The sequence below is a fragment of the Kitasatospora sp. NPDC059812 genome, assembly GCF_042732075.1.
Classification (GTDB): domain Bacteria; phylum Actinomycetota; class Actinomycetes; order Streptomycetales; family Streptomycetaceae; genus Kitasatospora.
Genome location: NZ_JBHWIO010000010.1, coordinates 20423 through 73352, shown reverse-complemented (window position 1 = coordinate 73352; position 52930 = coordinate 20423). Strand labels below are relative to the sequence as shown.

General features: G+C 73.2%; 44 protein-coding genes, 1 tRNA gene and 2 pseudogenes. 23 read left to right on the top strand and 24 right to left on the bottom strand.

Annotated features, from left to right (window positions below; translation table 11 throughout):
- Positions 1-208: 208 nt before the first annotated feature.
- From ACFV6D_RS08055 to bldG, 3 genes are all read right to left on the bottom strand, one after another.
- Positions 209-934, bottom strand: coding sequence for a hypothetical protein (locus ACFV6D_RS08055; RefSeq protein ID WP_063348695.1), 726 nt, complete (start codon positions 932-934; stop codon positions 209-211).
- A 496-nt stretch (positions 935-1430) separates the two neighbouring features.
- Positions 1431-1850 carry an ATP-binding protein gene (locus ACFV6D_RS08050; protein WP_063348694.1) on the bottom strand — a complete coding sequence of 140 codons (420 nt, stop codon included), beginning with the start codon at positions 1848-1850 and terminating at the stop codon, positions 1431-1433.
- A 165-nt stretch (positions 1851-2015) separates the two neighbouring features.
- On the bottom strand, positions 2016-2357 hold the full coding sequence (gene bldG, locus ACFV6D_RS08045) for an anti-sigma factor antagonist BldG (RefSeq protein WP_049659132.1): 342 nt from the start codon (positions 2355-2357) through the stop codon (positions 2016-2018).
- A gap of 221 nt (positions 2358-2578) precedes the next feature.
- Between bldG and ACFV6D_RS08040 the strand changes: the two genes are divergently transcribed.
- Positions 2579-5110, top strand: coding sequence for a DEAD/DEAH box helicase (locus tag ACFV6D_RS08040; RefSeq protein ID WP_380558896.1), 2532 nt, complete (start codon positions 2579-2581; stop codon positions 5108-5110).
- On the opposite strand, the gene ACFV6D_RS08035 is transcribed toward ACFV6D_RS08040, so the two are convergent.
- The 7 genes from ACFV6D_RS08035 to ssd form a co-directional block, all read right to left on the bottom strand.
- Entirely contained in the window at positions 5105-5605 is a 501-nt protein-coding gene (locus ACFV6D_RS08035) for an Rv3654c family TadE-like protein (protein ID WP_380335663.1), read from the bottom strand. The two genes, ACFV6D_RS08040 and ACFV6D_RS08035, sit on opposite strands and share 6 nt — an antisense overlap.
- Positions 5593-5952 carry a TadE family type IV pilus minor pilin gene (locus ACFV6D_RS08030; protein ID WP_380335660.1) on the bottom strand — a complete coding sequence of 120 codons (360 nt, stop codon included), beginning with the start codon at positions 5950-5952 and terminating at the stop codon, positions 5593-5595. Before ACFV6D_RS08030 ends, ACFV6D_RS08035 begins: the two co-directional genes overlap by 13 nt.
- A gap of 292 nt (positions 5953-6244) precedes the next feature.
- Positions 6245-6517, bottom strand: coding sequence for a DUF4244 domain-containing protein (locus ACFV6D_RS08025; protein WP_063348693.1), 273 nt, complete (start codon positions 6515-6517; stop codon positions 6245-6247).
- 133 nt (positions 6518-6650) lie between these two features.
- Positions 6651-7238, bottom strand: a complete 588-nt coding sequence (locus ACFV6D_RS08020) for a type II secretion system F family protein (protein WP_380558894.1) — start codon at positions 7236-7238, stop codon at positions 6651-6653.
- 185 nt (positions 7239-7423) lie between these two features.
- Positions 7424-8413 (bottom strand): type II secretion system F family protein, encoded by a 990-nt coding sequence (locus tag ACFV6D_RS08015; RefSeq protein WP_380335768.1) that lies wholly within the window; start codon positions 8411-8413, stop codon positions 7424-7426.
- A gap of 216 nt (positions 8414-8629) precedes the next feature.
- On the bottom strand, positions 8630-9979 hold the full coding sequence (locus ACFV6D_RS08010; protein ID WP_363370478.1) for a TadA family conjugal transfer-associated ATPase: 1350 nt from the start codon (positions 9977-9979) through the stop codon (positions 8630-8632).
- Positions 9979-11103, bottom strand: coding sequence for a septum site-determining protein Ssd (gene ssd / locus ACFV6D_RS08005; protein ID WP_063348677.1), 1125 nt, complete (start codon positions 11101-11103; stop codon positions 9979-9981). Before ssd ends, ACFV6D_RS08010 begins: the two co-directional genes overlap by 1 nt.
- 727 nt (positions 11104-11830) lie before the next feature.
- Between ssd and ACFV6D_RS08000 the strand changes: the two genes are divergently transcribed.
- Positions 11831-12730, top strand: a complete 900-nt coding sequence (locus ACFV6D_RS08000; protein WP_079135773.1) for an HAD family phosphatase — start codon at positions 11831-11833, stop codon at positions 12728-12730.
- A 436-nt stretch (positions 12731-13166) separates the two neighbouring features.
- On the opposite strand, the gene ACFV6D_RS07995 is transcribed toward ACFV6D_RS08000, so the two are convergent.
- The gene (locus ACFV6D_RS07995; RefSeq protein ID WP_063348676.1) at positions 13167-14057 is read right to left on the bottom strand and encodes a hypothetical protein; all 891 of its coding nucleotides are present in this window, start codon (positions 14055-14057) and stop codon (positions 13167-13169) included.
- A gap of 218 nt (positions 14058-14275) precedes the next feature.
- Here ACFV6D_RS07995 and ACFV6D_RS07990 point away from each other — a divergent pair, with 218 nt between their 5' ends.
- From ACFV6D_RS07990 to ACFV6D_RS07960, 7 genes are all read left to right on the top strand, one after another.
- Positions 14276-15283: an ATP-binding protein gene (locus ACFV6D_RS07990; protein WP_063348675.1), complete on the top strand. Its 1008-nt coding sequence runs from the start codon at positions 14276-14278 to the stop codon at positions 15281-15283.
- A gap of 421 nt (positions 15284-15704) precedes the next feature.
- Positions 15705-18134: a SulP family inorganic anion transporter gene (locus tag ACFV6D_RS07985; RefSeq protein ID WP_380335651.1), complete on the top strand. Its 2430-nt coding sequence runs from the start codon at positions 15705-15707 to the stop codon at positions 18132-18134.
- A gap of 242 nt (positions 18135-18376) precedes the next feature.
- Positions 18377-20332 (top strand): acetate--CoA ligase, encoded by a 1956-nt coding sequence (gene acs, locus ACFV6D_RS07980; RefSeq protein WP_063348674.1) that lies wholly within the window; start codon positions 18377-18379, stop codon positions 20330-20332.
- A gap of 403 nt (positions 20333-20735) precedes the next feature.
- Positions 20736-22112, top strand: coding sequence for a Na+/H+ antiporter NhaA (gene nhaA, locus ACFV6D_RS07975; RefSeq protein ID WP_079135771.1), 1377 nt, complete (start codon positions 20736-20738; stop codon positions 22110-22112).
- A 187-nt stretch (positions 22113-22299) separates the two neighbouring features.
- Positions 22300-22776, top strand: a complete 477-nt coding sequence (locus ACFV6D_RS07970; protein WP_063348673.1) for a phage holin family protein — start codon at positions 22300-22302, stop codon at positions 22774-22776.
- Between the two features lie 94 nt (positions 22777-22870).
- The gene (locus tag ACFV6D_RS07965; RefSeq protein WP_363370492.1) at positions 22871-23890 is read left to right on the top strand and encodes an alpha/beta hydrolase; all 1020 of its coding nucleotides are present in this window, start codon (positions 22871-22873) and stop codon (positions 23888-23890) included.
- 144 nt (positions 23891-24034) lie between these two features.
- On the top strand, positions 24035-24244 hold the full coding sequence (locus ACFV6D_RS07960) for a hypothetical protein (protein ID WP_063348672.1): 210 nt from the start codon (positions 24035-24037) through the stop codon (positions 24242-24244).
- Positions 24245-24353: 109 nt separating this feature from the next.
- Here ACFV6D_RS07960 and ACFV6D_RS07955 read toward each other — a convergent pair whose 3' ends face one another.
- The 4 genes from ACFV6D_RS07955 to nth form a co-directional block, all read right to left on the bottom strand.
- The gene (locus ACFV6D_RS07955; RefSeq protein WP_063348671.1) at positions 24354-25055 is read right to left on the bottom strand and encodes a metal-dependent hydrolase; all 702 of its coding nucleotides are present in this window, start codon (positions 25053-25055) and stop codon (positions 24354-24356) included.
- 150 nt (positions 25056-25205) lie between these two features.
- Positions 25206-26390, bottom strand: a complete 1185-nt coding sequence (locus tag ACFV6D_RS07950; RefSeq protein ID WP_063348670.1) for a MarP family serine protease — start codon at positions 26388-26390, stop codon at positions 25206-25208.
- 46 nt (positions 26391-26436) lie between these two features.
- The gene (locus tag ACFV6D_RS07945) at positions 26437-27204 is read right to left on the bottom strand and encodes a CoA pyrophosphatase (RefSeq protein ID WP_063348669.1); all 768 of its coding nucleotides are present in this window, start codon (positions 27202-27204) and stop codon (positions 26437-26439) included.
- A complete protein-coding gene (nth, locus tag ACFV6D_RS07940; RefSeq protein WP_363370497.1) occupies positions 27201-28076 on the bottom strand; it encodes an endonuclease III in 876 nt (291 codons plus the stop codon). Before nth ends, ACFV6D_RS07945 begins: the two co-directional genes overlap by 4 nt.
- Positions 28077-28223: 147 nt before the next feature.
- Between nth and ACFV6D_RS07935 the strand changes: the two genes are divergently transcribed.
- The 5 genes and pseudogenes from ACFV6D_RS07935 (at position 28224) to ACFV6D_RS07915 (ending at position 33001) form a co-directional block, all read left to right on the top strand.
- Positions 28224-29762, top strand: a complete 1539-nt coding sequence (locus ACFV6D_RS07935) for a flavin monoamine oxidase family protein (RefSeq protein WP_380335645.1) — start codon at positions 28224-28226, stop codon at positions 29760-29762.
- Positions 29759-31162 (top strand): glutamate-cysteine ligase family protein, encoded by a 1404-nt coding sequence (locus ACFV6D_RS07930; RefSeq protein WP_380335643.1) that lies wholly within the window; start codon positions 29759-29761, stop codon positions 31160-31162. The genes ACFV6D_RS07935 and ACFV6D_RS07930 overlap by 4 nt, the downstream gene beginning before the upstream one ends.
- 140 nt (positions 31163-31302) lie before the next feature.
- Positions 31303-31920, top strand: a complete 618-nt coding sequence (locus ACFV6D_RS07925) for an RraA family protein (protein WP_380335640.1) — start codon at positions 31303-31305, stop codon at positions 31918-31920.
- 65 nt (positions 31921-31985) lie between these two features.
- Positions 31986-32174 (top strand): annotated as a pseudogene (locus ACFV6D_RS07920) (transcriptional regulator); the annotation flags it as partial.
- 152 nt (positions 32175-32326) lie between these two features.
- Positions 32327-33001, top strand: a complete 675-nt coding sequence (locus ACFV6D_RS07915; protein WP_030240972.1) for a Crp/Fnr family transcriptional regulator — start codon at positions 32327-32329, stop codon at positions 32999-33001.
- A gap of 98 nt (positions 33002-33099) precedes the next feature.
- Here ACFV6D_RS07915 and ACFV6D_RS07910 read toward each other — a convergent pair whose 3' ends face one another.
- From ACFV6D_RS07910 to ACFV6D_RS07890, 5 genes are all read right to left on the bottom strand, one after another.
- Positions 33100-33933, bottom strand: a complete 834-nt coding sequence (locus ACFV6D_RS07910; protein ID WP_380335637.1) for an MBL fold metallo-hydrolase — start codon at positions 33931-33933, stop codon at positions 33100-33102.
- Positions 33930-34103: a hypothetical protein gene (locus ACFV6D_RS07905; RefSeq protein WP_159398479.1), complete on the bottom strand. Its 174-nt coding sequence runs from the start codon at positions 34101-34103 to the stop codon at positions 33930-33932. Before ACFV6D_RS07905 ends, ACFV6D_RS07910 begins: the two co-directional genes overlap by 4 nt.
- 86 nt (positions 34104-34189) lie before the next feature.
- On the bottom strand, positions 34190-35056 hold the full coding sequence (locus ACFV6D_RS07900) for an NUDIX hydrolase (RefSeq protein WP_350881965.1): 867 nt from the start codon (positions 35054-35056) through the stop codon (positions 34190-34192).
- 64 nt (positions 35057-35120) lie between these two features.
- Positions 35121-35588 carry a RidA family protein gene (locus ACFV6D_RS07895; protein ID WP_350881963.1) on the bottom strand — a complete coding sequence of 156 codons (468 nt, stop codon included), beginning with the start codon at positions 35586-35588 and terminating at the stop codon, positions 35121-35123.
- Positions 35585-35743, bottom strand: a complete 159-nt coding sequence (locus ACFV6D_RS07890; protein WP_167745864.1) for a DUF4177 domain-containing protein — start codon at positions 35741-35743, stop codon at positions 35585-35587. The genes ACFV6D_RS07895 and ACFV6D_RS07890 overlap by 4 nt, the downstream gene beginning before the upstream one ends.
- A gap of 208 nt (positions 35744-35951) precedes the next feature.
- Between ACFV6D_RS07890 and ACFV6D_RS07885 the strand changes: the two genes are divergently transcribed.
- Together ACFV6D_RS07885 and ACFV6D_RS07880 are read left to right on the top strand one after the other, a co-directional pair.
- Positions 35952-37034 (top strand): ArsA-related P-loop ATPase, encoded by a 1083-nt coding sequence (locus ACFV6D_RS07885; RefSeq protein ID WP_063348661.1) that lies wholly within the window; start codon positions 35952-35954, stop codon positions 37032-37034.
- A 137-nt stretch (positions 37035-37171) separates the two neighbouring features.
- Positions 37172-38290: an ArsA family ATPase gene (locus ACFV6D_RS07880; RefSeq protein ID WP_063351282.1), complete on the top strand. Its 1119-nt coding sequence runs from the start codon at positions 37172-37174 to the stop codon at positions 38288-38290.
- A 203-nt stretch (positions 38291-38493) separates the two neighbouring features.
- Here the strand turns inward: ACFV6D_RS07880 and ACFV6D_RS07875 are convergent, their stop codons facing one another.
- Positions 38494-38817: a WhiB family transcriptional regulator gene (locus ACFV6D_RS07875; protein WP_030240986.1), complete on the bottom strand. Its 324-nt coding sequence runs from the start codon at positions 38815-38817 to the stop codon at positions 38494-38496.
- Positions 38818-39240: 423 nt separating this feature from the next.
- Between ACFV6D_RS07875 and ACFV6D_RS07870 the strand changes: the two genes are divergently transcribed.
- Positions 39241-41667: a transglycosylase domain-containing protein gene (locus ACFV6D_RS07870; RefSeq protein WP_079135766.1), complete on the top strand. Its 2427-nt coding sequence runs from the start codon at positions 39241-39243 to the stop codon at positions 41665-41667.
- Positions 41668-41809: 142 nt separating this feature from the next.
- On the opposite strand, the gene ACFV6D_RS07865 is transcribed toward ACFV6D_RS07870, so the two are convergent.
- A complete protein-coding gene (locus ACFV6D_RS07865) occupies positions 41810-42265 on the bottom strand; it encodes a GatB/YqeY domain-containing protein (protein ID WP_363370512.1) in 456 nt (151 codons plus the stop codon).
- Between the two features lie 180 nt (positions 42266-42445).
- Here ACFV6D_RS07865 and ACFV6D_RS07860 point away from each other — a divergent pair, with 180 nt between their 5' ends.
- The 4 genes from ACFV6D_RS07860 (at position 42446) to ACFV6D_RS07845 (ending at position 46181) form a co-directional block, all read left to right on the top strand.
- Positions 42446-43390, top strand: coding sequence for a metallophosphoesterase (locus ACFV6D_RS07860; protein WP_063348659.1), 945 nt, complete (start codon positions 42446-42448; stop codon positions 43388-43390).
- A 100-nt stretch (positions 43391-43490) separates the two neighbouring features.
- Positions 43491-43564 (top strand) — tRNA-Pro (locus ACFV6D_RS07855).
- Between the two features lie 340 nt (positions 43565-43904).
- A complete protein-coding gene (locus ACFV6D_RS07850; RefSeq protein ID WP_380558891.1) occupies positions 43905-44981 on the top strand; it encodes a DNA cytosine methyltransferase in 1077 nt (358 codons plus the stop codon).
- A gap of 189 nt (positions 44982-45170) precedes the next feature.
- Positions 45171-46181, top strand: coding sequence for a NaeI family type II restriction endonuclease (locus tag ACFV6D_RS07845; RefSeq protein ID WP_380558889.1), 1011 nt, complete (start codon positions 45171-45173; stop codon positions 46179-46181).
- 156 nt (positions 46182-46337) lie between these two features.
- Here ACFV6D_RS07845 and ACFV6D_RS07840 read toward each other — a convergent pair.
- Positions 46338-47509 (bottom strand): annotated as a pseudogene (locus ACFV6D_RS07840) (LacI family DNA-binding transcriptional regulator); the annotation flags it as partial.
- Positions 47510-47783: 274 nt separating this feature from the next.
- Positions 47784-50522, bottom strand: a complete 2739-nt coding sequence (locus tag ACFV6D_RS07835) for an AAA family ATPase (RefSeq protein WP_380558887.1) — start codon at positions 50520-50522, stop codon at positions 47784-47786.
- Between the two features lie 192 nt (positions 50523-50714).
- Between ACFV6D_RS07835 and ACFV6D_RS07830 the strand changes: the two genes are divergently transcribed.
- A complete protein-coding gene (locus ACFV6D_RS07830) occupies positions 50715-51092 on the top strand; it encodes a nuclear transport factor 2 family protein (protein WP_350881950.1) in 378 nt (125 codons plus the stop codon).
- 77 nt (positions 51093-51169) lie between these two features.
- Positions 51170-52732, top strand: coding sequence for an MFS transporter (locus ACFV6D_RS07825; protein ID WP_380558884.1), 1563 nt, complete (start codon positions 51170-51172; stop codon positions 52730-52732).
- Positions 52733-52930: the final 198 nt, after the last annotated feature.

The window sequence follows — 52930 nt, the reverse complement described above, 5'->3', positions numbered from 1 at the left end:
CGCCCCGCGCCACCCCCAACTGGGCGGGGGGGTTGGGGTGGAGACGGGGGATCCTCACCACCCCGCATTGGCCCCCCCCCCGGCCCGGGGGGCCCGCCGGGTCCGGGGCGGGTCGGGGGCCGTCTTCGGGGCCGCCTTCGGGGGCAGGGTCGGGCACCCTCCGGTCCGGCGCCGGACCGGCCGGCCCGACGGCCCGACGGCCCCGGGCTCAGCTCGCGCTGGGCACGGGGGTGGTCGGGGTGGTCGGCGGGGCGGCGGGCGGGCTCGCCGGGGTGGTGTCGGTGCCCGCGGAGGGGGTGGTCGACGGGCTCGCGCCGTCCGTCGCGCCGGGCGCGGGCGTCCCACCGGGCGCCCCGGCGCTCGGGGTGGCGGACGCGCCGCCCGGGGCCGCGGCGGCGGGCTTGCAGCCGTCCTGCTTGGCCATGGCCGCGCCGAGGTCGCCGCGCTGCAGCTTGCCCTGCGCCTGCGTGGACAGCGAGGCCAACTGCTGGATCTGGTCCGAGATGCTGCGCAGGCCGTCCGCGAACTTCGACTGGTCGGTGTTGGTCACGGCGTCCAGCTTCTTCTGGATGTCCTGATAGCCGTCGGCCGCCTTGGTCAACTCGGCGACGGCGTCCTTCTGCAGGTTCTCGCCGTCCTTCACCTTGGGTACCCCGGCTGCGGTGATGGCCGCCGCGATGTCCTGGTTGGTCTTGGCCAGCCGCCCGATGTCCGTCGAGAGCCGCTTCTGCAGCTCGGTCGGGGTCTCGCCGGTCTTCACCTGGGCGGTGTCGGCGAGCGCGGCCTGCGCCTGGACGATCGGGTCCTTGGCCGAGCCGCAGACGTTCGACGCCCAGGACTCCAGCTGCTTGCCGTTGTCGTCGCCGCCGCAGCCGACGGCGCCGAACGCGAGCAGCGCGCCGAGGACGGGTACGGCCAGCAGTCGCTTGTTCACCGGGAGGAGCCTTTCGGTTTCGGTCGTCTTCGGTCGTCGAACCTACACGGCCGATGTCCGCCGCCTGCCGACCGGTTCCCGGGCCCCGGGTTGCCCCCACCGGGTGCCCGGCCCCGCTCGGGCGCGCTCGACGCGGATCGGGCGGATCGGATCGCCGGGCCGGACGGCGCGCGGCACGCCGACCGGCGTGCCGAAGTAGACCTCTTCGCTCCCGGTGCTCACCGAGGAGCTGATCGGCAGCTCGGCCCGGAGCGCCTCGGTGGTGGGTGCGGCCTTCAGCGTGGCGGCGGCCTGTCCGGCCTGCCTGGCCTGTCGACCGGCCGCAGAATGCGAATCCGCAGGGGCTTCCTTGTCGCGACGGGTCCGATCACCGATCGGACCCGGTCGTGCCGGAAGCAGCGAACCGCCAGATTCAACAACGTTTCAACGCGTCCCAGAGGACCGGGCCGACGCCCGGACCACCCCGGGCACGCGAGGCACGCCGAAGGCCGGGCCCTCAGACCACCACGGACTCGACCGAGACCGGCCAGCTCATCCGGATCAGGCCGCCGTCCGTGCCGTTGGTGACCTCCAGGTCCTCGACCAGGCCGGTGATCACGGCGAGGCCGAGGGTGTCCTCGTCCGGGTCCGCCCCCTCGGCGGCACCGGGGGCCGGGACGGCGGCGGGGCCGGCCTCGTCCTCGACCTCGATGAGGAAACGCTTCTCCTGGTCGGTCAACGCGACCCGGACCGTGCCACCGATGCCGCCGCGCTGGTGCAGGCCGACCGCACGGGAGCAGGCCTCACCGACCGCGAGCCGTACCTCGTCGAGCACCGACTCGTCGACCCCGGCCCGTCTCGCGACGGCCGCGGCGACCAGCCGGGCCGTTCGCACGTGCTCCGGAAGCGCGCTGAATCGAAGTTCGACGGTTGCCATCTCTCCCCTTCGGGGTGCTCCGACCAGGGCCGACGATGCGGCCCCTGCGGGCCGGCGGAACCGGCCCCGGGGCGGCCGGGAAGCACCGGGGCCCGCAGGCCCCGGCACCCCGGACGCTTGGAACGAACGGGCCGGCCTCCACGGGCACGGGCCGGCCCGGCCGCGTCAGTCGGTCGCGTTGACCGCGTCGTCCACCGAGGTGTGGATCGGGAAGACCTTGGTCAGGCCGGTGATGCGGAAAATCTTCAGGATGCGCTCCTGGTTGCAGACCAGGCGCAGCGAGCCCTCGTGGGCACGCACCCGCTTCAGACCGCCCACCAGCACACCGAGACCGGTCGAGTCGAGGAAGTCAACGCCTTCCATGTCGACGACGAGGTGGTACTTGCCGTCGTTGACGAGCTCGACCAGCTGCTCCCGCAGCTTCGGGGCGGTGTACACATCGATCTCGCCGCCAACCTCGACGACCGTACGATCGCCGACTGAACGGGTCGACAGGGACAGGTCCACGGAACCTCCAGCACCTTGCCTTGCTACGTCATGTGCGATCCTCGGCCGGCCGGCCGCCACCGCATGGTCGCGAGCCCGGGCGCGCCCAGCCACACGTGGCAAGCCTCGGCGCTGCGACCCACGGCCATCCGGCCGTCACGGCCACATTCAACCACCTGCGACCATGCCCGCACGATGGCTTACGACGATTCTCCGTCACGCCGGTGACACACTGGGTCCTCATGCCGCCCCGACACAGCCTGCCCGAGGCACTGCTCACGACCCTGTCCACCAGCCGGGGGCGGTCCGACCGGCTCACCCATACGGAGCACCTTCCCGCCCGACCTGCGCGTTATGCGCCGTGGCCCGAGTCGATCCGGCCCGAGATCGTGGCCGCCGCCCTCGCCGTCGGCGTGGAGCAGCCCTGGGCGCACCAGGCAGAAGCGATGAATCTGGCCAAAAGCGGTCAGACTGTGGTGATCGCCACAGGCACCGCCTCGGGCAAGTCGCTCGGCTACCTGGCCCCGGTCCTCAGCGACCTGCTGGACGGCACCGAGGCCCGCAACGGCCGCGGCGCCACCGCGCTCTACCTCGCCCCGACCAAGGCGCTCGCCGCCGACCAGCGCCGCCGGGCCGCCGAACTCGCCCCGCCCCGGGTCCGACCCGCCCTCTACGACGGCGACACCCCGCCCGAGGAACGCGAGTGGGTCCGCCAGTACGCCTCGTACGTGCTCACCAACCCGGACATGCTGCACCGCGGCATCCTGCCCGCCCACGCCCGCTGGGCCTCCTTCCTCAAGGTGCTGCGCTACGTGGTCGTCGACGAGTGCCACAGCTACCGGGGCGTGTTCGGCTCGCACGTCGCCCAGGTGCTCCGGCGGCTGCGCCGCATCTGCGCCCGATACGGTTCGTCACCCACCTTCCTGCTCGCCTCCGCCACCACCGCCGACCCGGCCGCCACCGCCGAGCGCCTGACCGGCCTGCCCGCCCGGGCGGTCACCGAGGACGCCTCGCCGCGCGGACCGATGGTCTTCGGCCTCTGGGAGCCGCCGCTGACCGAGAACGTCGGCGAACACGGCGCGCCCGTCCGCCGCACGGCCACCTCCGAGGCCGCACACCTGCTGACCGACCTGGTCGAGCGCCAGACCCGCACCGTCGTCTTCGTCCGCTCCCGCCGGGCCGCCGAACTCGTCGCCCTCCAGACCCAGGACCAGCTCGGCCGACCGCTCGCCGACCGGGTGGCCGCCTACCGCGGTGGCTACCTCGCCGACGAACGCCGGGCCCTGGAACGCGCGCTGCACACCGGCCGGCTGCTCGGACTCGCCTCCACCTCCGCTCTCGAACTCGGCGTCGACGTCTCCGGCCTCGACGCCGTCCTGATGGCCGGCTACCCCGGCACCCGGGCCTCGCTCTGGCAGCAGGCCGGGCGGGCGGGCCGCGAGGCCCAGGGCGCGCTGGCCGTCCTGATCGCCCGGGACGACCCGCTGGACACCTACCTGGTGCACCACCCGGAGGCGCTGTTCGCGGCGCCCGTCGAAGCCACCGTGCTCGACCCGGACAACCCCCACGTGCTCGCGCCGCACCTGTGCGCGGCAGCCGCCGAACTCCCGCTCACCGACGCCGACCTGGAGCTGTTCGGCCCTTCCACCGCACCGCTGCTGCCCGTCCTGGAACGGCGCGGCCTGCTGCGCCGGCGCAGCGACGGCTCCTGGTACTGGACCCGCCGCGAACGCGCGGCCGACGCCGTCGACCTGCGCGGCAGCGGCGGCAGCCCGGTGCAGATCGTCGAGGCCGACACCGGCCGCCTGCTCGGCACGGTGGACGCCGCGGCCGCCCACACCACCGTCCACACCGGGGCCGTCCACCTGCACCAGGGCCGCACCTTCCTGGTTCGGGAACTCGACCTGGAGAACTCGGTCGCCCTGGTCGAGCCGGCCGACCCGCCGTACACCACGGCCGCCCGTGACATCACCTCCATCTCCGTGCTCGACACCGACACCACCGTTCCCTGGGGCGAGGGCCGGCTCAGCTTCGGTTCGGTGGAGGTGGTCAACCAGGTGGTCGGCTACCTCCGGAAGCGGATCTCCACCGGGGAGATCATGGGCGAGAGCAAGCTCGACCTGCCGCCCCGCACGCTGCGCACCCGCGCGGTCTGGTGGTCCGTCACCGAGGACCAGCTGCTGGACGCGGACCTTCCGCTCGACCAGCTGCCCGGCGCCGCCCACGCCGCCGAACACGCCTCGATCGGCCTGCTGCCGCTGTTCGCCACCTGCGACCGCTGGGACATCGGCGGCGTCTCCGTCCCGCTGCACCCCGACACCGAACTGCCCACCGTGTTCGTCTACGACGGCCACCCGGGCGGGGCCGGCTTCGCCGAACGCGGCTTCCAGCGGGCCGTCGAGTGGCTGACGGCCACGCGCGAGGCGATCGCCTCCTGCGAGTGCGAGCGCGGCTGCCCGTCCTGCGTCCAGTCACCCAAGTGCGGCAACGGGAACGAGCCGCTGGACAAGGCCGCAGCCGTCCAACTGCTGGACGTCCTGCTGGCCGGCGCCCCCACGACGGCAGGCTCCGGGACGGCAGGCGCCAGGACGGCGGACCCCTCAGTGGACCCTGGAGCGGCGACTCCCTCAGCAGACTCCTCAACAGGCCCTTCAGCGGACCCCTCAGCGGACCCCTCAGCGAGCTCCGAAACGGACCACGAGACGGACCCCGAGAAGGACTCCGGGGCGAAGCCCGAGCCGAGCGCGGACGGTGGGCCGCCGACCGGCTCATGAGCCCGCCGCCGAGCCGCCGGTCGGCCCGCCGAGGCCGTCCTCGGCGGCGGTGACCCCGGCCCGCACCGGCCCGGCCCGCGCCCTCGCCCGCGCCGGGCCGACCGGCAGACGCGCCGGCAGCCCACCGACCGTCACCTCGGCCACCACCTCGACGGCGTCCCCCGTCCGGTCCACCGTGCAGGACACCAGACCGGCGCCCTGCGCGGCGGCGATCCCCTCGGCCCGCCCACACCCGCCGTCCGGGTCCAGCAGCAGCCGGTCCGCGGCCGCGAGGGCCGCCAGGTCGGCGGCCGACTCGGCCCGGTGCCGCGCGGCGACCACCGCTCCGACCGCGATCGTCCCGGCGAAGACCGCCGTGCCGAGCATCGCCAGGGCGAGCAGCCAGACCGTCGCCGAACCGGCGTCCGGCCCGCGCCCGCCGACGGCGGCCGCCCGGGCGGTACGAGTCCTCGCCCACCGCCGCACCCCCGACCGCACCCCGGTCAGGCCGGCCATGAACCACCACCTCCCGCGATTCCCGCTCCTCCCGTGACCCCCACGAGGGTGTCCTCCCGCGCCGCCACCGCGGTCGCGCCCAGCCGTACCGCGAGCAGCCCGCCGAGCCTGCCCGGCGCCCCGCACGGCGCGTCCACCTCCACCCGCACCACCTCCGCCGCCATCGCCACCCGCACCTGGGCCCCCGGCGGCGCGGCCGCGCGGGCGAGTTCGGCGGCGTCCGCCTCCCCGCGTGCGGCCGCCCTGGCCCCGACCCGGGCCGCGTCCACACAGCGGATCTGCGCGGCCGCCGCCAGTACGCCCCAGATCAGCATCGCCGCGAGCAGGACGAGCGCCGGCAGGGCCACCGCGGTCTCCGCCGTGACGAAGCCCGCATCGCCGCGACGGCCCGGCCGCAGCGACCGCGCCCGCCCGCCACCACGTGCCGCCGCCAGGCCAGGGCGAGCCTTCGGTCTCCCGCCATTCGCCCGGAGGCGGTGCGCGGCGGCGTCGGGGTGCGCGCACCGAACGGCAGCGGAGGGGCACGACGCGGAGGGGGCACCTCCCGGCTGAAGGCCGGGGGACGCCTGCCGGCCGACGGCAACGCGACGAGAAGCATTCCCCAACACCGCTGCGCAGGCGGGAGTTCGCGGACGGTCGCTAGGTCGCATGAAGCGCCCGTTCCAGTGAATCGGTCAGCGCCCCCATGATGGTCGCGCTGGTCACCACCTTGTACAGCCCGGCCGCGAGGGCACACGCGGCCAAGGTGCCGACGGCGTATTCCGCCGTGGTCATCCCGGCGTCCGACCGGCCCCGGCTCCGGGCCATCCCGCGCATCCGGCGGGCCGCCCAGCGGCTCCTGCGCCGCCACACCCCGGGCGCCTGACGGAGCGCGCGCCCGCTGCCGGGCCTCGTTGCGATCACTGCAGTCATGAATCTCTCCTGTCTCCGAAATTCCGAAATACCGATGTCCCGCCATACCGATGTCCCCGATGCCTCCTACGCGGCTGCCGCCGACGCCGCTGCCCACGGCTCCGCCGCCGATCCGCTTGGCGCGGCCCCGCGTTCACCCGCCCTGGGCGAAGCGGGTGGTGAGGCCGATGACGACCGGCACCACGCCGATCAGGACGAAGGCCGGGAGGAAGCAGAGCCCGAGCGGAGCGGTGGCGAGCACCCCCGCCCGGCGGACCCGGGCTTGGGCCGCCCGGGCCGCCGCCGTCCGCCGCCCCTGCGCGAGCCCGATCAAGGGCCCGGCCGCCGGAGCCCCGCCGAGGCTCGTCCGAACCAGGCAGCGGGCCAGCGGGGCCAGCGACGGGTGCTGCTCGCCCAGACGGCTCCAGCACAGTTCCGGCGGTGCGCCCAGGGCCAGTTCGGCACCGATCGCGACCAGCCGGGGCCCCATCGGTGCCCCCACGCTCCGGCCGACCGCCGACACCGCTGCCGAGGGTGAGGCCGCCGAACCGAGGCAGGCCGCCAACAGCTCCGCACTCAGCGGGAGTTGCCTGGTCAGCAGCTCCTCCTCCAGGACCGCCCGCCGCTCCGTCGGCGACCGCACCCGGGCCGACCACCGGTGCACGCCCGCCGCCAGCAGCGCCCCGACGACCACCCCGACGGCGCCACCGAGCAACACCGTCGCGCCGGCCCCGGCACCCACGGCCAGGGCCACAGGCCGCCAACGCCCGCCACCACGACCACGACCACGACCACGACCACCAGATGCCGGCGGCACCCGCACCAACACCCGCCCGAACAAACGCCGTTGTCGCGCCCACCCACGCACCAGCACCACACCGGCCACCATCACCGGCCCCCCGGCGATCACCCACCCGACTCCCCGGATCACCCCGACACCACCTCCGCCCGCGCCTGCACCCGCGCCCGTACCCGTGAGAGCCCGCAGCTCCCGCCACCACCAGAGCCCCACGCCCCGGCGACCCGCCGGGGAGCCTCCAGGGCACCCTGAGCGCCCTGAGCCGCCGCCCGGACGATGCGCGCCGTCCAGAGCACGCCCAGGCCCTCCAGTGCCGCCCCCGCCGCGAGGCACCCCAGCCCGGCCGGCGTGTGCAGCAGGATGCCCACCGGCCGGGCCCCGAGCGCCGCCCCCAGCAGCAGCCCGGCGGCTGGCAGGGCGGCCAGGACGGCGATCGTGGTCCGCGGCCCCGCCAGTTCCCCGGCGATCTCCTCCGCCAGGGCCCGCTCGCCGCGCAGCGCCTCCGCCACCCGGTCCAGCGCGACGGCCAGCCCCGACCCGCCGTCGGAGGCGACCTGCCAGCAGGCCGCGATCGCCGACGCCCCGCTCCCGCCCGGCAGTTCGGCGAGCAGGTGCAGCGCGGCGGGCACGTCCCCGCCATACCGGCCCGCCGCGAGCCGCGCCACCGGCTCCTCGCCGAGCCGGCGCAGCCCGTCCGGGTCGGCCGCGAGGCGGGCCGTGACCAGGTGCAACGCCTGTTCCGGCGTCGCCCCGCCGCGCAACTCCCCTGCCAGCCCTGTGCAGAGCTCCACCACGGCGGCCGCCCGCCGCCCGGCCTCCACCGTCACGCGCCGTCGCAGCCGCCACCGCCGCAGCGGCAGTACGGCCAGCCCGGCGGCGAGCACCGGCAGCGGCGAGGAGGTCGCCTGCCCGGCCGCCAACCCCACCGGCAGGAGCAACAGTTCGGGCGCCAGCCAGTCGGACGTCCGCGGCCGGGCGCGCCCCGCGGTCACCGCCGGCGGGCCCGGCACCGGAACGGGCGGGGGCCCGCTGCCGGCCAGCACCAGCCTGTACCGCCGACCGCCCGGCAGCTGCTCCTGCACCGCACGCCATGCGGCGACGGCCAGCAGACACAGCACCAATGCCCAACAGAAAGAACTCTGATCACTCATCACGTCAGGACCCTCCCGGTCGTCGGTCTTTCCTGTTCCACGCCCCGAGCAGCGTCAGGGCGCCCGCCGCGCACCCGCCCAGCAGCAGGACGAACGCGAGTTCCGCCGCCCGCACGGCCGCACTCGCCAACCCGGCCGCACCCACCAACCCGGCTGCACCTGCCAACCCGGCCACCGCCGCCGTCACGTCGGCCCCGCAGCGAGCGACACCCCGCGCACCGCCAGCAGCCCGACCAGTCGCTCCCAACCCGCCCCGGGGACCAGACCGCCCGCCACCGGGAACTCCACCGCCGGGGTGGTGACGGCCAGGCCGTCACGGCCGGCGGCCAACGTGTGGATCTCCGCCACCCGGCGGCGCCCCGAGCCCGGCTCCCTGACCAGGTGCACCACCAGGTCGAGTGCGGCCCGGAGTTGGCTGTGCAGCGCGGGCCGGTCGAGCCCGGCGAGCGAGCCCAGCGCCTCCAGCCGGACCGGCACGTCCGCCGCCGTGTTGGCGTGCACCGTGCCGCATCCGCCTTCGTGCCCGGTGTTCAGCGCGGCCAGCAGGTCCGACACCTCGGCCCCGCGGACCTCTCCGATCACCAGCCGGTCCGGACGCATCCGCAGTGCCTGCCGGACGAGGTCCCGCAGCGTGAGCTCACCCAGCCCCTCCTGGTTGGGCGGTCTGCTCTGCAACCGGACGACGTGCGGATGGGCCGGCCGCAGTTCGGCGGAGTCCTCCGCGATGACGATCCGCTCCTCCGGCCCGACCAGGCCGAGCAAGGCCGCGAGCAGCGTGGTCTTGCCCGTGCCCGTCCCGCCGGACACCAGTAGCGACAGCCTGGCCCGCAGGATGCCGGCCAGCAGGCCGGCGCCCTCCGGCGGCAGCGCCCCGCCCGCCACCAGTTCGTCGAGCGTGAACGGCTGGGGCCGGCAGACCCGCAGCGAGATGTGCGTGCAGCCGGCCGCGATCGGCGGCAGTACGGCGTGCAGGCGGGTGCCGTCCGGCAGCCGGGCGTCCACCCAGGGCCGCGCGTCGTCCAGCCGCCGTCCGGCCGCGGTGGCCAGCCGGTGGGCCAGCCGCCGTACCGCCTCGGCGTCGGCGAACCGGATTCCGGTGGCCCGGTGCAGGCCGCCGCCACGGTCGACCCACACCTCGTCCGGACCGTTCACCAGGACGTCCGTGACGTCGGGCGCCGCCAGCAGCCGCTCCAGCGGGCCCGCACCCACCAGTTCGGCGCGCAGCGAGCGCACGGTGTCCAGGACTTCGTCCCCGCCGAGCGGCGGCCGGGTGGCCCGCAGCACGGCCGCGACCGACCCCGCCGTCGGGGCGGCACCCGACTCGGCCAGCCGCAACCGGACCGCGTCCACCAGCTCCGCCGTCCGCTCCTCCCGGGCGGTGCGCCCGTACGGGCATGGGTGGCGCGGCGCTTCGGGTGGCCCGCCGGGCGGCGGCACGCTCCTGAGCGGCCGGTGCTCCCGCGCACCGTCGCCCCGGCTCTTCGGACCGCCCCCCGCCCGCACGGTGGGGCCTGTTCTGCGCAGACGGACCATCAGTACACACCTCCTCCGACCGCCGGCACCGGCGGCAACACCTCGTCCAGGAAGGTCTCGCAGAAGCGCGCGAGCGGGCCGCCGTCCCGGATGCCGGGCGGGACGCCCTTCTCGACGTCCTCCGCCAGGCCGGGCTCCGGCTCCAACTCCCCCGCGAGCTCCAGCCGCAGCCCGCGGGCGATCCGGTGGGCCGGGAGTCCGAAGGTGCGCGGTGACCGCACCACCGCCCGGACGTCCCCGAGCCGCATCCGGGCGGCCGCCGCGACCCGGTCGGCGGCGGCCACCGCGCGCAGTTCGGCCGGCACCACCAGCAGCGCCAGGTCGGACTGCTCCAGCGCCTGCCCGGCGGCCGCGTCGAGATGGCGCGGCACGTCGACGACGACCAGCCCGCCGCGCCGCCGGGAGGCGGCCAGCACGCTGCGCATGGCCTCCGGCGGCACGGTCAGGGTGTCGCCGCGGTCCCAGGACAGGCAGGAGAGCGCGGAGATCCGTTTGAGCACCGGTAGCGCCCTGGCCAGTTCGACCCCGCTGACCCGCCCGCGCGAACCGGCCAGATCGGGCCAGCGCAGCCCGCGGGCCGCCTCGCCGCCGAGCAGGATGTCGAGGCCGCCGCCCAGCGGATCTCCGTCGATGAGCATCGTCCGCCGCCCCGCCCGCGCGGCCGTGACCGCGAGGGCGCAGGCCAGGGTCGAGGCCCCGGCCCCGCCCCGGCCGCCGAGCACGGCGACGGTGAGCGCCGGGGAGCCGGCGCCCTCGGCCGCGTCGGCGATCCGGTCGAGCAGCCAGGCTTCGGCGTCGGGGAGGAACAGCACGTGCTCGGCGCCGAGTTGGACGGCTCTGACCCACACCCCGGCGTCGTCGAGGTCCAGCCCGAGCAGCAGCACCCCGCCGCGCCGGCCGAGCCCGGCGCACCGGGCGGCCTGGTCGTCCCCGATGAGCACCAGTGAGGCGCCCTCCCAGAGCTCGCGCGGCGGTGGTGCGCCCCGGATCAGCCTCGGTTCGGTGCCGGCGGCCGCGCAGAGCCGCAGCAGGTGCTCGGCCAGGCCCTCGTCCTCGGTGACGACGAGCGGACCGGTGGCCCCGGGCCCTTCGGTGGTGGCGTGGTCGGCGATCGGCGTCGACATGGCGGGCTCCCCTCTGCGCCGACGGCCGCCAGGGGCGGTCCGGGGCGCACGTCGGACGGTTCCGGCGAACGGCCGCCCGGCAGACCTCGTGGGAGAGAGGGAGGTGAGATCCGCCCGGCGACCGCCGCCGACCATCACGGTGGGGGGAGATCGGGATTCCGTCATCCACGATGCGAATCCCTGTGGATAACTCGTGGGCTGTGGAGGAAAACGTTCACCCGGGCGGGGGATTAATCGTCAAAGAATTGACGATCGGGGATCACGGAGACGAACCGGAAGCCCGTCGCGCCCCCCGCCGGCCACCCGGCGAACCCTCCCGAAGGCCGCTCGGACACCCCGCCGCAGCAGCCCGGCCCACCGATCGGAACCAGCCGAAGAGCCATGGGCAGCCATGAGCAAATGGCGACACAGAGTGACGAAAGGTGGTCAGTGGACCAGGGTGTCGACACCCCCTGTACACCGTCGGCGGGGCGGCCGCGGCGCTCGCCGCGAAGGGCCTTCAGGCCCTGAAAATGGCCCCGGACGTGCGACGACCCCCGCCGGGGGGGAGAGCGGGGGTCGTCTATCCACAGCCCGACTCGGGGGGGAGGAGCCGGACCGGGTTAGCACGGTCGCGAACGATCCGTGACTTCCATGGTGTACCCGAGCGGCCAGAAACACAAACCCGCACGCCCACGAGTACACCGAATGGCGGCCTGTTTTGCGGCTCCCTCTATCCTCGGTTCCCGTGGACACCACCGAGAACGCCGACGACCACGCCGACGAGTCCCCGGGCGAGGCCACCGGGCCCGCGCAGACCCGCTCACCCGTTCGCCCCAGGCCGGGCGGGCCGCGCACGGCGGCCTTCTTCGACCTGGACAAGACCATCATCGCCAAGTCGAGCGCGCTGGCCTTCAGCCGCCCGTTCTACCAGGGCGGTCTGATCAACCGTCGGGCCGTACTGCGCAGCGCGTACGCCCAGTTCGTCTTCCTGGTCGGTGGCGCGGACCACGACCAGATGGAGAAGATGCGCGAGTACCTCTCCTCGCTCACCCGGGGCTGGAACGTCCAGCAGGTCCGCGAGATCGTCGCGGAGACGCTGCACAACCTGATCGACCCGATCATCTACGACGAGGCCGCCTCACTGATCGAGCAGCACCACGCGGCCGGTCGGGACGTGGTGATCGTCAGCAGTTCGGGCTCCGAGGTGGTCGAGCCGATCGGCGCGCTGCTCGGCGCGGACCACGTGATCGCCACCCGGCTCAAGGTCGAGGACGGCTGCTACACCGGCGAGATCGAGTACTACGCCTACGCCGAGAACAAGGCCGCCGCCATCCGGGAGTTGGCCGAGTCCGAGGGCTACGACCTGGCCGCTTCCTACGCCTACAGCGACTCCTCCACCGACCTGCCGCTGCTGGAGGCCGTCGGCCACCCGTCGGCGGTCAATCCCGACCGCGCGCTGCGGAAGGAGGCCCAGGCCCGGGAGTGGCCGGTGCTGGTCTTCGACCGGCCGGTGGAACTGCGGCGGCGGCTCCCGGAGTTCTCCGCGCCGAGCGGCTCGGTGCTGACGGCCGTGGCGATCGGGACGGCGGCCGTGACCGCCGGGGTCATCTGGTACCTGGCCCACCGGCGCCGTCCGGAGGCCTGAGCCGCCCGCCGCGGGCCCGCAACACAGGCAAACACCGGCCACCCACCGCAGGCCTCGCAACGCAGGCAAATCAGACAATCAGCACAGAGTTCACTTTTCGGGTTCCCCTTTCGCCCGAAACGCGATACAAATGAAGCACGGCCCGCGAGACCCGGTCAGGACCCGAAGAGGTCAAACCGACAACGCAGTTAAGGCCCCACGGACCGCGTGTACAGATAACCGAGCACCCACATGCAGCCGACCCGCTGTCGGGCCGCTGGACCAGACGAACGGGCAGGATCCCCGTCTGATCAGCACTTCCGGTGCATGCATGGTCACCCGGTATCTGCACCAGCGGCGGCACCAGGCAGGATCAGGTGCCGCCGCATCTTCGTGTCAGAAGCGCCAGAAGCTCCGGAAGAGCCCGCGCCCCCGCCCGTGCCCCTCCCGCGCCCGCTCAGACCATCCCGCGCTGCATCGCCTCGCAGACCGCCGTGCTCTCCCGCACCCCGAGCCGCAGCGCCCGCCCGCAGTGCGCGATCCAGGCCGCCATCCCCTCGGGCGTGCCCGCCAGGTAGCCGGCCAGGGCCCGCCGGTAGGCGTCGGTGCCGAGTTCCGCCAGCCCGACCTCGGCCGGGCAGATCGACTTCGGGTCAAGCCCCTCGGCGAGCAGCACGATCCGCTGGGCGGCCCGCGCGATCACGCCGTTGTACGCGCCGAACGGCCGCAGCGCGAGCAGTTCGCCGTGCACCACGGAGGCGACCACCAGGGCCGGCGTCCCCACGCCCTGGCCCTCGGCGCGCGCCACCAGCAGCCGGGAGAGCTGGTCGAGCCGGGCCGCGACCTCCTCGGCACCCGGGGCGGGCGGCAGCACCGGCAGCGGCTCGTCCACCTGGGCGACCTCAACGCTCTCCACCGGCTTGAGCCCCAGCGGGAACAGCTCCTCGACGCCCTCGCCCGCGCGGCGGGGCCGCCCGGCGGACGGCTCGCCGTCGCCGACGGCGAGCAGGTGCAGCCGGGCCAGCACCTGGAGCGGCGAGTGCCGCCAGATGCTGAGCAGCTGGCCGGCCTCGGCGGCGATCCGCAGGGCCGCGCCGACCGTCCGGGCCTCGGGGTCCGCGCTGAAGTCGCTGCGGCGCCGGACCTCCTCCAGCGGCCAGTCGGCCCCGGCCAGCGCCGCCGACGCGCGGGCGCCGCGCAGCGCGGACTCGGAGGTGACCTCGGCCGCGCGGCGGCGCATCACCCGGTGACCGTAGAGCCGGTCGACGGCCTTGCGCACCTCGGCCACGGCGTCGGGCACCCCGGGGAGCTGGGCCAGCGGGGCGAGGGGATCTGTTCCAGTGCTCACCTACCCGAGAGTAATGAACAGCCGGCCCCTCTCGGAACAGCAACCCCGGATCACCCGTTAGAGGCAATCCTCACTTCCCTCCGCCGAGGAGGCCCAAACCCCGGCTAGCATGGCCACTATCGGAGACGATAACTATTTCCACTTAGGGGCCTCGGCATGTGCGACCCCTGAGCAGGTGGCCCCCGAGCGCGGGCCCAGAGCGAGAGCCGGAGTCCCAGATGAAGATCGCCTTCGTCGGCAAGGGCGGCAGCGGGAAGACCACGCTGTCCGCACTGTTCATCCGCCATCTGGCCGCCGTGGGCCGGCCGGTCATCGCCGTCGACGCCGACATCAACCAGCACCTGGGCCCGGCCCTGGGTCTGACGGATGCCCAGGCCGCGGAGCTGCCCTCGCTCGGCGCGCACCTGCCGGAGATCAAGGAGTACCTGCGCGGCAGCAATCCGCTGATCCGCTCGGCCGACGAGATGATCAAGACCACGCCGCCCGGCCGGGGTTCGCGCCTGCTGCGGATCGTCGAGGAGAACCCGGTCTACGCCGCCTGCGCCCGCCCGATCGCCCTGGACGAGGGCTCGGTCCGGCTGCTGGCGACCGGCGCCTTCACCGAGGAGGACCTGGGGGTGGCCTGCTACCACTCCAAGGTCGGCGCCGTGGAACTGCTGCTCAACCACCTGCTGGACGGCCCCGACGAGTACCTGGTCACCGACATGACGGCGGGCTCGGACTCCTTCGCCTCCGGCCTGTTCACCCGCTTCGACCTGACCTTCCTGGTGGCCGAGCCGACCCGCAAGGGCGTTTCCGTCTACCGCCAGTACAAGGACTACGCCCGCGACTTCGGCGTCCGGCTGCGGGTGATCGGCAACAAGGTGCAGGGCCCGGACGACCTGGCGTTCCTGCGCAGGGAGGTCGGCGACGACCTGCTCACCACCTTCGGGCACTCGGACTGGGTGCGCCGTCTGGAGCAGGGCGCCGAGCCGCCGCTGAAGTCGCTGGAGCCGGCCAACCGGGCCGTCCTGGAGGAACTGCGGGCCGAGGCCGAGGCCGCGTACGGGCAGCGGGACGTGCGGCGCTACACCGAGCAGGCCGTGCTCTTCCACGTGCGCAACGCGGAGAGTTGGGCCAACGCCAAGGTCGGCGTCGACCTCGTGACCCAGGTGGACGAGACCTTCGTGCTGGGCGGGCTCGGGGTCGGCGGCGAGCGGCCCGCCCCGGCGGGTGCGCACGTCTGACGCCGCTCCGCCCGAACGGGCCGTGGCCCTCCCCCCTTCCCCGGGGAGGGCCGCGGCCCGTTCCGCATGTCCGGACCGCCCGGCGCCGCCAGCAGATTCCCAGCGGTTCGAACACCACCCAATGGGGTGAATAAGGGGGTTTTCCCCTTCCCCCCCGGAATGACGCTGTGCAAAGCTTTCATTACCCTCGGTTTACCGAGTCTTGATGGTCCGTCCCGACGGCCCTCGGCGAGACGTCCCGCACCTCGCCCAGGCCCCTGGCGGGCCCTGATGGTCAAGGTCCGGCCGGTGACACCCGCACTCCCCGCCGCGCCCACGCCATCCCGCCACACCGTCGCGACCCACGACAGCCGATCCGCCCCGGAGCCCCACCCACCGCCGGACCTGACTGCGTTCGTTCCCCCGGACAGACGGGAAGACAGTGACCCTCGGCATCTCCAGCGCCCCCATCGCCTCCGACACCACCGACCACGCACCACCGGGCCCCGGCACCAAGGCCCGCTGGGCCCAGGACCTCTCCGCCTCCCTGGTGGTCTTCCTGATCGCCGTGCCGTTCTCCCTCGGCATCGCGCTCGCCACCGGCGCCCCGCTCACCGCCGGCCTCGCCGCCGCGGCCGTCGGCGGCATCGTCGTCGGACTGTTCGGCGGCACCCCGCTCCAGGTCAGCGGCCCCTCGGCCGCGCTGACCGTGATCACCGCCGGACTGATCGTCCAGTACGGGTGGCGGGCCACCTGCGCCATCACCCTGGCCGCCGGGCTGCTCCAACTCCTGCTCGGCCTGCGCCGGGTGGCCCGGACCGCGCTCGCCGTCTCACCCGCCATCGTGCACGGCATGCTGGCCGGGGTCGGGCTCACCATCGCCATCGCGCAGCTGCACGTCGTCCTCGGCGGCTCCCCGCAGAGCTCCGCGATCGCCAACCTCCTGGCGCTGCCAGGCCAGTTGGCCGGTCCACACCCGCCCGCGCTGCTGGCCGGCTCGGTGACCGTGGCCGTCCTGCTGGGCTGGCCCCGACTCGGCCGGCTCCCCGGCCGCGCGGGCGAGTTCGGCGCCAGGCTGGCCAAGGTGCCGGGCCCGCTGGCCGCCGTCGCCACCGCGACCGCGCTCGCCCTGGCCCTGGACCTGCGGCTCGCCCACATCGGGCTGCCCGCCTGGCAGCCGCACGCCCTCGTGCCCGCACTGCCGCACGGCCCGCTGGCCGGGGTGCTGGCCGCCGTCCTGACCGTCACCGCCGTCGCCGGCGTGGAGTCGCTGCTGTCCGCCGTCGCGGTCGACCGGATGTCCCGCCGTACCGGCGACCTCGACCGCGAACTGCGCGGCCAGGGCCTGGCCAACATCGTCAGCGGGCTGGTCGGCGGGCTGCCCGTCGCCGGCGGCGCCGTCCGCAGCACCGCCAACGTGCGGGCCGGCGGCCAGACCAGGTGGTCCTCGGTGCTGCACGGCGTCTGGGTGCTCGCCGCCGCACTGGCGCTGACCGGCGGGCTGCGCCGGATCCCGCTGGCCGCGCTGGCCGCGCTGGTGCTGGTGGTCGGGCTGCAGATGGTGAGCTTCGCGCACATCCGCAACGTGCACCGGCACCGCGAGTTCCCGGTCTACCTGACCACCGTGCTCGGCGTGGTGGCGCTCGGCGTGCTGTGGGGCGTCGCGCTCGGCGCCGGCACCGCCGTGCTGCTCGCGCTCTACCGGCTGACCCGCGCCCACGTGGACGTGCTGGCCGGCCCGGCCGGCGCGGTCACCGTCCAGACGCACGGGCCGCTCACCTTCACCGCCGTGCCCCGGCTGAGCCGGGCGCTGGCCGGGATCCCCTCCGGCGCCGAGGTCACCGTGGTCCACGACGGATCCTTCCTGGACCACGCCGCGTACGAGACGCTGCACAGCTGGCGGACGGGCCACCAGGCCGCGGGCGGACGGGTCTCGATGGTGACGCGCCGCAGGGACGACGAGGTGCTCGACCCCGACGGCACCGTCCGGGCGGGCAGTTCACCCGGCCCGCACCGCTGCCGGGCCTGGACGCCCTGGGTCGGCCACCACTGCATCGAGCAGCAGGAGGATCCGCACGGCCGGCTGCTGGACGGCGTCCGGGTGTTCCAGCAGCACACCGCCCCGCTGATCCGGCCCGAACTCGCCCGGCTGGCCCGGGAGGGGCAGACACCCTCCCAGCTGTTCCTGACCTGCGCGGACTCCCGGATGGTCACCAGCATGATCACCAACAGCGGCCCGGGGGACCTGTTCACCGTCCGCAACGTCGGCAACCTGGTACCGGCCCCGTACGAGCCCGGCGCGGCCGACGACTCGGTGGCGGCCGCGGTGCAGTACGCGGTCGAGGTCCTGGAGGTCGGCTCGATCACGGTCTGCGGCCACTCCGGCTGCGGCGCGATGAAGGCCCTGCTGGACGGCGTGCACGAGCGCCCAGGGCCGCCCACCCCGCTGGCCCGCTGGCTGCGCAACGGCCGCGGCTCGCTGGACCGGCTCCGCCGGGTCCCCGCCGGGTTCGACGCGCGGCCGGTGGTGGACCTGGTGGAGCAGCTCTGCATCACCAACGTGGTCCAGCAGCTGGACCAGCTGCTGGCCAACCCGGCCGTGGAGCGCCGGGTGGAGGAGGGCACCCTGCGGCTGGTCGGGATGTACTTCGACTTCGCGACCGCCCAGGCCTACGTGCTCGACCGGGCCGAGGGGACGTTCAGTCCGATCGAGGCGCGCATCGGGACGGCAGCGGCCGCAACCGCGGCCGGCCCGGCAGCGCCGAGGACACCGCCGGCCGGGCCGGTGGCGGGCGACACGCCCGAACGGGTGAATGAGGACGGCCGGGTTCCCACCGACGGCACCGAGGACGGCCCCTGGCTGGCCGCCTGAGAGCCGGGCCCGTGTCCCCGCCGGGCGGGCCGGGGCACGGGCCCTCCGGCCGTCGTACGGCGCACCGCCCCGAGGCGGTGCGCCGTATGATGGTCCGTTCGACTGCCGGTCAAAGGTCTACACCAATTACCCGGAGGCTCTTGTCAAGTGCCCCATTCGCCTGGTGAGCTGTGCGCTGGGACACACGGGACAATCCCCACGCACGGGATCGTCTCCGATCATGACTCGATGAGGAGTGCGCGTTGAGCAACGAGAGCCTGGCCAACCTGCTCAAGGAGGAGCGGCGATTCGCCCCGCCGGCAGAGCTCGCCGCCGCCGCCAACGTCACCGCGGCCGCGTACGCGCAGGCCTCCGAGGACCGCCTGGGCTTCTGGGCCGAGCAGGCCCGCCGCCTCAGCTGGGCCGTCGAGCCGACCGAGACGCTGGACTGGTCCAACCCGCCCTTCGCCAAGTGGTTCGCCGACGGCAAGCTCAACGTGGCCTACAACTGCGTCGACCGCCACGTCGAGGCCGGTCTCGGCGACCGGGTCGCGATCCACTTCGAGGGCGAGCCCGGCGACAGCCGCTCGATCACCTACGCCCAGCTCAAGGACGAGGTCTCGCAGGCCGCCAACGCGCTGCTGGAACTCGGCGTCCGCAAGGGCGACCGGGTCGCGGTCTACCTGCCGATGATCGCCGAGGCGGTCGTCGCGATGCTCGCCTGCGCCCGGATCGGCGCCACCCACTCGGTGGTCTTCGGCGGCTTCTCCGCCGACGCCGTCGCCTCCCGCATCGAGGACGCCCAGGCCAAGCTCGTCATCACCGCCGACGGCGGCTACCGTCGCGGCAAGCCGTCCGCGCTCAAGCCGGCCATCGACGAGGCGCTCACCAAGGTCGACGGCGTCGAGCACGTCCTGGTGATCCGCCGCACCGGGCAGGAGATCTCCTGGACCGAGGGCCGTGACGTCTGGTGGCACGAGATCACCGCGCGCCAGTCCACCGAGCACGCCCCCGAGGCGCACGACGCCGAGCACCCGCTGTTCATCCTCTACACCTCGGGCACCACCGGTAAGCCCAAGGGCATCCTGCACACCTCGGGCGGCTACCTCACCCAGGCCAGCTACACCCACCACGCGGTCTTCGACCTCAAGCCGGAGACCGACGTCTACTGGTGCACCGCCGACATCGGCTGGGTCACCGGCCACTCGTACATCGTCTACGGCCCGCTCTCCAACGGCGCCACCCAGGTCATCTACGAGGGCACCCCGGACACCCCGCACCAGGGCCGGTTCTGGGAGATCGTCCAGAAGTACGGCGTGACGATCCTCTACACCGCGCCGACCGCGATCCGCACCTTCATGAAGTGGGGCGACGACATCCCCGCGAAGTTCGACCTGTCCTCGCTGCGGGTGCTGGGCAGCGTCGGCGAGCCGATCAACCCCGAGGCCTGGATCTGGTACCGCGAGCACATCGGCGCCGGCAAGACCCCGATCGTGGACACCTGGTGGCAGACCGAGACCGGCGCCATGATGATCAGCCCGCTGCCGGGCGTCACCGAGACCAAGCCGGGCTCGGCCCAGCGCGCCCTGCCGGGCATCGCGGCCACCGTGGTCGACGACGAGGCCAACGAGGTCCCGAACGGCTCCGGCGGCTACCTGGTGCTCACCGAGCCGTGGCCGTCCATGCTGCGCACCATCTGGGGCGACGACCAGCGCTACATCGACACCTACTGGTCGCGCTTCGCGGGCCGCTACTTCGCCGGTGACGGCGCCAAGAAGGACGAGGACGGCGACATCTGGCTGCTCGGCCGGGTCGACGACGTCATGCTCGTCTCGGGCCACAACATCTCCACCACCGAGGTCGAGTCGGCCCTGGTAGGCCACCCGTCGGTGGCCGAGTCCGCCGTGGTCGGCGCCACGGACGCCACCACCGGCCAGGCCATCGTCGCCTTCGTGATCCTGCGCGGCGGCGCCACCGAGAGCCCGGAGCTGGTCGAGGAGCTGCGCGCGCACGTCGGCCGCACGCTCGGCCCGATCGCCAAGCCGAAGCAGGTCAAGGTGGTCGGCGAGCTGCCGAAGACCCGCTCCGGCAAGATCATGCGCCGTCTGCTGCGCGACATCGCCGAGGGCCGCGAGGTCGGTGACACCACCACCCTCGCCGACAGCACGGTGATGAGCCAGATCCAGGCCCAGCTGCCGCCGGCGGGTGGCAACGGCTGAGCCGGCCGACACGGTGAAGCGTGCCCCGGGCGGTGGTCACCGCCCGGGGCACAGCCATGCCGCGGGTCTGGAGCCCCCTTCCGGTCGGCCGCCAGGGTGTGCAGCGGGGCGGCCGGGAGCGGGCGGTGCCCCGCGACCGACGGTGCCGCGTTCACCCGTCTGCGCCCGGCCTGGGCCATTCGGGTGCCGTGCCACTGCTCCTCCGGAGTGCGGAACCCACCCGCAGGGCTTAAGTCCTTGAATAGGACAATCCGGATGTCACCCGAACGATCCCCTAGACTGTTAACGACGCATCAAGATCCCTGAACGGGAGTCCGAGCGTCACAGGGCGCGCCGGGAAGTCTGGTCGGCAACTGCACCACACGTGCATCCGTTGCCGCTCCCAGCCCCTCAGGAGGTCCTCGTGACCGACCAGCCGCCCGTCCACGAGCCGACGACCCGCCGCCGGCAGCTGCTCGGCCGACTGTCCCTGCCCGAGCGGACGTTCATCACCGACGCCCTGCGCACCGAGACGGTCGGCGGCGTGCTGTTGCTGCTCGCCGCCGTGGCCGCGCTGGTCTGGGCCAACGTCTGGCCGCACGCCTACGAGAGCGTCCTCGACTACACCGTCGGGCCCTCCGCCCCGCTGCACCTCGACCTCACCCTCGGCAACTGGGCCAAGGACGGCCTGCTGACGATCTTCTTCTTCGTGGCCGGGATCGAGCTCAAGCGCGAGTTCGTCGCGGGCGAGCTGCGCACCCCGAGCGCCGCGCTGCTCCCGGTGGTGGCCGCCGTCTGCGGCGTCGCGCTGCCGGCGATCCTGTTCGCGCTCGTCAACTCGGGCAGCGGCGGTCACCCCAGCGGTTGGGCCATCCCGACCGCCACCGACATCGCCTTCGCGCTCGGCGTGCTGGCCGTGGTCGGCAGCCACCTGCCGTCCGCCCTGCGCGCCTTCCTGCTCACCCTCGCCGTGGTGGACGACCTGATCGCGATCCTGATCATCGCGGTCTTCTACAGCTCCGGTATCAGGTTCTGGGCGCTCGGCCTGGCCTTCGCCGGCCTGGTGCTGTTCTGGTTCCTGCACCGGCGCGGAGTGCACGGCTGGTACCTGTTCGTGCCGCTGGCCGTCGTGAACTGGGCGCTGATGCACGAGAGCGGCATCCACGCCACGGTCGCGGGCGTCGCGATGGGCCTGATGCTGCGCTGCCACCGGGAGGGCGACGAGCAGCACTCCCCCGGCGAGCACATCGAGCACCTGGTCCGCCCGCTCTCGGCCGGCCTGGCCGTCCCGGTGTTCGCACTGTTCGCCGCCGGGGTGACGATCTCCGGCCCGTCGCTGCGCGAGGTGTTCACCCAGGCCACGCCGCTCGGCATCGTCATCGGCCTGCTGGTCGGCAAGACGGTGGGCATATTCGGCGGCACCTGGCTGGCCGCCCGGTTCACCCGGGCCGAGCTGAACCCGAAGCTCAGGTGGGCCGACATGTTCGCGGTCTCGGTGCTCGCGGGCATCGGCTTCACCGTCTCGCTGCTGATCAGCGAACTGGCGTTCCGCGACGACCTGGCCCTCGCCGACCTCTCCAAGACGGCCGTCCTGGTCGGCTCGCTGCTCTGCGCGACGGTGGCCACCGTGCTGCTCAAGCTCCGCAACCGGCACTACCGCGAGCTGTGCGAGGAGGAGGACCGGGACGTGGACGGCGACGGCGTCCCGGACGTCTACCAGGAGGACGACCCGGCCTGGCGGGCCCGGGCCGCCGGGCTCGCCCCGCGACCCGACGGCGAGGGGCCGGAGAAGCCCCGCTGAGGCCCGCCGGCGGCCCGGCAGAGCCCGGACACGTCCCCCCGGCGGGGCCCCGGAGTGGTGTGCGACTGACCGGTAGGGGCATGATTCTGAGCTGTCGACAGTCCACTGACGCCTCCGGGCCCCTCCGGCCCCCCGAACCGCACCACGCGGCGGCGTCACGCCGCACAGCCGCAGAGGAGAACCGCTGATGCCCGCAGGAGCCGCAGACCCGTCCAGCAACGGCCGGGCGCCCTACGAGGGCGAGCGTTCGGTGGGGCAGCTGTTCGCGGCGGCCACCGCCGACCTGTCCGCACTCGTCCACGACGAGATCGCGCTCGCCAAGGCCGAGATCCGGGCGGACGTCAAGCGCGGCGTCTCCGGGGGCGTCTCGCTGGGCGTCGCCGCCGTGGTGGCGCTGGCCGCCGTCCCGATGCTGAGCGCCGCGGCGGCCTTCGGCATCCACGCGCTGGGCCTGTCGCTCGGCTGGTCGTTCCTCATCGTGGCCGGCGCCTACCTGCTGCTCGCGGTGCTGCTCGGGCTGATGGCCTGGCGCTCGTTCAAGCGGATCGAGAAGCCGCACCGCACCATCGAGGGCGCCCAGAAGACCGCCGACGTGCTGAAGAACGCCCGGCCGCGTCCGGCCACCAAGGAGGAGATCGACCGGGCCCTGGGCCGCATCCCGTAACCGTCCGTCCGGTGGCGGTGCACGCCGCCCGCCCGGACCCGCCGGGAGCGAGTGCCGGGCGCCGTCCGGCGCACGGATGTGACACGCTCTCGGTATGCCGCTTGACCAGAAGCCCGTATCCGCGCAGCCGTCCGCCGACTCCGGACCCGACCTGGCACCCGGGGGGGAGCCCGCCGATGAGGCCCCCGGCACCACCCCCGACGGCGGCGCCGAGGCCTGGAGCGTCCGGCAGAGCGGCCCGTGGACGCACCGCGACCTCGCGGCCAACGGCGCCCGGTTCCACATCGCCGAGCTGGGCTCGGGCCCGCTGGTGCTGCTGGTGCACGGCTGGCCCGAGTACTGGTGGGCCTGGCGCCACCAGCTGACCGCGCTCGCCGAGGCCGGCTACCGGGCGGTGGCGCTCGACCTGCGGGGTGTCGGCGGCAGCGACCGCACCCCGCGCGGGTACGACCCGGGCAACCTCGCCCTGGACATCACCGGGGTGATCCGCTCGCTCGGCGAGCGCCGGGCGCACCTGGTCGGGCACGCCGCCGGCGGCACGCTGGCCTGGGTGGCGGCGGTGATGCGCCCGTCGGTGATCCAGAGCCTCACCGTGGTCTCCGCCGCGCACCCCCGGGACCTGCGCCGGGCCCTGCTGACCGACCGCCGCCAGGCGGCCGCCTTCGAACACGTGCTGGGCTTCCAGCGGCCGTGGATACCGGAACGCCGTCTGGTGGCCGACGACGCCGCGCTGGTCGGCCGCTACCTGGACGCCTGGGCCGGTCCGAACCGGCTGGACGAGGAGGCGGTGCACGCGTACCGGCAGGCCATCCAGATCCCCAGCACGGCGCACTGCTCGATCGAGCCGTACCGCTGGCTGCTGCGCTCGATGGCGCGCCCGGACGGCATCCAGTTCGCCCGGCGGATGAAGAAGCCGATCACGGCGCCGACCCTGCACGTCCAGGGCGCGGCGGACCCGGTGCTGCTGTCGCACACCGCGCTGGGCGGCGGCGAGTACGTGGCGGCGCCGTACCGCTGGCGGCTGATGCCGGGGGTCGGGCACTTCCCGCACGAGGAGGCCCCGGAGCAGTTCACCGCGGAGCTGCTGGACTGGGTCGGCCGTCACAAGGAGTGATGATGCAGGAGCAGCGAAGGGGCCGGGAGGGAAGGGCCCTTGGCCCCAACTCCCTTGATCTGACGCACATATGACAACCGCATAGGCCAATTTCGACGCGCGCCCGGCGGTTACCCCCACCGGCCCAGGGGCATCCATTCCGGTATGACCTGGATGCCCGATCGCGGCGGCGCCCCGCGCGCCCGACGCCACAACAGCTCCCAGCGCTCCGCCCACCGCCCCGACTGGGCGGACGACCTCGGCTACGACGGCCCCGACCGCCGTCCACGCCCGGCGCAGCGGCAGCTCGGCATCCCCCGCATCCTCGGCCGGCGCGCCCGCTGGGTCGGCGCACGACTGCGGCGCGAGACCTGAGGCCTCGCGCCGCGTCGTCCGGCCGGTCCGGCGGACCGGTTCCGGCCGGCCGATCGGTTCGGCCGGTCGGTCCCGCCGGTCGGGTCGGCTGGCCGGCCAGTCCCGCCGGTCAGTTCACGAGCGTCGGCGACACCGCGGTGAACCAGAGCAGGACGAAGGTCGCCACCGACATGATCGGCACCAGCACCTTGGTCTCGACGTTGTTGCCGCTGCGCTTGATCAGCACCACCTCGTAGCGCTCCTTGTGCGGCCAGAGCAGCGGCGCGCCCTTCTTGGTCAGGCAGTCGCCCAGCAGGTGCGCCAGGGTGCCCAGCGCCACCGCGTACGGCAGCCAGCCCGGCGAGTTCGGCATCCAGGTGTTCATCCCGAAGGTGCCGAGCGCGGACAGCCCGATGACGGTGATCCAGCTCTCCGGGCCGTCCCCCGGCGGGCAGAGCCGCAGCGCCCGGATCGCGAGCGCGATCAGGAAGAACGTCAGCACCAGGGTGAAGTTGCGGCCCAGGTAGGTGACGCCCGCCCAGGTGCCGGCGCCCATCAGCGCGACGAACAGCAGCGAGTGGGTGGCGTGCCGGTGCCCGCCGGAGGCCCAGGCCACGAAGCGGCAGAGCGCCTTGGAGATCGGCCCCAGGAAGTTGGCGATCGAGCCGTCGTGGTGGTCGAGGTCCGGCAGCAGGGCCGCCCCCGCGCACAGCACCGTGCCCATCAGTATGTCCGCCGGCTGCAGCGTGGTGTGCAGCAGCAGCGGGGGCAGGAACGGCGCGGAGGCGGCGTACAGCATCGCCCCACTGACCGCGTGCGAGTGACCCATCATCGGACTACCACGACCTCCCGTAAGACTCACTCCGGGACGGCGCCCGGTTGAGCCGAACGGGTGAGCGCGGCAGAGGCTACCAGGGCGGACTGACGGTGTGACGGATATCGGATCGTCGGACCCGGCGCGTCGGACCGCCCCGCGGCCCGGTCAGAGCGCGCAGCCCTGGGTGTCCACCGGGGTGCTCGCGGTGCTGCCCCTCTCCGCGTCCTCCCGCACCTCGGCCGCGGTCAGCACGTACCCGGTGTCGGCGCTGTCCAGCGACTTGGCGAACACCACGCCGTAGACCTGGCCGTCCGGGGTGAGCAGCGGGCCGCCGCTGTTGCCCTGGCGGACCAGCGAGCGGACCGAGTAGACGTCGCGGACCACCTGGCCGCGGTGGTAGATGTCCGGGCCGTTGGCCTGGATCCGGCCGCGGATACGGGCCGGCTGGACGTTGAAGGCGCCGTTCTCCGGGAAACCCGCCACGATCGCGCTGTCGTTGGTCTTCGCCTCGCCCGCGAACGCCAGCGGGGGCGCGTTCAGCTTGGGGACGTCCAGGACGGCGATGTCGCGCTGCCAGTCGTAGCGGACCACCGTCGCGTCGTACAGCTGACCGACCCCGCCGATCTGCACGGTCGGCTCGTCGACCCCGCCGACCACGTGGGCGTTGGTCATCACCCGGTGCGGGGCGAAGACGAAACCGCTGCCCTCCAGGGTCTTGCTGCAGGAGGTGGCGGTGCCGACCACCTTGACCAGGCTCTGCTTGGCCCGCGCCACCGCCGGGCTGCCGGCCAGCGCCGGGTCGGGGGTGTCGACCTGGGTGATCGGCTCGTGCTCGAAGGGGTTGAAGACCTGCGGGAAGCCGTTGCGGGCCAGCACCTTGGAGAAGTCCGAGAACCAGTTCGGCGCGTCGTCGGGCAGCGCGTTCTGCACGCCGCCGAGGATCGCCGAGGAGCGGACCTGCTTGGACACCGTCGGCAGCGACGCCCCGGCCAGCGCCGAGCCGATCAGCCAGGCCACCAGCAGCATCGAGACCACGTTCACGGCCGCGCCGCCGGTCGCGTCCAGCACCCGCGCCGGACGGCGGCCGATGTGGCCCCGGAGCTTCCAGCCGAAGTGCGCGGTCACCGCCTGGCCGATCGCGGCGCACACGATCACCACCACCACGGCCACCACCGAGGCCGTGGTGCCCGGGCTGAGGTGGTCGAGCAGCAGCGGCAGCAGCTGGACGGCCAGCAGGCCGCCGCCCAGGAAGCCGACCAGGGACAGGACACCCACCACGAAGCCCTGCCGGTAGCCCGACACGGCGAATGCCACGGCAGCGGCGATCAGCAGCACATCCAGGACGTTCACCCGGACACCCTCCCACGGCCCGCGGCCCGGCCGCGCAGACGGCCCCTCACGTGGGACCGGCGTCGCCGCCCGGCAGCGCCCGGGAGTGGTCGAGATCGCCCTGCACCAGGGCCAGCGCCTCGTCCGAGAGGTCGACGATCCGGGACGGGTCCCAGGGCAGCTCCAGCCCGCCGTGGTGCAGCACACGGTCGATCACCCCGGCCGTGAACCCCCAGACCAGCCGCCCGGCCACCGCGAAGGCCGGCCCCACGTGCCCGGACGGGTGGCGCAGCCGCACCCGGTTCGCCGGGTCGGCCAGATCGGCGACCGGCACCCGGAACACCGCGCCGGTCTCCCCCTGGTCCACCGGCCGCACCGGCGACTCCTCGCGCCACCAGCCCAGCACCGGGGTCACCACGAACCGGCTGACCGGGATGTACAGCGCCGGCAGCACCGCGAACACCTGCACCCCGGCCGGGTCCAGCCCGGTCTCCTCCCAGGCCTCGCGCAGCGCCGCCGCGACCGGGCCCGGGCCGTCCGGGTCACCGTCCTCCGGATCCAGCGCGCCGCCCGGGAAGGACGGCTGCCCGGCGTGCGAGCGCAGCGAGCGGGCCCGCTCGATCAGCAGCAGGTCCGGCCCGTCCGGGCCCTCGCCGAACAGCATCAGCACCGCCGCCGCCCGGCCGCCCTCCACAGGCGGCAGGAAGCGGCTCAGCTGCTCCGGCAGCACCCGCTCGGCCGCCTCCCGCACCGGCTCCAGCCAGGCCGGCAGGCCGTCCCCCTCGACCACTCGCACCGCCGACGGCTCCGGCGCCCGCCGTGCCTCGCGGGTCACTCGCCCACCGCCAGGTCCGCGATCCGCCCCTGGTGCCCGGCGGCGTCGGCCCGGGCGGCGGCCTCCCCGGGGAAGTCCCCCGGCGGCCTCAGCCGCTGCCCGGGCTGCCCGCCCAGCTCGTACTTGAGCAGCTTGCGCGCCTTCTCCGGGTCGGTCTCGCCCTCCCCGTACGACGGGCAGAGCGGCGCGACCGGGCAGGCGCCGCAGGCGGGCTTGCGGGAGTGGCAGATCCGGCGGCCGTGGAAGACCACCCGGTGCGACAGCATCGTCCACTCCGACTTCGGGAAGATCTCGGCGACGGCCGCCTCGACCTTCACCGGGTCCTCCTCGGCGGTCCAGCCGAACCGCCGGGCCAGCCGCCCGAAATGCGTGTCCACGGTGATCCCGGGCACCCCGAAGGCGTTGCCGAGGACCACGTTGGCGGTCTTGCGGCCCACGCCCGGCAGCGTCACCAGGTCGTCCAGGCGGCCCGGGACCTCGCCGCCGAAGTCGTCGCGCAGGGCGATCGAGAGGCCGATCAGCGACTTCGCCTTGTTCCGGAAGAACCCGGTCGGGCGGATGACCTCCTCCAGCTCCTCCGGGTTCGCCGCCGCCATGTCCTCCGGCGTCGGGTACTTCGCGAACAGCGCCGGCGTCGTCTGGTTCACCCGCAAGTCCGTCGTCTGCGCCGACAGCACGGTCGCCACCAGCAGCTGGAACGGGTTCTCGAAGTCCAGCTCCGGATGCGCGTACGGGTACAGCTCCGTCAACTCGCGGTTGATCCGCCGCGCCCGCCGCACCATCGCCAGGTGCGACTCCGGCTTCCCCGGCTTCACCCCCGGCACGGCCTTCGCCTTCGGTGCCGCCGCCGCCCGGACCTTGCTCTCTGCCATGCACGAAGGCTACGCCGAACGGCCCACGGCGGGCAGCGGATCACCGGAGCCCGCGGCAGCCGCGGACTGACGTTCGGATGGGCGCCGTCTGGTGGCTCGCGACGACGGGCTGCCCCAGTCTGAGGGCTACGACGACGCGAGGTGCCCATGTTCGACGAGAGCTTCGCCTTTCCCAGCAGCCTGCTGCGCCCGGTGACCGGCGCCACCGGGCGGGTCGCGGTGATCGGGGCCGGGGTGGCGGGCCTCGTCGCCGCCTACGAGCTCCAGCGCCGGGGCTTCGGCATCGTCCTGTACGAGCGGTCGAACCAACCCGGCGGACGGGTGCGCACGCACCGCTTCTGGGACGGCACGCACGCCGACCTGGGCGCCATGCGCATCCCCGGGAACCACCACTGCGTCCTCCACTACGTGTCCCAGTTCGGCCTGCGGACCAGGCCGTTCGTCAACTTCAACCCGGACGCCTACTACCACCTGCGCGGCCACCGCGCCCGCGTCCAGGAGGTGCACGCGCTGCACCCGGCGTTCGCGCTGCGCGCCGCCGAGAAGCAGGACCCGCGGCGGATCCTGGACCGGCTGCTGACGGCCGCCTGGGAGACGCTCACCCCCGACCAGCGCCGGCGAGTGCTGGACGGCCACTGGGACGACCCGGCGCTCGACCGGCTCGTCTCGGTGTCGCTGTGGCAGTACGTCCACGAGCACCTGTCGCAGGACGCCTGGGACCTCCTCGGCCACGCCAGCGGCCTGGTCCACTACGAGCAGTCCTCCCTGCTGGAGGTCCTCGTCGACTACTTCGGCCTGTTCCACGCGGGCCAGGTCGAACTGGTCGACGGCACCGACCGCCTGGTGCACGCGTTCGTACGCCGGCTGCGGCCGAGGACCCTCCAGCTGTCCACCCAGATCGACGAACTCTCGCTGACCCGCCAGGGCGTCCGGGTGCACGGGCGGCGCCTCGGCGGCACGATCACCGAGGACGTCGACTTCGTCGTCTGCTGCGTCCCCGTCCCCGCCCTCGACCAGATCAGCTTCCGGCCCGGCCTCCCCCACCACCAGCGCCACGCGATCCGCGGCATCAGCTACGCCAGCAGCACGAAGACGCTCGTGCACACCAAACGGCGCGGCTGGGAACTGGACGACCGGATCTTCGGCGGCGGCAGCTTCACCGACATGCCGATCCAGCAGTGCTGGTACCCGTCGGACAACGCCCGGCCCGTCGACGGCCGGACCAACGGGAGCACCGTCGGCAGGCGGCGCTGGGCCGCCCGGGACCCGCAGCGCTCCCACGAGCCCGCGGTGCTCGTCGGCGCCTACCTGTGGGGGGCCAACGCCCGCCGCTTCACCACCCTGCCGCCGGCCGACCGCGACCTGCTGGTCCTGAAATGCCTGGAACGGCTGCACCCCGGCATCCTCCGCGACGCGGACGACATCGTGCACTGGAACTGGGACGACCAGGTCGGCATGGGCGGCGGCGCCTTCGCCCACCTCGCGCCCGGCGAGCACACCCGGTACCTGACCGGGCTCGGCGCCCCGCACCCGACCGACGACCCGAGGATCTTCTTCGCCGGAGAGCACCTGTCCGGAGCGCACGCCTGGATGCAGGGCGCCGCCCAGTCGGCCCTGGCCGTAGTGGGCCAGGTGATCGACCGGGGGCAGCACGCCGACGACACCGCGCGGCTGCGGACCGGGTGAGCGCGGCACCGGCGCCCCGGCGCCGAACCGGCGAGCAGAGCGGCGGCCCGGCGACGGGAGCGACGCTGCACCGCGACGACCTCGGACCGCTGCTCGCCCCGGCCGCGGCCGCGACCGAGCGGATCGGGCTGGAGATCGAGAACGGCATCGTCGACCCGGAGACCGGGCGGGCCGCCCCCTACGAGGGGAAGAACGGCGTCCGGGCCGTCCTGGAGGCCGTCCTCGCCGAATGGGGCGGCACGGACCGGCGCGACAACGGCCGGCTGACCGGCGTGGACCTGGCGGACACCGCCCAGATCACGCTCGAACACGGCGGCCAGGTCGAGTACTCCTCCGTCCCGGCCGCCGGCCTGGCCACGGCCGTGGACGACATGCGGGCCACGATGGAACGCCTCGCGGAACTCGTCGGGCGCTTCGGTCTGGCCCTCCTGCCCGGCGGCAACCTCCCCTTCGACCGGCTCGACACCGTCTCCTGGGTGCCGATGCTCCGCGGTGCCGTCATGCGCGACTTCTTCGACCGGATCGGCGAGGCCGGCAGCGGGGCCCCGAAGATCATGTCGATGTCGCTGTCCACCCAGGTGCACCTGGACTACCTGTCCGACGAGGACTTCACCCAGAAGCTGCGGATGCTGACCGCCGCGTCCCCGGTGGTCGCCGCACTGCTCGTCAACTCGCCGCTGCAGGGCGGCCGGTCGAACGGGCTGCTCTCGCACAGGTCGCAGAACTGGCTGCGGATGGACCCGCGCCGCTGCGGCGTCCTGCCGCCCGCGCTGCGGCCCGACGTGAACGCCGACGACGTCATCGACTGGGCGCTGGGGATCCCGATGATCTACTACCGCGGCCCGGACGGACGGTACCGGCCCGCCCCCGACCGGCCGTTCGCCGAGATCCTGCGGCAGGGCTTCGACGACGGCACCATGCCGACCTTCGACCACTGGGTCTCCCACATGTCGCAGATCTGGACGGACGTCAGGGTCCGCCGGACCCTGGAACTGCGGGCCGGGGACGGCCCGCCGTACCGGCACATCCCGGCCGTACCGGCGCTGTGGGCGGGGCTCGCCTACCACCCGCCCTCGCGGACGGCGGCCTGGGAACTGCTGCGCCACCACGGCGTGGCGGAGCACCGCGCGGCGAAGGCCAGGCTCCCCGCCGACGGCCTGGACACCATGCTCGGCGGCGACCGGGTCCGCGAACTCGCGGCGGAACTCGTCCGGCTCGCCCGGGCAGGCCTGCGGGCCCGGGTCCGCGCCGGCCTGGAACAGCCGAAGGTGCTCGACTACCTCGACCCGCTCGACGAAGTGCTGCGCACCGGGCAGACCTTCGCCGAACAGACCACGGCCCGCTGGGACACCGACCTCCGCCGCGACCCCCGCCGCTACGTCGCGGCCTTCCGCGTCTGAACCCCCGCCCGACCCTCCCGCCCGAGCCGTGGAGTTCTCCGGCCGAAGGGCCTTCCTCGCCCGAACCGTCGCGGGTTAGCGTGACCGGCGGCGGCCGGCCCCGGGTCAGCCGCCGCCTGCCCACCGAAGAACGAGGACGCATGGACCAGGACTTCAAGGACATCCCCACCACCACCCTGGCCGACGTGCTCGGGCGCGCCCAGGTCATGGACATCGGCATCCGTCCGCTGTGGGCGGGGGCGCCGCGGGTGGCCGGCCCGGCGTTCACCGTGCAGTGCCCGCCCGGCGACAACCTGATGCTGCACGCGGCGATCTACCGGGCCGAGCCGGGCGCCGTGATCGTCGTCGAGTCGGGCGACCTGGACTACGCGCTGGCCGGCGGCAACGTGTGCGCCGTCGCGCAGCGCCGGGGCGTCGCGGCGTTCGTCGCCGACGGCCTGATCCGGGATCTGGGCGAGGTACGGGAGCTGGGCTTCCCGGTCTTCGCCCGCGGCGTGATCCCGATCCCGGGGGCCAAGCGGGAGCTCGGCACGCACGGCGCCCGGGTGCATTGCGGCGGCGTGCCGGTGGCGGCCGGTGACGTCGTGGTGGCCGACGAGGAGGGGGTCGTGGTGGTGCCCGCCGACCGGCGCGCCGAGGCCCTGGCGGCGGCCCGCGCCAAGCTGGCCAAGGAGGCCGCCGAGACGCTGGACGACTGGGAGGCGGCGCACCGCACCCGGATCGAGAAGACCCTCGGCGAGCTGGGCTTCACCGGCTGAACCCGGCCCGGTCCGGCTGAACGGGCCGGGCGCCCGCCCCGGCGAGGCCTCGGCCCTGGCCGACCCGCCGCACCGGTCTGTCCGCCGCCGGCGTATCGCAGCACCTGACCGCCCTGCACGCGGCGGGTCCGACCAGCGCCCACCGGGCCGGTCACAGCGTCCTCTACGCCCGTACGGCGGTGGGCGATTCATTGTTCGAACCGCACGAGCAGGCGTTCGACCAGGCGCCGCCCCCGCGGCGCCCCACCCGGTGACCCGCCGGTACGAATGGCCCCGCACGGCACACCTCGGCACACCCCCTCCTCATATGATCGGAGCGACATGCGCCATGCTTGGTGATGCAGAGCACGGTACGGAACTTGCGCCGGACGGCCCACCCGCCGAACGGCCGAGAAGGAGGAAGCACGTGGACGACGTTCTGCGGCGCGCCGCACTCTTCGCGGCACTCGACGACGAACAGGCCGGCGAGCTGCGCGCTTCCATGACCGAGGTGACCCTCGCCCGTGGTGAGTCGCTGTTCCACGAGGGCGACCCGGGCGACCGGCTGTACGTCGTCGCCGAGGGCAAGGTCAAGCTGCACCGCGCCTCGCCGGACGGACGCGAGAACATGCTCGCCGTCCTCGGCCCCAGCGAGATGATCGGCGAGCTGTCGCTGTTCGACCCGGGCCCGCGCACCGCGACCGCCAGCGCGCTGACCGAGGTCAAGCTGCTCGGCCTGGGCCACGGCGACCTGCAGCCCTGGCTGCACGCCCGCCCCGAGGTCTCCATCGCGCTGCTGCGGGCCATCGCCCGCCGCCTGCGCCGGACCAACGACGTGATGTCCGACCTGGTCTTCTCCGACGTGCCCGGCCGCGTCGCCAAGGCCCTGCTGGACCTCTCCCGCCGCTTCGGCGTGCAGTCCGAGGAGGGCATCCACGTCGCCCACGACCTCACCCAGGAGGAGCTGGCCCAGTTGGTCGGCGCCTCCCGCGAGACGGTCAACAAGGCGCTCGCCGACTTCGCCGGCCGCGGCTGGCTGAAGCTGGAGGCGCGCGCGGTGGTGCTGATGGACGTCGAGCGGCTGTCGCGCCGCTCGCGCTGACCTCGGCGCGCTCACGTCTTCACGCCGTAACCGCCGAAGGGCCCGTCCGCGCGGACGGGCCCTTCGGCGTTCCGTTGCCCGCCCCGCGCGCGACGGGATCAGTCGAGGCCCGGGATCAGCCCGTGCTCCTCCAGGTACTCCAGCTGCGCCCGGACCGAGAGCTCGGCGGCCGGCCAGAGCGCCCGGTCGACGTCGGCGTAGACCCGGGCCACCACCTCGTCCGCGGTCCGGCAGCCGGCCTCGACCGCGGTCTCCACCTGGGCGAGCCGGTTGGCCCGGTGGGCGAGGTAGTAGTCGACGGCGCCGAGCGCGTCCGCGAGCGCCGGACCGTGGCCGGGCAGCACCGTCCGCACGCCGTGCGCGGAGGCCATCGTGTGCAGGTGGCGCAGCGAGTCCAGGTAGTCGCCGAGCCGGCCGTCGGGGTGGGCGACCATCGTGGTGCCGCGGCCGAGGACGGTGTCGCCGGTGAGGATCGCGCCGTCGGCGGGCAAGTGGAAGGTCAGCGAGTCCGAGGTGTGGCCGGGGGTGGCGACCACCCGCAGGTCGAGGCCGCCGACGTCCAGCCGCTGGCCGTTGACCAGGCCCTCGGAACCCAGCCGGTGCGCCGGGTCCAGGGCGCGCACCTCGGTGCCGGTGAGTTCGGCGAAGCGGGCCGCGCCCTCGGAGTGGTCGGCGTGGCCGTGGGTGAGCAGGGTCAGCGCGATGCGTTTGCCCCGCTGTTCCGCGAGGTCGACCACTCGGCGCAGGTGGCCCTCGTGCAGCGGGCCGGGGTCGACCACCACGGCGAGGTCCGAGCCGGGCTCGGAGAGCAGCCAGGTGTTGGTGCCGTCCAGCGTCATCGGCGACGGGTTCGGCGCCAGCACGCACAGCGCCCGGGGCGTGGCCTCGCCGTCGATGGTGGCGGCCGGGTCGCCCGGCAGGAGCCCGCTCACCGGTTGTCCCCGCGGGGCCGGTGCAGGGCCCTGAGCGGCAGGACCCGGACGAGCGGCCGCTGGGCCGTCTCGACGAACGGGACCTGACTCTCGCAGGCCGGGGTACGGGGGATCAGGCGGCGGGCGGGCAGCTCGGGTGCCGTCCGGCGAGCCACGGCGTTGTGGGTCATCGGGCGTCGGTCCTCTCTGTTCTCTGTTTCGAGTCTGTTCGGCGGCGTCGTCGGCGACAGCGCCGACGAGGGCGGGGCCGGTGCGGTCAGGCGTCCTCGGGGAAGTCCCCGTCGATGGTGAGTTCGTCGTACCCGGGCCAGCGGACCGTCATCCGGTCGCCCCGGACCTCGGCCCGGCCCAGCACCGGCTCCAGCGACCGCCCGGCGGCCGCGTCCAGCGCCTCCGCGGCGGTGCGCACCGGCGCCAGCTCGCGCAGCACCGTCACGGTCGGCGGCAGCATCCCGAACCGGCCCTCCTGGTAGCCGAGGACGGCCTCGGCGGGCGTCAGCCAGGCCACCCGGTCGGCCTCGCCGACCTCCAGGGCCGCGCTCTGCCCGGCCGGCAGCGCCGCGACGAAGAACCAGGTGTCGTAGCGGCGCTCCTCGAACTCCGGGGTGACCCAGCGGGCCCAGCCGCCCAGCAGGTCGCTGCGCAGCACCAGGGCGTGGTCGCGGAGGAACTCGGCGAAGGACAGCTCGTGCGCCTCCAGCGCAGCCCGCTCGGCGCTCCAGTCGCGCGGCGCGGCGACGCTGTCCGCGTCCGGGCCGGCCAGCAGGACGCCGGCCTCCTCGAAGGTCTCGCGGACGGCCGCGCAGACCACCGCCCGCGCCGTCCGGGCGTCCACCCCGAGCCGCCGCGCCCATTCCTCGGGCGCCGGTCCGGCCCAGCCCGTCTCCACCTCGGCGTCGCGCGGATCCACCCCGCCGCCAGGGTAGGCGTACATGCCGGCCGCGAAGGCCATCGAGGTGCGCCGGCGCAGCAGGTACGCCTGCGGCCCGGCGGCCGCGTCGCGCAGCAGCACGACCGTCGCGGCGAGCCTGGGCACCGGCGGGGTCAGCACGCCGGAGTCGACCGCCCGGATCCGGGCGGGCCAACCGGGCGGCATCGGGAGCGTCGTCGCTCGATGGTCCATGCCCGGATGCTAAGCGTACGAAGGCGGGGTTGGACAGGCCCAACCCCGCCTTTCGCGATCACACTCAGCTGCTCTTGACGCGCACCTGGAGCTCGACCTCGACCGGGGCGTCCAGCGGCAGCACCGCGACGCCGACCGCACTGCGGGCGTGCACCCCGGCCTCGCCCAGCACCTTGCCGAGCAGCTCGCTGGCACCGTTGATCACGCCCGGCTGGCCGGTGAAGTCGGGGGCGGAGGCGACGAAGCCGACCACCTTCACGACCCGCTCGATCTGGTCCAGGTCACCGATCACCGACTTGATCGCGGCCAGCGCGTTCAGCGCGCAGGTCTGCGCGAGCTCCTTGGCCTCCTCCGGGGAGACCTCGGCGCCGACCTTGCCGGTGCTCGGCAGCTTGCCGCCGACGACCGGCAGCTGGCCGGAGGTGAACACGAACTCGCCCGAGCGCAGGGCCGGCACGTACGCGGCGACCGGAGCGGCCACCGGCGGCAGGGTCAGCCCCAGGTCGGCGAGCTTGGCCTCGACCTTGCTCATGCGTTCTTCTCCCGCTTGAAGTAGGCCACCAGCTGCTCCGGATTCGGGCCCGGCACGACCTGGACGAGCTCCCAGCCGTCCGAGCCGAAGTTGTCCAGGATCTGCTTGGTGGCGTGCACGAGCAGAGGCGCCGTCATGTATTCCCACTTGGTCATGGCCAGACTCTAGACGAGCGGCCACCGCGATCGGCGCCGCCCACGGACCGGCGTGTGAGGTGGCCCACAAAGGGGGCATGATTCAGGCCCGGCCCCCCTGGTGCTCCGGGCATCCGGCGCGCTCCCTGGTTACCCTCGCGAGAGGGCACCGGTAGTTCGGGCCGGCCGACGGAGCGGCCCCGGCCCACGAGACGGACGGAGACGGAGCGTGGCACGCACCCCCGGCCAGGCGGCCCGGCGCGACCCCGACTGGGAGGGCGTCCGGCTGCACGTGGTCAGCGGCAAGGGCGGCACCGGGAAGACCACGCTGGCCGCCGCGCTGGCGCTGGCGCTCGCCGCCGACGGCGGCCGGGTGCTGCTGATCGAGGTCGAGGGGCGCCAGGGCATCGCCGAACTGTTCGGCATCGCCGCCCTCCCGTACGAGGAGCGCCGGATCGCCGCGGTCTCCCGCGCCCAACTGGGCCTGCCCCCCGACGACGGGGGCGGCGGGGGCGGCGGCGAGGTGTTCGCGCTGGCCATCGACCCCGAGCAGGCGCTGCTCGAGTACCTGGAGATGTTCTACAAGCTCGGCCGGGCCGGCAAGGCGCTGCAGAAGGTCGGCTTCGTCGACTTCGCGACCACCATCGCGCCCGGCGTACGGGACGTCCTGCTCACCGGCAAGGCCTGCGAGGCGGCCCGGCGCAAGGGCCCCGACGGCCGCCGCCGCTACGACGCGGTCGTGATGGACGCGCCGCCGACCGGGCGGCTCACCCGGTTCCTGAACGTGAACGCCGAGGTCGCCGGGCTGGCCCGGATCGGGCCGATACACACCCAGGCGCAGGCCGTGATGCGGGTGCTGAAATCGCCGGAGACCGCGGTGCACCTGGTCACCCTGCTGGAGGAGATGCCGGTGCAGGAGACGGTCGACGGCTTCGCCGAACTGCGCGAGGCCAGGCTCCCGGTGGGCGGGGTGATGGTCAACATGGTCCGGCCGCCGGTGCTGGACGCCGCGGCGGTGGCCGCGGTGGACGGGAACCACCGCGAGGAGGTCGCCCTGGCCCTCGGCGAGGCCGGGCTCGGCGGACGCTCGCGCAAGCCGGAGACGGTCCGGGCGGCGGTGGAGCCGCTGCTCGACCCGCTGCTGGAGCAGGCCAGGGAGCACGCCGAGCGGGTCGAGCTGGAGCGCGAGCAGCGCGCCGACCTCCAGCAACTGCGGCTCCCCACGTACGAACTGCCACTGCTGGGCGAGGGCGTGGACCTCGGCGGGCTGTACCGGCTGGCGGGCGAACTGAAGCGGCAGGGGGCGGCGTGACCACCAACGGAACCAGCGGAGCCGGCGGGAACGGCGGGGCCGGCCGGGCCCACGGCGGCGGTAGCAGCGGCAGCGGCGGGGTCGGCAACGGCGGCAGCGGTGTCCGGGCCGCCGGCAGCCGGCTCGCCGTCGACAGGCTGATCGACGACCCGAGGACCAGGATCATCGTCTGCTGCGGCTCCGGCGGCGTCGGCAAGACCACCACCGCCGCGGCGATCGGCCTGCGGGCCGCCGAACGCGGCCGCAAGGTCGTCGTTCTGACCATCGACCCGGCCCGCCGGCTCGCCCAGTCGATGGGCCTCACCGAGCTGGACAACACCCCCCGAGTCGTCAAGGGGGTCACCGGCGACGGCGAGCTGCAGGCCATGATGCTCGACATGAAGCGGACCTTCGACGAGGTCGTGCTCGCCCACGCCGAGCCCGAACGGGCCAAGGCGATCATGGAGAACCCGTTCTACCAGTCCCTGTCGGCCGGCTTCGCGGGCACGCAGGAGTACATGGCGATGGAGAAGCTCGGGCAGCTGCGCGACGCCGAGGAATGGGACCTGATCGTCGTCGACACCCCGCCGTCCCGCTCTGCGCTGGACTTCCTGGACGCGCCCAACCGGCTCGGCTCCTTCCTCGACGGCCGGGTGATCCGGATCCTGACCGCCCCGGCCAAGGTCGGCGGCCGCAGCGCGATGAGGTTCCTCAACGCCGGCATGGGCCTGATCACCGGCACCCTGGGCAAGATCTTCGGCGCCCAGCTGCTCACCGACGTGCAGACCTTCGTCAGCGCGATGGACTCCATGTTCGGCGGCTTCCGCGAGCGCGCCGACCGCACGTACCAGCTGCTCAAGGCGCCGGGCACGGCGTTCCTGGTGGTGGCCGCGCCGGAGCGGGACGCGCTGCGCGAGGCGGCGTACTTCGTCGACCGGCTCGCCGCGGACCGGATGCCGCTGGCCGGTCTGGTGCTCAACCGGGTGCACGGCTCGGGCGCGCCGCAGCTCACCGCGGAACGGGCGCTGGCGGCCGCCGAGGCACTGGAGGAGAACGGCTCGGAGCACGCCTCGCCCGAGGCCGAACTGCTCGCGGCCGGGCTGCTGAGGCTGCACGCCGAACGGATGCAGATCATGGGGCGGGAGCGCCGCACCCGCGACCGCTTCGTCTCCGTGTACCCGGACGTGCCGATCGTGGAGGTCGCCGCGCTGCCGGGCGACGTGCACGACCTGGACGGGCTGCGCGCCATCGGGGACCGGCTCAGCGGCACCGCGTAGGCACCGGCCCGGCCCGGGCGCCCGGCACCGGTGCGCCCGGCGCGGACGCCCTCGATGTGGATGTCCTCAGCACGGATGTCCTCAGCGTGAACGTCCTCGGCGCGGGTGCGCCGGACACGGGTGCGCTGGGCACCGATGTCCTCAGCCCGATGGCCCCCCGGCACCGGTCTGCCACGGCGCGGGTCCGCACCGCGCCGGCGTGCTCAGCCCGCCTGGGCGTAGTCCGTCAGTATCACGCCGGTCGCGAGGGACTCCTCGTACTCGGTGCGGGCCGTCTCCAGCAGCCTCCGCCACGAGATGACCGTCGGGCGGCGGCGCAGCAGCGCCCGGCGCTCGCGTTCCGTCATCCCGCCCCAGACCCCGAACTCGACCCGGTTGTCCAGTGCGTCCGCCAGGCACTCCGTGCGGACGGGGCAACCGCTGCACACCGCCTTGGCGCGATTCTGCGCCGCCCCCTGGACGAACAACTCGTCCGGATCACTCGTGCGGCAGGCGGCCTGCGCACTCCAGTCGTCAACCCAGCCCATCCCGGCGCCGTCCTCTCCCGTATCGAGGCTCCCCCACGGCGGCAACGGCATATTCACCGTTGCCAGTTGAGGACGTTACGGAAGAACGACAGCGAGCAACAGCCCCTCCGGGCTCAATCTCGCATGACCCGATTGGACTATGGGTACCGGTCAGCTCACTCGTTGGAGTGATCGCAGGTCGCAAGCCTTGTCAATCGCGGCGCGGCAACTCTCGCCACGCACGTCATCACGGAGCGCTACCGTTCACACGGATACAGCAGGCCCCAGCCGCCTCAAAAACCCTCTAATATCGGGCAATTCGGGCAAGTCTCTGCACTCACAAGAGTGAATGGTGTTGACGCACCGAAGCTGTCGCAAGCTTGTGACAAGCGTAGGGGAACACCTGCCCCTATGGGCGGGATTCCGGGACGTAGGGTTCTCCTCATGGCACCGAAGCGCCCCCAGGCATCCCAGCCCCCAGGCAACACCGGAGCTCCGCGCGATAAGCGCCGCGAGTCGCCGCTCGACATCGCGGGACACGGAGTGAAGTTCCTGGGCGTCAGCGTGCTCTCCGGAGTCCTGCTGGCAGGCCTCGCCCTGCCCGCCGTCGGCGCCATCGGGCTGACCGCCAAGGACACGGCGGAGAGCTTCTCCAACATCTCCGATGACTTCAAGACCCCGCCGCTCACCCAGGCGACGCAGATCTTCGACGCCAAGGGCGGCCTGATCGCCAAGGTGTACGAGCGCGACCGCACCGTCCTCACCGCCGACCAGATGTCACCGTTCATGCGGCACGCCCAGGTCGACATCGAGGACGCCCGCTTCTACGAGCACGGCGCCGTCGACCTCAAGGGCGTGCTCCGCGCCATCGGCAAGAACGCCGAGAGCGGCACCACCTCGCAGGGCGCCTCGACGCTGACCCAGCAGTACGTGAAGAACGTCAACGTCGAGAAGGCCGGCGACGACCAGGCCGCGGTGCTGGAGGCGCAGCGCAAGACCCTGGGCCGCAAGATCCAGGAACTCAAGGTCGCGATCAAGCTGGAAGAGGACCTGTCGAAGGACCAGATCCTCACCAACTACCTCAACATCACCTTCTACGGCCACCAGGCCTACGGCATCGAAGCCGCCTCCCAGCGCTACTTCAGCAAGAGCAACAAGGACCTGACCGTCGCCGAGGCCGCCACCCTGGCCGGCATGGTGCAGAACCCGTCGTCCTACGACCCGGTGCGCTACCCCGACAACACGGTCAAGCGCCGCAACGTCGTGATCGACAAGATGCTCGAGAACAAGCACATCACCGCGGACCAGGCCAAGGAGGCCAAGGCCGCCCCGCTGGGCCTGAAGTTCAAGGACCCGCAGAACGGCTGCATCACCGCCCAGGCCGGCATGGGCTTCTTCTGCGACTACGTGCGCCACGTGGTCAAGCAGGACCCGGCGTTCGGCAAGAGCGTCGCCGACCGCAAGAAGCTGTGGGACACCGGCGGCCTGAACATCTACACCACGCTGGACCCGGACAAGCAGGCCGCCGCCCAGAACGCCGTCACCAAGAAGGTCAACGTGACGGACACGGTCTCGGCCGCCGCGACCATGATGGAGCCCGGCACCGGCAAGATCCTGGCCATGGCCCAGACCCGCCCGTACGGCCTGGACCCGAACAAGAACCAGACCGTCGTCAACCTCAACGTCGACTCCGCGATGGGCGGCGGCAACGGCTTCCAGACCGGCTCGACGTTCAAGCCGATCCTCGCCGCGGCGGCCCTGGAGTCGGGCCTGTCGCCCACCCAGCCGTTCCCCTCCGAGAACAAGATCGACTACCCGCAGATGACCACCTGCACGGGTACCTGGAGGAACACCGACAAGCCCAAGGCCACGGTGAAGAACGAGTCGACCGGCGAGGTCGGCCCGTACGAGCTCAAGCAGGCCATGGCCCTCTCGGTCAACACCTACTTCGTGCAGATGGAGCAGCAGGTCGGCCTCTGCGCGATGAAGCAGATGGCCAACAAGCTGGGCATCACCCAGTCCGCCAAGGGCGACGCCTTCCAGGAGGTCCCCTCGATGGTCCTCGGCACCCTGGAGCTCAGCCCGCTGACCATGTCGAACGTCTACGCGACCTTCGCGGCCCGCGGCAAGTACTGCACCCCGGTCGCGATCAACAAGATCAGCACGGTCGACGGCAAGGAGGTCAAGGTCCCGCAGACCACCTGCAGCCAGGCCTTCTCCGAGCAGACCGCGGACGCCCTCAACACCGTCCTGCTCAACGTGACCGAGAAGGGCACCGCGGCCGCGCTCAAGCTCGACGACGGCCGGCAGATCGCCGGTAAGACCGGTACCACCGACGAGAAGAAGGCCGCCTGGTTCAGCGGCTACACCCCGTCGCTGGCCACCTCCGTCTGGCTCGGCGGCCCGGCCGGCGGCGTCAAGATGAAGAACATCAACATCGGCGGCAAGCACTTCGACGAGGTGTTCGGCGCCGACGGCCCCGGTCCGATCTGGCAGCTGGCGATGAACCAGGCCCTCAAGGGCTCGTCGCCGGAGCAGATCCAGACCATCAACATCCCGGACCCGGCGCCCAAGACCGACCCCAACGCCAACCAGAGCGGCGGGGCCACGCCGCCGGCCGACCCCAACGCCCAGCAGCAGCCCGGCGGCAACCCGCCGCCCCAGGGCGGGAACCCCGCGGGGAGCCCCGGTGGCAACCCGGGCGGGAACCCGGGTGGGAACCCCGGCGGCGGCAACCCGGGCGGCGGCAGCAACAACGCCGGCGGGATGATCGGCGGCGGGTTCACCTTCCCGCCGGGCGTCATCGGCGGGAACAACGGCGGCAACGGTGGCAACGGCAACGGCGGCAAGCACGGCGGCAACAACGGCTGACCGGCCCCCGGCCCGGGCACGACACGACGAAGGGGCGCCCTCCGAGATCACAAACGGAGGGCGCCCCTTCGGGCTTGGCCGACGGTGCCATCCGGGCCCTGGCCACCGGCGCCCTTCTGGCCTTCGGGTCTGGCGGCGGGGCTCAGCCCGTCAGCGCCGCCTTCACCGCGGCGGCCACCCGGCCGCCCTCCGCCAGGCCGTCCACCTTCGGCTTCACCAGCTTCATCACAGCGCCCATCGCCTGCGGACCGGCCGCCCCGCTCTCGGCGACGGCGGCCGCCACGATCGCGGTCAGCTCCTCGTCGGAGAGCTGCTTGGGCAGGTACCCCGCCAGCACCTCGCCCTCCAAACGCTCCCGGGCCGCCTGCTCCACCCGGCCCGCGGTGTCGAACGCCTCCGCCGCCTCCCGGCGCTTCTTCGCCTCGCGGCCGATCACCTTCAGCACCTCGTCATCGGACAGCTCGCGCTTCGCCTTACCCGCCACCTCCTCGCTGGTGACGGCGGCCAGCGTGAGCCGGATGGTGGACGAGCGCAGCTCGTCCCGGTCCCTGATCGCGGCCGTGAGGTCCTCGTGCAGCTTCGCCTTGAGCGTCGTCATGGCCCCGAGTCTCCCACCTGCGGCGTTCGGTCGCTTGCCATTAACCGGCCCGTCGGCAGACACCGGGGCCACCGGCACGCAGCGGACCCGCCGGCACGTGGCCGACCCGCCGGTGGCCCCGCATCCGCGCACGGCCACCGGACGTTCACCGGCTGATCCACCGTCTGAGAGCATGGAGCGATGCGACCGCTGTACTCCGTTCCCCTCGGCTTCGCCGCCGCCGGCGCCGCCTGCCTCGCCTACTCCGTCGGGTACGAGGTCCGTTCCTTCCGGCTCCGCCGGGTCGAGGTCCCCGTCCTGCCCCACGGCGCCCGGCCCATCCGGGTACTGCAGGTCTCCGACATCCACATGGTGAGCGGGCAGGGCAAGAAGCAGCGCTGGCTGCAGAGCCTCGCCGGCCTGCGCCCCGACCTCGTCGTCAACACCGGCGACAACCTCTCCGACCCCCTCGGCGTCCCCGCCGCCCTGGACGCGCTCGGGCCCCTCATGGACTTCCCCGGCGTCTACGTCTTCGGCTCCAACGACTACTACGGCCCGGCCCGCAAGAACCCGGCCCGCTACCTCCAGGCGATGCGCAGCGGCGCCCACGGCCTCAACAACGCCGACGGCACCGGCCGCCGCGGCATCACCGACGCCGTCCACAACCCGTGGGAGAAGCTCCGCGACGGCTTCGACGCGGCCGGCTGGCTCGACCTCACCAACACCCGCGGCCGGCTCACCATCGACGGCCTCGACCTCGAATTCACCGGCCTCGACGACCCGCACATCCGCCGCGACCGCTACAGCGAGGTCGCTGGCGGCCCCTCCCCCGACGCCGACCTCTCCCTCGCCGTCGTCCACGCCCCCTACCTGCGTGTCCTCGACGCCTTCACCGCCGACCGCTACCCGCTGATCCTGGCCGGCCACACCCACGGCGGCCAGCTCTGCATCCCCTTCTACGGCGCCCTGGTCACCAACTGCGACCTCGACGCCCGACGGGTCAAGGGCCTCTCCACCCACCAGGCCGGCGGCCGCCGCTCCTACCTCCACGTCTCCGCCGGCTGCGGCACCAACCGCTACACCCCCGTCCGCTTCGCCTGCCCCCCCGAGGCCACCCTCCTCACCCTCACCCCGGCCCCCCGCTGACCTGCACCGGACGCCCGCCAAGAACCGGATTTCGTGTCTCGGCGAGCGTCCGGTAGAGTTCTACTCGTTGCGAAGGAGACGGAGCAACAAACCGCAGGACCGGGGTGTGGCGCAGCTTGGTAGCGCGCTTCGTTCGGGACGAAGAGGCCGTGGGTTCAAATCCCGCCACCCCGACCCAGTAACACCAGCTCAGGGCCGGTGACCCTCAAGGGTTACCGGCCCTGACTGGTTATCACGGGGCTCTCGGGAGAATCCTGAGAGAAGATCTTGATTTTGGGATGTCTCCCGAACGTCCGCAGGGCTCATCGCCTGCGAGCAGCCAGCCGGTGACAACCACACGCGGTGGCAGCGCGGAGCAGGCACACACTGCCCGTCGCCGCGCCACGGCGCACAACTCCCCTTGTCAGTGCGCCGCGGTACGCTGCATGGTCGCCAGCAAACGGCCGTCAGAGCGGGCAATCGGGCCTACCAAGTCCCGACACCGTCGCCCCGTTACGACAACCAGGAGATCCAAGTGCAGCCCACCAAGATTGTGGACCTGTTCGCCGGCCCCGGTGGGCTCGACGTCGCGGCGGAGAAGCTCGGCATCCCCACCGTGGGTGTCGAATGGGACTCTGCCGCTTGCACCACCCGCCGTGCCGCAGGCCTGGAGACCGTCGAGGGCGACGTCCGTTTGTACGGGCCGTCCGACTTTCCCGAAGCCGATGTGCTGGCCGGAGGACCCCCGTGCCAGACCTTTACCGTCGCCGGCACGGGCGTCGGCCGCAAGGCGCTCGACGAGGTCCTGCGGTTCGTCGAACGGCTTGTCGCCCGCGAGGACCGCGAGGAGATCGAGAAGGACCTCTCCAAACTGGACGACGAACGCACAGGGCTCGTGTTGCAACCTCTCATGTGGGCTCTCGACGCCATCGACAAGCTCGACCGCCCCTACCGGGCGATCGTCCTTGAGCAGGTGCCCGCTGTACTTCCCGTTTGGGAGGCATACGCGAAGGCCCTGGTGGATGAGGGCTACCAGGTGGACTGCGGCATCCTGCACACCGAGGCGTTCGGCGTCCCGCAAACCCGCCGGCGGGCCGTCCTGGTTGCCCGGCACGGCAAGGATCCGGTGACCCTTCCATCTGCGACCCATCGCATCTACCGCAAGGGCGTTGCCCGAGAATCCGGGGACATGAACCTGCTGCCGTGGAGGGCGATGGCCGACGTCGTCAGCCGCCCGACCGCCTTCGAGGTCATCTCCAATTACGGAACCGGTGGCGATCCGAAGGCCCGTGGACGAAGGGGATCCGGAGAGCCCTCCGCCACGGTCACCGGCAAGATCTCGCGCAATCGCGTAGTCGGCCCGGACGGCTCCGAACTCGACCGCTTCTCCCCCTCCGAAGCGGGTCGACTCCAAACCTTCCCGACGAATTACCCGTGGTCCGGACGTGACGTCGGTCAGCAGATCGGCAACGCCGTGCCACCGCGGCTGGCCATGCACATCCTCAGTGCTGCGTTCGGATGGGCGACGCCGACCGAGGAGAAGTTTCAAAACTTGAGCACGTGGACCTCCACGAGTCAGCAGTCGACCGACGAGACTTGCCAGGACGCATGAGACTTCAGCCGCGATCGCGCCACCGTCACGGCTCAGACGCTATCGCCGACCAACCTCAGCCGGCTCGACGATGCGTCAGAAGACTCCCGCCCCGGCAGCCTGGCCCGGGACAGGCGAATGGAATGACCGCGCTGGTTCAGTGATCAGAAAGCCTGGCGTGAGCGATTCCATGGCTCATAGGGTGAAGGCGTGACTGACGAGCCACCCTTGTTCGAGATGACGACCAACCCACCGCCGCTCGCTGGCCAGAGCGCAGACCCAGGACTCGATGCCGTCGAGTCCTGGTTTCGGAGCCAAGAAGACCTTGATGCTCGATTCGGGCAGGTTTTCCGCAAGTCCATCGACGAAGTACTCGACGGTCAGCGGACAGCTCGTTTCGACCTCTACATCAAAGAGGGCAAAGGAAGAGTCGAGAAGACAGAGAAGACCTACCTCGGGACCAAGGTAGAGATCGTCACCCGCACAGAATTCGATCTCGGCTATGGAAGTCCGATGGACTACGTGATTTGCGGCCAGCATGTGGACGCAAAATTCACGATGGGAAAATCATGGACAATCCCGAAAGAGGCCGATGGTCATATCTGCCTCGTGATGCGAGCAGATGACCGAACCGGAAATTTCCAGGTCGGCCTTCTTCGCATCACCTCGGATGTCTTGAACAACGGATTGAATGGCGACCAGAAGCGCGGGACTTCTGCCGCCAGCCGAAGCGGAACTCGCTGGATCGTCGAGCACGGCGAGCTTCCCGAGAACTTCCTTCTCCGTCTGCGGGACAGATCGCCGGAGAAGGTTGAAGCAATATTCCACGCATCCGATGGCTACCGTGGAAGAGGAAATGGCGGACAGTTGCGAGTCAACGAGCTGTTCAGGCAGGTTCCAGGCCAGCTAGTCGACAGGACAACCGTCGTAACCGTGGCGACGCAACATGACAGCCCAAAACGCGTGCGCGATGCCCGGAAGCATCTTCGGAAGAGTGGCATAGTTATCCTCGGCTACAGTCAGCCCGACCCTGACATTGCCGCAGACCTGGAGCTACCGATCCCGGGCCAGGGAACCTGGGTCTCGGCCAAGCTCAGCATGGTTGACGACGGCAGCCCACGCAAGTCAACTTTGATCAACGGGATTCGCCATGCCCTTTGGTCAGAAGGTGACGAATCTATTGTGGCACCCGTCATCAAGCATGCGAAATCAGAGGCTTAGCTCCGAACACTCAAGGCATTTCGATCACCGGCCCTTTCCCGGCCGAAGCCTGATTGCACAGCTCGCAGGATTTTCAGTTCAGGGCCGATGCCAAGCCAGCGCATCGGCCCTGAACAATCCTCTGTCGAGTTTCCAGCATCCGCGCTGGCCGCAGATCTAGTGAGGATCCGCCAGCAACGCGTTCAGAGCGGCCACAGGAGAGCCGGGCGACATCCGCCAGCGAACTTCGAGTGACGCGCGCCACATCCGGGTCGGCCCTTCCATGAGGTCCCGGCGCATCTCCGGCGAGATGTGGGAGTAGCGGGCCTGGACGGAAGCCGTCCTCGTGCCCCATCCGCTCGTCCTTGAGCTTCGCGGGCGTCCGCAGCTCGTCCATCATCGTCTTGTGCGAATGCCGCAGCCCGTGTGGCGTGAGGCCGCGCACGATCGGCAACCAACATGTCTGGGCACGGGCGGCGGCTCCCCGGCCGTGGGCCGGGATGCCCGGCCACGGGTCCGGCAGCACCGGCACCGGGCGTGCCTCCTCCGGGGCTTTCGTCGGGTACCAGCCTGTGGCCGCCGGGTGGAACAGCCAGGTGGCGAACCCGTTCCTCCGCCAGTGCGCAGCGTTATCCCCGGACGCCTGCCACCGGACGTAGCCGAGGTCGGCCATGGCCTTCTCCACCCTCGCCCGCATGCCCTCGGCCACCGCCGCCGGGCGGTTCAGCACGTTCGACACGGTCCCTGTGGAGAAGCCAGCGGCCCGCGCGACGTCGGTCACCTTCGCGCCGGGTCACTGGGCCGCTCCGTTGGCGGCGCCGTGTCCGCTCAACAGGTACCGCAGGCCGTGGCACTCGCAGGGTGCCTCCTTCACCCGGGCCATCTGCCCGGAGAGCAGGGCGGACAGGAACCCCGGCGAGTCGATCGTGCGGTACGAGTCATCCTTGGGCGGGCAGCGATGGAACTCACCGGAGTCCAGCTCGTACAGCTGGTGCTCGACCCGGATGGCGGCCGGGCGGACGAACTCCGTTTCCAGGCCAACGATTTCGCCCCAGCGCATGCCTGTGTAGCCCTTTAACCACGACGGCAACGAACTCGTCGTCGCGGCCCGAGAGCAGAACGGCCCGCTCAGCAACCAGCAGGATGCCGAGAGCATCGGTCACGACCTTCTCGAGTCCGCGCTTGCGCCGGCCGCGGCGGCGGGTCGCTGGCTTGGAGTCCCGCAGTTCCTCGTCGACGGCGTCCGCAAGAATGAGGTGCAGGGTGCCGCACCACGTCCTGATGCTGCCGGCCGCGTAGCCGCGCTCGCGCTCCGTGCGCTCCCAGGCGTCGATGTCTCCTTTGGTGAGGACACCACCCTGTTCCACCACGCCGCCGGCCCGGACGACGCCTCACTCGGATCGCAGCACGTTCAGCAGGCCCAGATGTGGTTCGACAGTGTGTGGTCCACGATCGCCTACGAGCGCCAGCCATGACCGGCACCCCTCAGCAGCCAGCTGACTTGCTGCGGCCGGTGAAGCACGTGTTGCTCGACTTCGACGAAGGTGGGGGCAGCCCCCGCGAGTGGAGATCAGGGCCCTGCCGGAGGTGTTTCGGGAGGGCCCTTTGGTGTGGGTGGGGGTGTCATAGGGTGGTGGGGAGGTCGGTGCGGGAGGTGATGTGGAGTTTGGGGTACGCCTTGTAGAGGTGGTGGGCGATGGTGCGGGGGCTGAGGAAGAGTTGGGCGGCGATCTCGCGGTTGGTGAGGCCTTGGGCGGCCAGGCGGGTGATCTGGAGTTCCTGGGGGGTGAGGGGGGAGTCGGGGGTGCCGGTGGGGCTGCTGGTGGGGGCCGGGGTGCCGGTGGCGGTGAGTTCGGTGCGGGCGCGGGCGGCCCAGGGGTGGGCGGCGAGGCGTTCGAAGGTTTCGAGGGCGGCACGCAGGTGGGGGCGGGCGTCGGTGCGGCGGCGGGAGCGGCGCAGCCATTCGCCGTAGAGGAGGGCGGTGCGGGCCTGCTCGAAGGGGCGGTGGGTGCCTTCGTGGAGGTCGAGGGCGGCGCGGTAGGCCGGTTCGGCGAGTTCGTCGGGGCCGAGCAGGGCCTGGCAGCGGAGCCGGAGCGCTTCGGTCCAGGGGCGGTCGGCGGCGGCGCTCCAGCGGGCGAAGCGTTCGTAGGGTTCGGCGGAGCGTTCGGGGGTGCCGAACCGGACGGCGGCTTCGACCAGGTCGGGGACGGCCCGGGTGGCGCTGACGTGGTGCCGGTGGGGGCCGGTGGTGAGGGTGTGCAGCCGGTCGGCGGCGTCGCCGGCGCGGCCGTGGCCGAGGTCGAGCAGGGCCAGTGCCCAGTGGGCCCAGGGGCGGCCGGCGGCGGGGGCGGCGGTCTGCGGGCCGGTGGTGGCGAGGGATTCGGCGGTGAGCCGGGTGCAGCGGTCGGTGTCACCGTCGAGGGCGGCCAGGTAGGCGAGGAGCGCGGTGAGTTGGCTGGTCCACTGGTGCTGGCCGGTGTCGCGGGCGAGGGCGAGGGCTTCGGTGGCGGTGACTTCGGCGTCGCGGTGGCGGCCGTGGAAGAGTTCGGCCTCGGCGAGGAAGAACTGGAGGGTGGGCATCACGCCGATGGTGCCCTTGGCGCGGGCTTCGGCGACGAGTTCGCCGCCGAGTTCGGCGGTCTCGTCGTCGCGGCCGAGGATGAGGGTGGCGCCGCAAAGTTGGACGAGGTCGACGGGGGTTTCGGCGCCGGCCTTGCGGGCTGCCGCGGCGGTGTCGCGGGCGGCGGGGAGCTGCGGTGCGGGCCGGCCGAGGGCGGGCAGTACGGCGGCGGGCAGGTGGCGGGCGAGCGGGGTGAGCGGGTTGTCGTCGGCGAGCGGTAGCGCGGCCAGCCGGTCGAGGACGGCGATCACCGGTTCCTCGCCCGCGTACCAGGCGGTGTGGAAGGCCTGGAACAGCATCCGGGCGGCGTGCGGCGCCTCGATGGCGGTGCCGGCGGCGTCGAGCAGCAGCCGGTAGGCGGTCGGGTAGGAGCCGCGCCAGAAGTGCGCGGTGGCCCTGACCTGGTCGAGCAGGGCGTGTGCCAGGGGGTTGTCGGTGCGGGCCCCGGCCTCGTCGGCGAGTGTCTCGGCCTGCGCCAACTTCCCTTCTTCGGTGGCGGCTTCGGCGGCCAGGACGAGGCGGCGGGTGGCGGCGTCGCGGTCCGGGGTGAGCCGGGCGGCCCGCTCGTACGCGGCGGCGGCGCCGCCGTGGGCGCCGCGGGCCTCGGCGCGGACGGCGGTGCGTTCCAGCGCATCGGCGAGGGCGGCGTCGGGGGCGGTGGCGGCGTGGGCCTGGTGCCAGGTGCGGCGGTCGCCGTCCGGCAGCACTCCGGCGATGGCATGGTGGATCGTCAGTCGCTGGTGGTGCGGGGCGCGTTGCAGGATGGCGGTGCGCAGGAGCGGGTGGCGGAAGGCGATCCGGCGGTCGGGGGTGACGCTCGCCAGGCCCGATTCCTCGGCGGGGCCGAGGTGTTCGGCGGGGACGCCGAGGACGGCCGCGGCGGGCAGGACGACGTCGAGTTCGCCGGTCTCCTCGGCGGCGGCGACCAGCAGGAGGGTCTGGGTGGCCGGGGGCAGGCCGGTGACCTGGCCGTGGAAGGCGATCAGCAGCCGGCTGGTGAGCGGCAGGCCGCCGGGCGCGGGTGCCGGCGAGCCGGGGATGTTCGCCTGCGCCCCGGTGGCGATGGGGAGTTCGGCGAGGGCGAGCGGGTTGCCGGCCGCCTCGACGAGCAGCCGCTCGCGGACGGCGGCGGGCAGGTCGGGGCCGGCCCGGTGGTCCAGGAGCCGGGCGGCGTCGGGCTCGGGCAGGCCGGTCAGTCGGAGCTCGGGGAACCCCGTGGTCGGGAGTTCCGGTGCGGCGCCGCCGGTGCGGGCGGCGAGCAGCAGGGCGACTCCTTCGGCCTGGAGCCGGCGGGCGGCCAGCAGCAGGGCGTCGAGGGAGGCGTCGTCCAGCCACTGTGCGTCGTCGACGACGCACAACAGGGGCTGTTCGGTGGCGAGTTCGGCGAGCAGTCCGAGGGTGGCGAGCCCGACCAGCAGCCGGTCGGCCGGGGCGCGTTCCTCGGCGAGCCCGAACGCCGCCTCCAGGGCGCGCCGTTGCGGCCCGGGCAGGGCGTGCAGCCGGTCGAGGCCGGGTGCGAGCAGCAGGCTCAGCCCGGCGAAGGGCAGTTCCGCCTCGTACTCGACGCCTGCCGCCCGGATCACCCGGAACGCCTCGCCCGCCCGCCCGACGGCGTGGTCCAGCAGCGCGGTCTTGCCGATCCCGGGCTCGCCCCGGAGCAGCAGCACCCCGCTGCGGCCTTCCCGTGCCGCGTCCAACAGTCCCGCCACGACGGACTGTTCGTGTTCCCTCCCGTACAGCATGCCCCCGACCCTACCGAGGCCCTCCCGGCCGCAGGTACGGACGGGCCCGCCGAGCACACCTACGTACCCCCCGCCGGACGCTACGTACCCCCATGCCGATACGTGACTGATTCGCCCGCGCCGGCCCGTCCCTACCTTGGTGAGCAGCGGGAACGAGCCGCTCAACCACCCACCGGGACACGGGAGAAGACCATGACCGAGATCACCGCCACCGCCCTCCAGCAGCTCGCCGAGCGCTACCTCGCGGTCTGGAACGAGACCGACCCGGCCGCCCGCCGCAAGCTGATCGACGAGGTGTGGGCCGTGGACGGCCGGTACACCGACCCGCTGGCCGCCGTCGCCGGCCGGGACGCGATCGACGCGCTGATCGGCGCGGCCCAGGCCCAGTTCCCCGGGCTGGAGTTCACCCTCGGACCGGTGGACGCGCACCACGACATCGCCCGGTTCACCTGGAACCTCGGGCCGGCCGGCGCCGAGCCGGTGGTGATCGGCTTCGACGTCCTGGTGGCCTCGCCGGACGGGCGGATCGGCTCGGTGTACGGCTTCCTGGACCGCGTCCCGGGCGCCTGACGGCAGGCCGGACGGGTCGGGGGGCGACCCCACCGCCCCCGACCCACTCCCCCCAACCCCACTGAGGAGAAGCCGAGATGAGCTCCGTCCTGACCGCCCGCCCATCGACCGCGACCGCGACCGGCAATGCAACCGACAATGCGCCCGGCGCCGCGAGCAACACTGCGAGCACCACCGCGAGCACCACCGCGCCCGAGGTCGAGGCGGCGGCCGGCGCCCCGCGCGGCCTGCTGGCGGTCGTCCTGACCGCCACCTTCATGACCGCCCTCGACTTCTTCGTCGTCAACGTCGCCGTCCCGTCCGTCCAGGCCGACCTGGGCGCCGGACCGGCCGCCGTCCAGTGGGTGATCGCCGGATTCAGCCTGGCCCTCGCCGCCGGCCTGGTCACCGCCGGCCGGCTCGGCGACCGGTACGGCCGGCGCCGGGTGTTCGGGCTCGGCCTGGCCCTGTTCACCCTCGCCTCCGCGGGCTGCGGCCTCGCCCCCACCGCCGCCGCGCTGGTCGGCGCCCGGGTGGTGCAGGGCCTGGCGGCGGCGCTGATGGGCCCGCAGGTGCTGGCGATCCTGCGGACGGCGTTCAGCGGCGCGGCGCAGGCGCGGGCCTTCGCCCGGTACGGGCTGACCATGGGCGTCGGCGCGGTGTTCGGCCAGTTGATCGGCGGGCTGCTGATCCGGGCGGACCTCTTCGGCCTCGGCTGGCGCAGTTGCTTCCTGATCAACCTGCCGATCGGTCTGGCCGCCCTGGCCCTGGTCCGCCGCTGCCTGCCGGAGTCGCGCGCCCCGCAACGGCCGGGCCTGGACCCGGTGGGCGTGCTGCTGGTCACCACCGCGCTGACCGCCCTGGTGCTGCCGCTGATCCAGGGCCCCGCACAGGGCTGGCCGCTGTGGACCTGGCTCTGCCTGGGCGGCGCGGTCGCCCTGCTGGCCGGCTTCGTGGTGCATCAGCACCGCACCCGGACCCGCGCCACCGCCACCGCCACCGCCACCGCCACCGGCTCCGGCTCCGGCAGCGACTCCGCCCCCGGCTCCGCCGCCCCGCTGGTCGACACCCGGCTGTTCCGGACCAGGGCCTTCGGCGCCGGTCTGCTCGCCCAGCTCGCCTTCTGGCTCGGCCAGGCGTCCTTCTTCCTGGTGCTCGCCCTGTACCTCCAGCTGGGCCGCGGTCTGGACGCGCTCGGCGCCGGGCTGGTGTTCACGGCGATCGGCCTCGGCTACCTGCTCACCTCCAACGCCACCCACCGCGTCGCCGCCCGGCTCGGCGGGGCCCGGACGATCGGCGTCGGCGGGCTGCTGATGGCCGTCGGGCTGGGCCTGCTCGCCCTCGCGGTGTACGGCGCGCCGGGCGGGAGCGTGTGGTGGCTGACGCCGGGGCTGTTCGTGGACGGCCTGGGGATGGGCCTGGTGATCGCCCCGGTGACCTCCGTGGTGCTGGCCGGGGTCGAGCCCCAGCTGGTCGGCTCGGCCGCCGGGGTGCTGGCCACCGTGCAGCAGGTCGGCGGGGCGCTGGGCATCGCGCTGATCGGCCTGCTCTACTACGGCGGAGGCGACCCGGCGGCCGCGTTCGGCCGCAGCGTGACGGCGCTGGCGGTGCTGGAGCTGGTGCTGGTGGGCCTGGTCCGGCTGCTGCCGCGGAAGGGCTAGCGGGACCGAGCGGGCGCGCGGGAGCAGGCGGGCTCACAGAAGCGGACGGGCTCCCGGGAACTGGCGGGAGGGACGGGGCGAGTGGGGGGGGGGGGGGGGGGTCGGCGTGTTGGGTGCGCAGGCGTAGCTGGGCGTCGCGGATGCGGGTATTGAGGGGGCCGCGGGGGGCGCCGAGGGCTTCGGCGGCCTGGGCTTGGG

Coding starts and splice junctions, on each gene's coding strand:
- ACFV6D_RS08050 (WP_063348694.1), bottom strand. CDS start 1,850: ATGGCAACCGTCGAACTTCGATTCAGCGCGCTTCCGGAGCACGTGCGA.
- ACFV6D_RS08040 (WP_380558896.1), top strand. CDS start 2,579: ATGCCGCCCCGACACAGCCTGCCCGAGGCACTGCTCACGACCCTGTCC.
- ACFV6D_RS08035 (WP_380335663.1), bottom strand. CDS start 5,605: ATGGCCGGCCTGACCGGGGTGCGGTCGGGGGTGCGGCGGTGGGCGAGG.
- ACFV6D_RS08025 (WP_063348693.1), bottom strand. CDS start 6,517: ATGACTGCAGTGATCGCAACGAGGCCCGGCAGCGGGCGCGCGCTCCGT.
- ACFV6D_RS08010 (WP_363370478.1), bottom strand. CDS start 9,979: ATGGTCCGTCTGCGCAGAACAGGCCCCACCGTGCGGGCGGGGGGCGGT.
- ssd (WP_063348677.1), bottom strand. CDS start 11,103: ATGTCGACGCCGATCGCCGACCACGCCACCACCGAAGGGCCCGGGGCC.
- ACFV6D_RS07990 (WP_063348675.1), top strand. CDS start 14,276: ATGAAGATCGCCTTCGTCGGCAAGGGCGGCAGCGGGAAGACCACGCTG.
- ACFV6D_RS07970 (WP_063348673.1), top strand. CDS start 22,300: ATGCCCGCAGGAGCCGCAGACCCGTCCAGCAACGGCCGGGCGCCCTAC.
- ACFV6D_RS07965 (WP_363370492.1), top strand. CDS start 22,871: ATGCCGCTTGACCAGAAGCCCGTATCCGCGCAGCCGTCCGCCGACTCC.
- ACFV6D_RS07960 (WP_063348672.1), top strand. CDS start 24,035: ATGACCTGGATGCCCGATCGCGGCGGCGCCCCGCGCGCCCGACGCCAC.
- ACFV6D_RS07955 (WP_063348671.1), bottom strand. CDS start 25,055: ATGATGGGTCACTCGCACGCGGTCAGTGGGGCGATGCTGTACGCCGCC.
- nth (WP_363370497.1), bottom strand. CDS start 28,076: ATGGCAGAGAGCAAGGTCCGGGCGGCGGCGGCACCGAAGGCGAAGGCC.
- ACFV6D_RS07935 (WP_380335645.1), top strand. CDS start 28,224: ATGTTCGACGAGAGCTTCGCCTTTCCCAGCAGCCTGCTGCGCCCGGTG.
- ACFV6D_RS07925 (WP_380335640.1), top strand. CDS start 31,303: ATGGACCAGGACTTCAAGGACATCCCCACCACCACCCTGGCCGACGTG.
- ACFV6D_RS07905 (WP_159398479.1), bottom strand. CDS start 34,103: ATGACCCACAACGCCGTGGCTCGCCGGACGGCACCCGAGCTGCCCGCC.
- ACFV6D_RS07900 (WP_350881965.1), bottom strand. CDS start 35,056: ATGGACCATCGAGCGACGACGCTCCCGATGCCGCCCGGTTGGCCCGCC.
- ACFV6D_RS07895 (WP_350881963.1), bottom strand. CDS start 35,588: ATGAGCAAGGTCGAGGCCAAGCTCGCCGACCTGGGGCTGACCCTGCCG.
- ACFV6D_RS07890 (WP_167745864.1), bottom strand. CDS start 35,743: ATGACCAAGTGGGAATACATGACGGCGCCTCTGCTCGTGCACGCCACC.
- ACFV6D_RS07875 (WP_030240986.1), bottom strand. CDS start 38,817: ATGGGCTGGGTTGACGACTGGAGTGCGCAGGCCGCCTGCCGCACGAGT.
- ACFV6D_RS07870 (WP_079135766.1), top strand. CDS start 39,241: ATGGCACCGAAGCGCCCCCAGGCATCCCAGCCCCCAGGCAACACCGGA.
- ACFV6D_RS07865 (WP_363370512.1), bottom strand. CDS start 42,265: ATGACGACGCTCAAGGCGAAGCTGCACGAGGACCTCACGGCCGCGATC.
- ACFV6D_RS07860 (WP_063348659.1), top strand. CDS start 42,446: ATGCGACCGCTGTACTCCGTTCCCCTCGGCTTCGCCGCCGCCGGCGCC.
- ACFV6D_RS07835 (WP_380558887.1), bottom strand. CDS start 50,522: ATGCTGTACGGGAGGGAACACGAACAGTCCGTCGTGGCGGGACTGTTG.
- ACFV6D_RS07830 (WP_350881950.1), top strand. CDS start 50,715: ATGACCGAGATCACCGCCACCGCCCTCCAGCAGCTCGCCGAGCGCTAC.
- ACFV6D_RS07825 (WP_380558884.1), top strand. CDS start 51,170: ATGAGCTCCGTCCTGACCGCCCGCCCATCGACCGCGACCGCGACCGGC.